Here is a 55686-nt window from a genome sequence, read left to right on the forward strand (position 1 = left end):
CGTCCAGGACCACCTGCGGGCCCTTGATCTTCAGCACGGTGAAGATGCGCTCGTGGCCGTCATCGGCCCGGCCGCGCAGCGTGCCGCCGACCTTCACGCCGGGCGGGAACTCGGCCTTGGAAATCGTGCGCACCAGGCTTTCGTCGCGCGCGCCGAAGGCGTCCTCGGGCTGCAGCAGCACGGTGGTGGCGAAGCCCGGCTCCTGGCCCTCCAGCGCGGCCTCGATTTTCTCGAAGGTGTTGCCGTAGCCGCCGTGCAGGTAGGCCATGGGCTCGGTGCTCGCTTCCAGGGCCTTGCCCTGGGCGTCGGCCACCTGGTAGCTCAGGGTCACGACGGTGTCCTTGCTGATCTTCATCGCAGTATTCCTCTTGTCTTTCGGGCGGGCTCAGCCCAGGTGCTTGCCGACGATGCCGGCCAGCTCGAACATGGTGACCTGGTCCTTGCCGAACACCGCGCGCAGCTTGGCGTCGGCGTTGATGGCGCGCTTGTTGGCTGCGTCCTGCAGGCCGTTGGCCTTGATGTAGTCCCACAGCTTCTTGATGACCTCGGTGCGGGCCAGGGGCTCGCTGCCGATCACGGCGGCCAGGGCCTCGCTGGGCTTGAGGCCCGCGCCCGGAGCGGTCTTGCGCGGCGCCTTGGGGGCCTTGGCGGGCGCCGCCTTCTTCGCTGCCGGCGCCTTGGCCGCGGCCTTCCTGGCGGGGGCGGCCTTGGCGGCGGCGCCGGCTGCCGTCTTGCGCGGCGGAAATTTGCTTTCGCGCGGCTCGAACTCGAAATTCACCTTGCCGGCGGCCGCATCCCAGGCCAGGAAGGCCTTGAAGCTGCGGCGCGTGCGCATGGAGACGAACTTGTCCAGCAGGTCGGTCTTGCCGGTGGCCAGCAGCTTGGCCATCTGCTCGCGCGCCACGGGCTGCTGCAGGATGATCTTGCCGCTCTTGAAGTCGCAGCTGGGCGTGGGCTGGTCCGCGGTCGGCACGGACTTGGCGCAGATGTAGTTGCTGCCATGCTCGTGCACAGCCGCGCCGCACTTGGGGCAGGGGCCCAGCGGCTCGCTGGCCGAGAAATCCACCAGCTCGCCGGTCTCCTCGGCGTTCTTGTCGTCGCCGAAGTCGAACTCGAGCTTCCAGTTCCTGTCTTCCTCGTTATAGCGCAGCGCGATCTCGGCGGTGAACGGCCAGCCGGCCTTGGAGCGGAAGCCTTCCAGCGGGCCCAGCTTGCGCTCGCGCAGGAAAGCTTCGACCTCAGCCGGCTCGAAGGTGCGGCCGGCGGGCGACTTGCCGAACGAGAAGCCGCAGCCCTCGCCGCGGCCGTCGGCGCCGGTGCAGGCGTAGCGGCGGTAGTTCTCCTTGACCACGCCGCCGCAGTTGGGGCAGGGCGTGGACAGCTGGGCGTAGTCGCCGGGGACGGTATCGCGGTCGTATTCCTTGGCCTTCTTGACGATGTGCTCGGTCATGGCCGCGATGTCGCGCATGAAGGCCTCGCGCGAGAGCTTGCCGTGCTCCATCTGGGCCAGCTTGTATTCCCACTCGCCAGTCAGCTCGGGCTTGGAGAGCTCCTCCACGCCCAGGCCGCGCAGCAGGGTCATGAGCTGGAAGGCCTTGGCCGTGGGGATCAGCTCGCGGCCCTCGCGCAGCATGTATTTCTCGGTCAGCAGGCCTTCGATGATGGCGGCGCGCGTGGCCGGCGTGCCCAGGCCCTTCTCCTGCATGGCCTCGCGCAGTTCGTCGTCGTCGACCAGCTTGCCCGCGCCCTCCATTGCGCCCAGCAGCGTGGCTTCGGAGTAGCGCGCCGGCGGGCGGGTCTTCAGGCCCTTGGGCTCGGCGGTCTCGGTGCGCACCATCTCGCCGGGCTTGACCGGCACCAGGCTCTGGCCCTTGTCGCCCTCCTTGGCATCGGCCACCTCGTCGGCCGCCTCCTTGCCGTAGATCGCCAGCCAGCCCGTCTTGACCAGCACCTTGCCCTCGGTCTTGAAGCTGTGGTCGACGGCCGCCGCAGCGCCGGGCCGCCCCAAGCCAGGCGTGGCCCCCTCGGGGGGCAGCGCAGTACGCGCAGCGACAAGCGTGGGGGTCACAGTCGTGATGCGGGTCGTGACCAGGTACTCGGCGCTGGGGAAGAACACCGCCATGAAGCGCCGCACCACCAGGTCGTAGAGCTTCTGCTCGGCGTCGGACAGGCCGCTGGGCGCCTGCAGCGTGGGGATGATCGCGAAGTGGTCGCTGACCTTGGCGTTGTCGAAGATGCGCTTGCTCGGCTTGATGTAGCGCTCGTCCAGGCCCTGGCGCGCGAAGGGCGCGAGGTGGCGCATGCCGCTGTCGGCCAGCATCTCGAAGGTCTGTTTGGCCACGCCCAGGTAATCCTCGGGCAGGTGGCGCGAGTCGGTTCGTGGATAGGTCAGGGCCTTGTGGCGCTCGTAGAGCGACTGCGCGAGCGACAGCGTGGTCTTGGCCGAGAAGCCGAACTTGCCGTTGGCCTCGCGCTGCAGCGAGGTCAGGTCGAACAGGGCAGGCGAAGCCTGAGAGGTGGGCTTGCTCTCCTCGGTGACCGTGGCGGCCTTGCCGCGCACCGCGTCGGCGATGGCCTGGGCCTCTTTCAGCGACCAGACGCGATCGGCCTTCTTCTCGCCGTCTTCCGCGTCCTTCTTCCATTTGGGGTCGAACCACTTGCCCGGGTACTCGCCGGCCTCGGCCAGGAAGCTGGCGTGGATCTCCCAGTAATCGCGGCTGACGAACTTGCGAATCTGCTCCTCGCGCTCGACCACCACGGCCAGCGTGGGCGTCTGCACCCGGCCCACGGTGGTCAGGAAGAAGCCGCCGTCGCGCGAGTTGAAGGCCGTCATGGCGCGCGTGCCGTTGATGCCGACCAGCCAGTCGGCCTCCGAGCGCGAGCGCGCCGCGTTGGCCAGACCCTGCATTTGCTGCTCGCTGCGCAAGCTGTCGAAACCGTCGCGTATGGCCTGCGGCGTCATGGACTGCAGCCATAGGCGCTTGACCGGCTTGCCCAGCGGCAGGTATTGGCCATTCTTGTGGCCGCCGGCGTACTGCTCGATCAGGCGGAAGATCAGCTCGCCCTCGCGTCCCGCGTCGCAGGCGTTGACCAGGCTGCCCACGTCCTTGCGCTTGGCCTGCCGCACGACCGCGTTGAGCCGGCTCTTGGTCTTGTCCACCGGCTTGAGGTCGAAGTAGGGCGGGATCACCGGCAGATGGGCAAAGCTCCACTTGCCGCGCTTGACGTCGAACTGCTCGGGCGCCTGGATTTCGACCAGGTGGCCGACCGCGCTGGTGACCACATAGTGGTCGTTCTCGAAGTGGTCCTCGTGCTTTTCGAACTTGCCCGCCACGGGCGTGAGCGCCCGCACGATGTCTTGGGCCACCGAAGGTTTTTCCGCAATGACCAGGGTTTTCATCTCATTACAATCCGGTTTCTCGCGTGCGCACCTGCGCACGCACGCGCACATGTGCGTACGGTTTCACCTTACCAAAATTTTGCCGTGCCCCAGAAATCCAGCTTCGCGTCGTCCCGGCGCATCCAGACCCGCCGCTCCGGCGTGCACGGCAAGGGCGTGTTCGCCGTGCAGGACATCGCCGAAGGCGAGATCATCATCGAGTACGTGGGCGAGATCATCAGCTGGCAGGAGGCGCAGGACCGCCATCCGCACGACCCCGCGGACCCGAACCACACTTTCTACTTCCACGTCGACGAGGACCGCGTGATCGACGCGCTCCACGGCGGCAATTCCTCGCGCTGGATCAACCACAGCTGCGAGCCCAACTGCGAGGCCGACGAGCAGGACGGCCGGGTCTTCATCAAGGCGCTGCGCAACATCCGCGCCGGCGAAGAGCTCAACTACGACTACGGCCTGATCATCGACGAGCGCTACACCCCCAAGCTCAAGGCCGAGTACCCCTGCTGGTGCGGCAGCTCCCACTGCCGCGGCACCCTGCTGGCGCCCAAGCGCCGTCCGGCCACGCCCAGGACGCCGGCGCAGCGCCGTCGCTGAAGGCGCAGCCCATGTCCAGGGCTCACCTGCTTTGGCCGGCCGAGGCGATCTGGGAGGCCGTCTCGCCCCAGCTGCCCGACTTCAGCGTCGAGATCCTGCCCGAGCTCGACTCCACCAACAGCGAGCTGATGCGCCGCGCGCGCGCCGGCCGACTGGAGCCGGTGCTGCTGGTGGCCGAGGCCCAGACCGCGGGCCGTGGCCGGCTGGGGCGTGACTGGCAGAGCACGTCAGGCGATTCCCTTACGTTCTCGCTGGGCCTGCCGCTGGCGCCGGTCGACTGGTCCGGCCTGTCGCTGGCCGTGGGCGTGGCCGTGGCGGAAAGCCTGCATCCCGAGATCGGCCTCAAATGGCCGAACGACCTCTGGTGGCAGGACCGCAAGCTCGGCGGCATCCTGATCGAGACCACCAGCCTGGGCGTGCAGCGCTACGCCGTGATCGGCGTGGGCCTGAACATCGCGCCGCGCGCGGCCGCGGGCCTGTCCACGCCGCCGGCCTGGCTGCAGGCCATCGCGCCGGAGCTCGACGCGCCGGGCGCCCTGGGCCGCCTGGCCGCGCCGCTGGTGCAGGCCGTGCAGGCCTTCGAGCGCCTCGGTTTCGCGCCGTTTCAGGCGCGCTTCAACGCGCGCGACATGCTGCAAGGGCGTCCGGTCACGCTCAGCGACGGCACGCGCGGCCAGGCCCTGGGCGTGGGCCAGGACGGCGCGCTGCGGGTGCAGACTGCGCAGGGCCTGCAGGAAATCACCAGCGCCGAGGTCAGCGTGCGTCCGGCGGATTCGGGCGGGGTTTGATGAGCCCCCACGCTCATCACTTCGTGTATTCGCTGCCCCCCGAGGGGGCGCAGGCCTCCTTTGGGGCGGCGCTGCGCAGCGTCGTGCGCGCAGCTGTACAGCGCAGCAGCGCCATGGCCGCCCTTCGCCTGGTTCGCTTCGCAGACCAACGGCTCCGGGCGGCCCGGCAGGAGGCCTGAGCCCGTGCTGCGCCTGGCGGTCCTGCTCCTGCTGCTGGCCAACGCCGCGTATTACGCCTGGTCGCACGAGTGGCTGGGTGCGCTGGGCCTGGCGCCGCAGCGCCAGGACGAGCCGCAGCGCCTGGCCCAGCAGATCCACCCCGAAGGACTGCACCTGCTGGCGCCCGAGGAGGCGCGCCGTCTCCAGGGCCTGCCAGCGGGGACCGAGTGCCTGCAGGCCGGCCTGTTCGATGAGCGCCAGGCCGCCGTCCTGCGCCAGGCGCTGGCCCCCCTGCCGGCCGGCAGCTGGGCCCTGGAGCCCGGCCGCCTGCCGGCGCGCTGGATCGTCTACATGGGGCGCTTCCCAACGGCCGAGGCGCTGGACAGGAAGCGCGCCCAGCTGCGCGCGCTCAAGCTGCGCTTCGAGCCGGTGGACAGCGCCGCGCTGGCGCCCGGCCTGTCGCTGGGCGACTACCCGTCCGAGGCGGCCGCCGCCCAGGCCCTGGATGCGCTGGCCGAGCGCGGCGTGCGCACCGCGCGCGTGCTGCAGGAGCGCGCCGAGCTCGCGGGCCAGTGGCTGCGCCTGCCTATGGCCGACGCCGCGCTGCGCGCGCGCGTGGAACAATCGCGCGATGCGCTGGCCGGCCAGCCGCTGCGCCCCTGCCGCTGAACCCCATCCAACCCCCTTTTTTCGGAGACTTTCGATGACCCTCAAGCTCTATTACGCCCCTGGCGCCTGCTCCTTCGTGCCGCACACCCTGCTCGAGGCCGCGGGCGAGCCCTACGAGCCGGTGATGGTCAAGCTGCACAAGGGCGAGCAGAACAGCCCCGAATACAAGTCCATCAACCCGCGCGGCCAGGTGCCGGTGCTGGTCGACGGCGGCCAGGTCATCACCCAGATCGTGGCCATCGTCAGCTACATCGCCGAGCGCTTCCCGCAGGCCGGCTTCCTGCCCGCCGAGCCCGTGGCCCGCGCCCGCGCCATCGAGACCCTGGCCTGGATGAACAACACCATCCATCCCACCTTCACGCACATCTTCATGCCGCAGAAGTTCACCGACAACGCGGCGGCGCAGGCCGAGATCAAGGGCTACAACACGCAGATCTTCCGCAGCCTGCTGGGCGAGCTGCAGGCCCTGGTGCACGCCGCCAGCGCCGCCGGCCGCGCCTTCCTGGGCGGCGAGCGCTTCGGCCCGCTGGACGCCTATGCGCTCACTTTCCTGCGCTGGGGCACGATCGCCGGCATCAACCCCGAGGACCATCCCGACCTCTGGGCCTTCGTGCAGCGCATCGCGGCCCTGCCGCCGGTGGCGCGCGTGATCGAGCGCGAGCGCCTGCAGCTGAATCTGTACAAGCCCGGCTGATCAGGACGTCGCCGGCGCAAAGCGCACCGTGAAGCGGACACCGGGCGGCTGCTGGCCCGGGTGGGCGTCCTCGATGGCGACCGTGGCCCGGTGCTGCTGGGCGATCTCCAGCACGATGGGCAGGCCCAGGCCCGAGCCGTCGACGTTGGTGCCCAGCGCGCGGTAGAAGGGCTGGAATACCAGCTCGCGTTCGGCCTCGGGGATGCCGGGGCCGTTGTCCTCGACCTGCAAGGCCAGCGCGTGGCCGAAGGGGTCGGCCAGCACGCGTGCCGTGATCACGCCCGGCCGTGCCGGCGTCGACGGCGTGTAATTGAGCGCGTTGTCGACCAGGTTGCGCACCAGCTCCTTGAGCAGGGTCGGGTTGCCCTCGAGCACCACGCCGGGCGAGCCCGGCTCGGCGCCGTCGTAGCCCAGGTCCAGCGCCTTGTCCATGGCGCGCGGCACGGCCTCGCGCACCGCGTCCATGGTCAGGCGCGCCAGATCGCAGGGCTGGCGGCTGATCGCCGTGCCGCCGCCCTCGGCGCGCGCCAGCGACAGCAGCTGGTTCACCGTGTGCGTGGCGCGTATGCTGGCGCGGCCGATCTGCTTGAGCGACTGCTTGAGCTCCTCTTCGCCGGCGCCCTCGCGCTGCGCCAGGTCGGCCTGCATGCGCAGGCCGGCCAGCGGCGTCTTGAGCTGGTGCGCCGCGTCGGCCAGGAAGCGCTTGTGCGTGGCGATCGAGTCCTTGAGCCGCGTCAGCAGGTCGTTTACCGACGAGACCAGCGGCGCCACCTCCAGCGGCACGGCCTTCTCGTCGAGCGGGCTCAGGTCGTCGGGCTTGCGCGCGCGGATGCGCTCCTCGAGCTGCGACAGCGGCTTGATGCCGCGCACCAGGGCCAGCCAGACCAGCAGCACGGCCAGCGGCAGGATCACGAATTGCGGCAGCATCACGCCCTTGATGATCTCGGTGGCCAGCACCGAGCGCTTCTCGCGCGTCTCGGCCACCTGGACCAGGGCCGGCCGCGCATCGGGCAGCTCGAGCGCCACCCAGGTATAGGCCACGCGCACCTCCAGGCCGCGCAGCTCGGCGTCGCGCAGGCGCACCTCGTCGATGGCGGGCTTCTCGTCCTCGGGCGGGGGCGGCAGCTCGCGCTCGCCGCTCAGGAACTCGCCGTTGGTGCCCAGCACCTGGTAGGCCACCATGTCCGAGTCGTCGGCGCGCAGCAGCTCGCTGGCCGGCTGCGGCAGGTTGAACTGGACCTTGTGGTTGGGCCCGACCTTGACCAGCTGTGCCAGCGCCTGCACGTTGTAGACCAGGGCCCGGTCGAAGGGCTTGTTGGCGATGCCCTGCGCCACCAGCCAGGTCAGCGCCAGGCTGACCGGCCACAGCAGCAGCAGCGGCGTCAGCATCCAGTCCAGGATTTCGCCGAACAGCGAGCGCTGCTCGCGCTTGAACAGGGTGACCGGCCAGTTGGCCGACCGGGAAGCTGACTCAGCCCTGGATTTTTTCAAGGCAGTAGCCCAGGCCGCGCACGGTGGCGATGCGGATCGGGCCCTTCTCGATCTTCTTGCGCAGGCGGTGGATGTAGACCTCGATGGCGTTGTTGCTCACCTCCTCGCCCCACTCGCACAGTCGCTCGACCAGCTGGTCCTTGCTGACCAGGCGGCCGGCGCGCTGCAGCAGCACCTCGAGCAGGCCCAGCTCGCGCGCCGACAGCTCGACCATCTTGCCGTCGATGGTGGCCACGCGCCCGGCCTGGTCGTAGACCAGGGGGCCGTGCCGGATCGTGGAGCTGGCGCCACCCATGCCGCGCCGCGTCAGGGCGCGCACGCGCGCCTCGAGCTCCTGCAGCGAAAAGGGCTTGGCCATGTAGTCGTCGGCACCGTAGTCCAGGCCCTTGACGCGCTCCTCCACGCTGTCGGCCGCGGTGAGGATCAGCACCGGCAGGGCGGCGCCGCGCGCGCGCAGGCGCTTGAGCACCTCCAGGCCGTGCAGCTTGGGCAGGCCCAGGTCCAGGATCAGCAGGTCGAACTCGGTGTTGGTCATCAGCGCCGCGTCGGCCTGTGCGCCGTCGCCCACATGGTCGACTGCGGCCCCCGAGCTGCGCAGCGTGCGCAGCAGGCCGTCGGCCAGCACCTGGTCGTCTTCGGCAATCAGTATTCGCATCGCTGTCTCCTGCTTGGGGTCATGCTGCGCGGGGCGCTTCGGCAAATTCTAGGCGCTTGTCATGCGGCTCAGGCGGCGTAAGCCTCCAGGCCCAGCGCCACCACGGTCGCCACCTCGTCGCCGACCGCGCTGCGGAACTCCGCCTCGGCCTGGGCCACCGCGTCGCGGAAGGCCTGCAGCCAGGCCAGGCCGGTGGGCGTGAAGCGCACCAGGCGCGCGCGCGCGTCGAGCGGGTCGGGCCCGCGCGCGACCAGGCCCCAGGCCTCGCACTGGTCGACCAGGTCGCCCATGGCCTGCTTGCTCATGCCGGCCGCGGCGGCCAGCTCGGTCAGGCGCGAGCCGGCTAGGGCGAGATGGCGCGTGATGTGCACATGGGCGGCGCTGACCTGGGCGCGCGCAGCCAGGTTGGACAGGGTCAGCGGCACCTCCACGTTGCCGGCCATCAGCGCCAGCACGCGCTCGTCGAAGCGGCGCATGGCATGGCCCAGCAGCCGGCCCAGATGGGTCTGGCGCCAGCTGTCTTCGACGGTGTTGGCAAGCATGTCCAGATCGTAAGTCAAACTGACCAAAAAATCCGTTTACTTGCCGGAAGTCGCTGCTAAAGTACTGTTCAAACATCCATGTCGTCGTCGAAGACGCTGGATCCACCCGAACAACCCGTTGATTTTCAAGGAGATTTTCATGGACGCAGCCGTCAAGGGCCAGAACGCCGCCAACAGCGAAAAAGCCAAGGCCCTGCAGGCCGCCCTGGCCCAGATCGAGAAGCAGTTCGGCAAGGGCACCATCATGCGCCTGGGTGAGGGCGAGGTGATCGAGGACATCCAGGTGGTGTCCACCGGCTCGCTGGGCCTGGACATCGCGCTCGGCGTGGGCGGCCTGCCGCGCGGCCGCGTGGTCGAGATCTATGGTCCGGAATCCTCGGGCAAGACCACGCTGACCCTGCAGGTCATCTCCGAGATGCAGAAGCTCGGCGGCCAGTGCGCCTTCGTCGACGCCGAGCACGCGCTGGACGTGCAGTACGCGCAAAAGCTGGGCGTGAACCTGCAAGACCTGCTGATCAGCCAGCCCGACACCGGCGAGCAGGCGCTGGAGATCGTCGACAGCCTGGTGCGCTCCGGCGCGGTGGACCTGGTGGTGATCGACTCGGTGGCCGCGCTCACGCCCAAGGCCGAGATCGAGGGCGAGATGGGCGACAGTCTGCCCGGCCTGCAGGCGCGCCTGATGAGCCAGGCGCTGCGCAAGCTCACCGCCACCATCAAGAAGACCAATTGCATGGTGATCTTCATCAACCAGATCCGCATGAAGATCGGCGTGATGTTCGGCTCGCCCGAGACCACGACGGGCGGCAACGCGCTCAAGTTCTACGCCTCGGTGCGCCTCGATATCCGCCGCACCGGCTCGATCAAGAAGGGCGAGGAGGTGATCGGCAACGAGACCAAGGTCAAGGTGGTGAAGAACAAGGTCTCGCCGCCCTTCAAGACCGCCGAGTTCGACATCCTGTTCGGCGAGGGCATCTCGCGCGAGGGCGAGATCATCGACATGGGCGTGAACGCGCGCATCATCGAGAAGTCGGGCGCCTGGTACGCCTACAACGGCGAGAAGATCGGCCAGGGCCGCGACAACGCACGCGAGTTCCTGCGCGAGAACGCGGGCCTGGCGCACGAGATCGAGAACAAGGTGCGCGAGTCGCTGGGCATTCCGCTGCTCAACGAGAGCGCGGAAGCCGCCGAGTAGCTTATGGCCCCCACGCTCGTCACTGCGTGTACGTCGCTGCCCCCCGAGGGGGCCGCAGTCGCCTTGGGGCGGCCCGGCGGCGACTGACCGGGCGCTGCGCTGCGATGCCGCCCATGCTGTCGCTCAAGGGGCGCGCGCTGCGCCTGCTCGCGCAGCGCGAGCATTCGCGCGTCGAGCTGGCGCGCAAGCTGGCGCCGCATGTGCAGGAGGGCGAGGACCTGGACGCCGTGCTCGACGCCCTGCAGGCCCGCGGCTTCATCGACGAGCAGCGCGTGGTCGAGTCGCTGCTGCACCGGCGCGCCGGCAAGCTCGGCGCGGCGCGCATACGCCAGGAACTGCAGGCCAAGGGGCTGGATGCAGCGGCCGTGCAGCAGGCCGTGGCCCAGTTGCAGGGCTCCGAGCTCGAGCGCGCGCGCGAGGTCTGGCGCAAGAAGTTCGGCGAGCCCGCGGCCGATGCGGCCGGGCGGGCGCGGCAGATGCGTTTTCTGGCCGCGCGCGGCTTCGGCGCCGAGGCGATCCGGCGCGTGGTGTCGGGCACCGAAGAAGACTGAGGGCTGAGCGGGGCTCAGAGCCCCAGCATCAGCTGCAGGTTCTGCACCGCGGCGCCGCTGGCGCCCTTGCCGAGGTTGTCCAGGCGCGCGATCAGCACCGCGTGGTGGTATGCGTCGTTGCCGAACACGCGCAGCTCCAGCTTGTTGGTGTCATTGAGAGCGAGCGCGTCGAGCTTGCCGTCCTCGGTCGGTGGCTCCACGCTGACCCAGCCGCCGGCCGCCGCACTCGGCGCATAGTGCGCGGCCAGCGCCTCGTGCAGGTCCGCCGCCTTGGGCTGGCCCGGCAGCAGGTCCAGGTGCAGCGGCAGCTGCACCAGCATGCCCTGGCGGAAGTTGCCGACCGAAGGCACGAACAGGGGGCGGCGCGTGAGGCCGGTGTAGGCCATGATCTCGGGCAGGTGCTTGTGCTTGAGACCCAGGGCATAGGCCTCGAACAGCGGCGCCTCGCCCCTCTCGTAGGCCTCGATCATGCTGCGTCCGCCGCCCGAGTAGCCGCTGACCGAGGGCAGGGCGAGTGCGAAGTCCGGGGGAATCAGGCCGGCGTCGACCAGGGGCCGGATCAACGCGATCGCGCCCGTGGCATAGCAGCCCGGGTTGGCCACGCGCTGGGCCTGGACCACGGCCTCGCGCTGGCCGGCCGCGAGCTCGGGAAAGCCGAACACCCAGCCAGCCGCCGTGCGGTGCGCGGTGGAGGCGTCGATGATCTTGGGCTTGCGTCCGGGCAGCGAATCGATCATCGCCACCGACTCGATGGCCGCGTCGTCGTGCAGGCAGAGCACGACCAGGTCGACCTGGGCCATCAAATCGCGCTTGGCGGCCGGGTCCTTGCGCCGCTCGGGCGCGATGCTGACCAGTTCGACCTGCGGGATCTGCTGCAGGCGCTCGCGGATCTGCAGCCCGGTGGTGCCGGCTTCGCCGTCGATGAAGACCTTGCTCATGGTGCTGTCCTGTCGGGAGAGGAGGGCCGCGGCCGGGCGCGGCAGGGGTTTGTCATCAGATTGCCATGGAACCGTGCGACATGGCATGCACGGTTTTTGTGCATTGCAGCATGATACAGTCGTGGGCTGCAGTGTCCAGTGCCGGCTGCTCGAAGTCAAACGCCGCAGCCAGGTGAAAACCATCCACTCCTGAGAGAGACTTCATGAAGATTCACGAGTACCAGGGCAAGGAAATCTTGCGTCAATTCGGTGTGCCTGTGCCGCGCGGCATTGCGGCGTTCACGGTGCAGGAGGCGGTGGAAGCCGCCCAGAAGCTGGGCGGCCCGGTGTGGGTGGTGAAGGCGCAGATCCACGCCGGCGGGCGCGGCAAGGGCGGCGGCGTCAAGGTCGCCAAGAGCATCGACGACGTCAAGCGCCTGGCCGGCGAGATCCTGGGCATGCAGCTCAAGACCCACCAGACCGGCCCCGAGGGCCAGAAGGTGCGCCGCCTGTACATCGAAGACGGCGCCGACATCCAGAAGGAATACTACGTCTCCGTCGTCACCGATCGCGCCACGCAGAAGCTCGCCTTCATCGCCTCCAGCGAAGGCGGCATGGACATCGAGGAAGTGGCGCACAGCACGCCCGAGAAGATCATCACCGAGTTCATCGACCCGCTCGCCGGCCTGACCGCCGAGCAGGCCAGGAAGATCGCCGCCGGCATCGGCCTGCCCGCCGAGTCCACGGCCCAGGCCGTCGACCTGTTCCAGAAGCTCTACAAGTGCTACATGGACACCGACGCCTCCCTGGTCGAGATCAACCCGCTCAACCGTGACAGCCAGAACCAGCTGATGGCGCTGGACGCCAAGTTCAACTTCGACGCCAACGCCCTGTTCCGCCACCCCGAGATCGTCGCCCTGCGCGACCTCGACGAGGAGGACCCGGCCGAGATCGAGGCCAGCAAGTTCGACCTGGCCTACATCAGCCTGGACGGCAACATCGGCTGCCTGGTCAACGGCGCGGGCCTGGCCATGGCCACCATGGACACCATCAAGCTGTTCGGCGCCGAGCCGGCCAACTTCCTGGACGTGGGCGGCGGCGCCACCCCCGAGAAGGTCACCGAGGCCTTCAAGATCATGCTCAAGAACCCCAAGGTCAAGGCGATCCTCGTCAACATCTTCGGCGGCATCATGCGCTGCGACACCATCGCCACCGGCATCATCACCGCCTGCAAGGCCGTGAACCTGTCCGTGCCGCTGGTCGTGCGCATGAAGGGCACCAACGAAGAGCTGGGCAAGAAGATGCTGGCCGAATCCGGCCTGCCCATCATCAGCGCCGACACCATGGCCGAAGCCGCCCAGAAGGTGGTCGCCGCCGTCAACGCCTAAGAGGAGTCCGCCATGTCCATCTACATCAACAAAGACACCAAAGTCATCACCCAGGGCATCACCGGCAAGACCGGCATGTTCCACACCTCCAAGTGCCGCGAGTACGCCAACGGCGCCAACTGTTTCGTCGCCGGCGTCAACCCCAAGAAGGCCGGTGAGGACTTCGAGGGCGTGCCCATCTACGCCACCGTGCAGGAAGCCAAGCAGGCCTCCGGCGCCACCGTCTCCGTGATCTACGTGCCGCCCGCCGGCGCGGCCGCCGCGATCTGGGAGGCCGTCGAAGCCGACCTGGACCTGGCGATCTGCATCACCGAAGGCATCCCGGTGCGCGACATGCTCGAAGTGCGCAACAAGATGAAGGCCAAGGAGGCCGCCGGCGGCAAGAAGACCCTGCTGCTGGGCCCCAACTGCCCGGGCCTGATCACGCCCGACGAGATCAAGATCGGCATCATGCCCGGCCACATCCACAAGAAGGGCCGCGTCGGCGTCGTCAGCCGCTCCGGCACCCTGACCTACGAAGCCGTGGCGCAGCTGACCGAGCTGGGCATCGGCCAGTCCTCGGCCGTGGGCATCGGCGGCGACCCGATCAACGGCCTCAAGCACATCGACGTGATGCAGGCCTTCAACGACGACCCGGACACCGACGCCGTGATCATGATCGGCGAGATCGGCGGCCCGGACGAGGCGGAAGCCGCGCGCTGGTGCAAGGCCAACATGAAGAAGCCCATAGTCGGCTTCATCGCCGGCGTGACGGCGCCCCCCGGCAAGCGCATGGGCCATGCCGGCGCGCTGATCTCCGGCGGCGCCGACACGGCCGACGCCAAGCTGGCCATCATGGAGGAATGCGGCTTCAAGATCACGCGCAACCCGTCCGAGATGGGGCGCCTGCTCAAGGGCCTGCTGTAAGCCTGGGGCCTTCGCAATGGCGCCCGGTGCCGGGCGTCATTGCGGTTTGCCACAATGCCAAGCCGGATTTCCTGCGGGACAATCCGGCTTTGTCATTTTTTTCAATGACGCCCTGTGGCGTCCGTCCGAAAGATCACCGTGGAAGAATTCCTCACCGCCCATTTCTGGCTCGCCGTCGGTCAGATCATCATGATCGACATCCTGCTCGGCGGCGACAACGCCGTGGTCATCGCACTGGCTTGCCGCCAGCTGCCGGCGCACCAGCGCACCAAGGGCATCCTCTGGGGCACGGCCGGCGCCATCGTGCTGCGCGTGATCCTGATCGCCTTCGCCCTGACCCTGCTGGCCATTCCCTACCTCAAGCTGGTCGGCGGCGCGCTGCTGGTCTGGATCGGCATCAAGCTGCTGGTGCCCGAGGACGAGGACGAGCACAGCAACATCAAGGCCAGCGACAAGCTCTGGGGCGCCGTCAAGACCGTGATCGTGGCCGACCTGGTGATGAGCATAGACAACGTGATCGCGATCGCCGGCGCCGCCCAGGGCGCGGGCGAGCAGCACCAGCTGCCGCTGGTGATCTTCGGTCTGCTGGTCAGCATTCCCATCATCGTATGGGGCAGCCAGCTGGTGCTCAAGCTGATGGACCGCTTCCCCTTCATCATCACCGTGGGTGGCATGCTGCTGGGCTGGATCGCCGGCACCATGGTGCACACCGACCCCGGCCTGGTCGAGTACCTGCCCCAGGGCAAGGCCTGGAACTACGCCCTGGGCGTCGCCGGTGCCCTGATCGTGCTGGCGGTCGGCAAGCTCCTGCAGCGCGGCCGCACCGCCCAGACGGAGACGGCCTGAGGAAACGCCTGATCGGCCATCCGCAGCGGCGCGGTCATGATGTTGCACAGCTTCTGCGCGCTGACGGACGCCGGCCGGCTGCGGCCCAACAACGAGGATGCGGTTTGCGTCGACGAGGCCAGCCGGCTGATCGTCCTGGCCGACGGCATGGGCGGCCACCAGGCCGGCGAGGTGGCCAGCCGCATGGCGGTGAGCCTGATCGCCGCCGAGCTGGGCCCCTGGCTGTCGGGGCCGGGCCGCCAGGCCACGGCGGCCGAGGCCATGGGGGCCTTGCGCGACTGCGTCGACCGTGTGAACCAGGCCATCCTGCAGGCGGCGGCCAGCCGTGCCGAATACGCCGGCATGGGCACCACGGTGGTGTTCGGTGCCTTCCATGGCAGCCAGCTCCTGCTCGGCCATGTGGGCGATTCACGCGCCTACTGCTGGCGCCAGGGGCGTCTGGAGCGTTTGACCACCGACCACACCCTGCTGCAGCGCCAGCTCGACGCCGGCCTGCTGACGCCGGCCCAGGCGGCCCGCTCCGCCGGCCGCTTCCTGCTGACCCGGGCGCTGGGCGTGGAGGCACGTGTGGTGCTGGCGCTGCGCGCCTTGGCCGTCGAGCCGGGCGACCTGTACCTGCTGTGCTCCGACGGCCTGACCGACATGCTCGATGACGAGCGATTGGCCGGCCTGCTCGCCCAGGGCGGCGGCCTGCAGGCGCAGGCGCAGCGCCTGGTCGACGGCGCCAACGCCGAGGGCGGGCGCGACAATGTTTCCGTCGTGCTCGCGCAACTGAGCGCCCCGGCCTGAGCGGCCATCCTACAATTTGGCTCGTGGCGCAAGAACAGGCCCTAGGAACCCCATGCCCAAAGTCATCGTCTCGATCGACGGCGTCGTCATCAAGGAAGCCCAACTGACCCAGGCGCGCACGACCATCGGCCGCCGGCCCTACAACGACATCGTGATCGACAACCTCGCGGTCAGCGGCGAGCACGCGGCGCTCGAGCTGGTGGGTCAGCAGGTGCTGCTGCACGACCTGGGCAGCACCAACGGCACCCGCCTCAACGGCCGGCCGGTCAAGCTGGCCCAGCTGCAGCACGACGACCTGGTCGAGATCGGCAAGTACCGCCTGCGCTTCCTGCAGGAGCAGCCGGCCGGCCAGGCGGCGCCCGTGTCCCCGCCGGCACCTTCCGTACTGCCTTCCGCCGCACCGGCCGTCGCCTCGGACGTGGCAGCCGCCCCGGCTCCGGGCACCGGGCCCCGTATCCGCGTCCTGAACGGGCCCGGTGCCGGCCGCGAGCTGCCCCTGGTCAAGATCGTCACCACCCTGGGCAAGCCCGGGGTCGGCGTGGCCGCCATCACGCACCGGCCGCAGGGCTTCGCGCTGACTCATATCGAAGGCGAGGCGCCCGCTGTCAACGGCCAGGCGCTGGGCAGCGAGCCGCTGATGCTGGCCGACGGTGACCATATCGATCTGTCGGGCGTGCAGATGCAGTTCGTGCGCGCCTGAAGCGCCTGAGCCTGACACGAATTGTCAGGGCGGCCTGACGGGAAATGTCAGCCCTGCGCCCGACGAGTCCGAAAAGGGCGGGAAATTTAATCCAAAGGTGCTCAATTTGAGCCTCGCGGCCACCGATTCCCGCCTGGCACGAAATCTGCGGACTCCGGCATGCACTTGTGCATCAACTCAAGGAGAGTAAGCAATGAAGCGTTCCATGCAACAGGGTTTCACACTGATCGAACTGATGATCGTCGTGGCGATCATCGGCATCCTGGCCGCCGTGGCGCTGCCGGCGTACCAGGACTACAGCAAGCGGGCGAAAATGTCCGAGGTGGTGCTAGCCGCATCTGCTTGCCGTACGACGATTACCGAAGTGTTCCAGTCCAACTCGGCAGGCAGCCTGCCCGTGGCCAATGACTGGGGTTGCGAAAGCTCCACGGCATCGTCCAAGTACGTGGCCAAGGTTGAGACCGATGCAAACGGTGCCGTTCGCGTAACGGCCACCGGCATTGACGCGACCAATATCGATGGAAAATTCGTGACGCTGGTCCCCCTGGATAGTGCCAATGCCACTCCTACGGGCGGCTCAGCGGTATTCAAGTGGGTCTGCGGCAATACGACTGCCGCGGGTACCAGCGCTTTCGTAACTACTGTGCCGAGCAAGTACCTGCCGGGTTCCTGTCGCGGCCTCTGATGTCGAAGGCGGCATTAATTGGTATGCTGAAAACGCCCCTTCCGGGGCGTTTTTCTTTGGGCGTCTGCTGGCCTTACGGCATGGGCCTGCTTATGGCGCTGGCCTGGCTGGTGCCCGTCCATTTCCCCCCCTGGGTCAGCTGGCATGCCGAGGCCCCGGCGTTCCTGGTCGTGCTGCTGGGCGCCGGTATCGCCATGCCGGGTCCCAAGGGAGCCTTTTCCCACCGGCTGGCGGTCCCGCTCATTGCGTGGCCTTTCCTGGCGCTGGCTGCCTGGGCGGTGTTGCAGGCGGCGGCGGGCAGCATCGCCTTCTGGGGCAGCGCGCTGGTGTTCGTCCTCTATGCGGCCCTGTGTGCGACGGCGCTGACGCTGGGCTACGCGGGCGCCAAGGGCGCCGAAGAGCCGGCCTGCGCCTCGGCGGATGACGGGTCCCTGCTGGAACGGCTGGCTGCGGTGCTGCTGGTCGGCGGCATGGTTTCCTCGGCGGTGGCCGGCGCCCAGGCCTTCGACCTGTGGCAAGACTCGGCCTGGATTGCGCGCATGCCCAGTCTGCGTCGCCCCGGCGGCAACATGGGCCAGCCCAACCACCTGGCCATCCTGCTGGTCATGGCCATGGCCAGTGTCATGCATCTACTGGCCATCCGCCGGCTCGGCGGCGCGGTCGCTGCCCTGCTGTGGGCGCTGTTGTCTGCGGGCCTGGCGATGACCGAGTCGCGCGCAGGGCTGCTGGGACTGGGCGTGTTGCTGCTTTGGTGGCTCGCCAAGCGCCACGGGGCGGCAGCACGGACGCCGGCGGGGTGGGGCCCGGCTGCTGGCGGAATTGCTGGCCTGATGTTCGTGGTCTGGCCCTCGGTGTTTGCGGCCGTGCATATGGCGGGCCCGGGCGAGGTCCAGGGCCGTTTGGCGACCGGCAGCCTGCGCCTGACGGTCTGGCCGCAACTGATCGAGGCCGTGCTGATGCGCCCCTGGTGGGGCTGGGGCATGGGCAATGTGGCCGAGGCGCACAATGCCGTGGCCCACGCCTATGCGACCAGCGAGCCCTTCACTTACAGCCACAACCTGGTCCTGGACCTGGCGCTGTGGCTGGGCATCCCCGCGACGCTGGTGCTGGTCGGCGCGACGGCGCTCTGGCTCTGGCGTCGGCTGCGCGCCGCCAGTGACGCCGTCAGCTGGTACGCCCTTGCCGTGGCCTTGCCGGTCGGCGTGCATGCGATGCTCGAGTTTCCGCATGCCTACGCCTATTTCCTCGTGCCGGTGATGCTGGCGCTCGGCGTGCTCGAGGGCCGGCTCGGTGTCCGGCCGCTGCTTCGGCTGGGACGCAGGCCTGCAGCGGTCCTGCTGCTGGCGGCGGCGGGATTCGTGTTCTGGTCGGCGGTCGAGTACCTGCGTGTCGAAGAGGATTTCCGCGTAGCGCGTTTCGAGGCCCTGCGCGTCGGCCAGACGCCGGCCGGGCACGAGCGGCCCAGGGTGTTGCTGCTGACGCAGCTGGGCGCCTTGCTGGACAGCATGCGCATCGAGCTGCGGCCGGGCATGCCGGAAGGCCAGCTGGGCTTGATCAGGCAGATGGCCCTGCGCCACCCCTGGACGGCCACGCAGTACCGCTATGCGCTGGCGCTGGCGCTGAACGGCCAGGGCGAGGAAGCGGCGCGACAGATGCAGGTGCTGCGTGCGCAGCACGGTGAGAAAATCCACCGGCAACTGCGCGAACAAATGGAACAGAAACTGGACGACCATCACCTGCCACGCGACAGCCTGCGCCTGCCCTGACCGCTGGATGACAAGAACGATTTCTGCCTGGTCGACGACCGGTCTGCTGCTGGCCTTGTGGCTCTGGCCCTTTGCGGGCGGGCCCTCGCCCGCCGTGCAACCCATGCTGTTCGGCCTGCTGGTCGCCGCCCTGCTGTGGTTCCTGGCTGCGCCCCAGGGCCGCGTGCTGTCGGGCCTGGTTCTGGCGCTGAGTGCGCTCGCGGCGGCCAGCGCGCTGACGGCGCCGCTGGTGTGGGCCGGGACCCTGGTGGGCGGGCTCATGGTCTGCGCCGGTTACGCGGCGACCCAGGCCGGCGAGCAGGGGCGGGGCGCGCATCTGCTGGCCTGGGCCTGGCTGCTGGCCGGCCTGCTCAGCAGCTTCATGGGCCTCATGCAGTACGCCGGCGTCGGCGCCGCACTCGCTCCCTGGATCAACGCCACGGAGGTCGGCCAGGCCTTCGCCAATCTGCGCCAGCGCAACCAGTTCGCCTCTTTGACCAACATCGGCCTGGTGGCCGGGCTGTACCTGGCGGCCTCGCCGGCGCAGCGCAAGCAGGCTGTGCTGCTGACGCTGGGCGCGGCCCTGCTGGCCGCCGGCAACGCCGCTTCGGGTTCACGCACCGGCCTGGTCCAACTGGCCGTGGTGCTGGTGTTGGCCGGCGGCTGGGGGGCGTTGCGCCGGCCGCTGCAACGGCGCATGTTGGTCGTCGCGGTGCTGGCCTACGGCGCGGCGAGCATGGCTCTACCCTGGCTGGCGGGGCTCGGCGCGCTGCCGCCGGGCGCCCTGGCGCGCCTGGCCAGCGAGCAGGTGGACTGCGCGAGCCGTCTCACGCTGTGGCGCAACGTGCTGCAGCTGATTGCCCTGCGGCCCTGGCTGGGCTGGGGCTGGGGCGAGCTGGACTACGCCCACTTCGTCACGCTCTACGAGGGGCCGCGCTTTTGCGACATCCTGGACAACGCGCACAACCTGCCGCTGCACTTGGCGGTGGAGCTGGGCCTGCCGGCGGCCATGGCGCTGTGCGGTGCCGTGGTCTGGGCCGTCTGGCGCGCGCGGCCCTGGCGCGAGACCGATGCGGCGCGCCGCATGGCCTGGGGCGTGCTCGCGGTGATCGCGCTGCACAGCGGGCTCGAATACCCGCTGTGGTATGGTCCCTTCCAGATCGCGCTGGGCCTGTGCCTGGGCCTGCTCTGGCCCAATGCGGCGACGCGTTCGGCAAGCCACATGACATCGACGAAGCCCCTGGCCTCCTGGCCCCAGAAGCTGCTGGCGCTGGCCCTGATCGCGGCCAGCGGCGCCGCGGCCTGGGACTATTGGCGCGTGAGTCAGGTCTACCTGCCGCCCGAGGCCCGGGCCGAGGCCTGGCGCGACGACCCGCTGGCGGCCGTGCGCGGCAGCTGGCTGTTTCGCGACCAGGCGCGTTTTGCCGAGCTGACACTGAGCGCGCTGTCGCGCGAGAACGCGGTCTGGACCTACCGCACTGCCAGCGCACTGCTGCACTACGCCCCCGAGCCCCGCGTGGTCGAAGCGCTGGTCGAGAGCGCGGTGCTGCTGGGCCGCGAGCAGGAGGCGCTGGCGCTGCTGGTGCGCTATCGTGCGGCATTCCCCGAGGCGCACGCGCACTGGGCCAGGCGCCAGACCGGCGCGGGTGGCTGAAGGAGGCGATGGGTGGCCCCTCGTTCGCAAGCCCTGTCACATTCGTCGCGGCAGCCCCCATCGTCCGCGGGTGACATGACGGCGTCGCCAGCGGTATCGGGCCTGGGCGACGAAATGGGCCAGCTCCTGGACGGCATCTCCGAGGCCTGCTTCACGCTGGACCGGCAGTGGCGCCTGGGCTTTGTGAACCGGCAGGCCGAGTACTTCCTGGGCCGGCCGCGCCAGCTGATGACCGGCCGCAGGCTCTGGGAGCTGTTTCCCCAGGCGCGCAACTCGGTGTTCCATGAGCATTACCAGCGCGCGCTGCGCGAGCAGGTCACGGTGAGCTTCGAGGCTTGCTCCACGCTGCGCGAGGCCTGGCTGGAGGTGCGGGCACAGCCTCTGGGCCAGGGGCTGGCCGTGTTCTTCCGCGACATCACGGCGCGGCGCGCCACGCGCGAGCACCTCAAGCTGGTCGAGGCCGGCATAGAGCGCATCGACGACATCGTCATGATCCTGGACACGGCCACGGGCGAGCCCGGGCCGAACATCGTCTATGTGAACGAGGCCTTCGTGCGCCTGACCGGCTGCACGCGTGAGCAGGCCATTGGCCGTCCGCCCGCGCTCTGGCAGGACGGGATGGCCGACCCCGACGAGCGCGCCCGCATCCAGGCGGCGCTGCGTTGCTGGCAGCCACTGCGGGTCGAGTTGCAGCAGCGGCGCGCCGCCGCTGCGCCCTTGTGGCTGGAGCTGGACATCGCGCCGGTCGCCGATGCCAGGGGCTGGTACACGCACTGGGTGGTCGTGGGGCGCGACATCACCGGGCGCAAGCAGGCCGAGCGCGAGCGGCGGGCGCTGGAGCAGCGCCTGGCGCAGTCGCAAAAGCTCGAGGCCATGGGCCTGCTGACGGGCGGCATCGCCCACGACTTCAACAACCTGCTGACGGTGATGAACGGCAGCGCCGAGCTGCTGATGGAGGACCTGGCCGATCGCCCGGCCCAGGCCGAGCTGGCGGCCATGGTGCATGCCGCCGGCCGGCGTGGCGCCGAGTTGACCCATCAGCTGCTGGCTTTCGCGCGCGGGCAGGCGCTGCGGCCTCGGGTGGTTCGGCCGGGCGAGCTGCTCGAGGGCATGGCGACGCTGCTGCGACGCACCCTGGGCCCCGAGGTGGCCGTGCAGATGGTGCTGGCGCCGCAGCTGGAGGCGCTGCGCATCGATCCCGCGCAGTTCGAGACGGCGGTCCTCAACCTCTGCCTCAACGCCCGCGACGCCATGCCGGCCGGAGGCTGCCTGCGGGTGGAGGCGTCCAGCCTGGTGCTCGAGGCCGGGCAAGCGCCGCCCCATCTCGAGCTGGTGCCCGGCCGCTACGTGCAGCTGGCCGTGAGCGACACCGGCAGCGGCATGCCGCCGCAGGTGCTGGAGCGGGTGTTCGAGCCTTTCTTCACGACCAAGCTGCGTGGCCAGGGCACGGGCCTGGGGCTGAGCATGGTGTATGGCTTCACCAGGCAGTCGGGCGGGCAGGTGGGCATCGATTCCGGGCCTGGCCAGGGCACGGTGGTGCGGCTGTACCTGCCGGTGGCGCAGCCCCAGGCGGACGAGGCCGAGGCCGGCGCCAGCGGGGTCGTGGACGCGCCGGCGCGTGGCGCCGAACGCGTGCTGGTGGTGGACGATGACGAGCTGGTGCGCGCGCATGCCGCGGCGCTGCTGCGCGGCCTGGGCTACCAGGTGCAGACCGCTGGCGGCGGCCAGCAGGCCCTGGACCTGCTGGCCGGTGGGGCGTCGGTGGACCTGCTGTTCACCGACATGCTCATGCCGGGAGGCATGGGCGGACCGCAGCTCGCGCGCGAGGCGCGCAGGCTGCGCCCAGGCCTGCCGGTGCTGTTCTGCTCCGGCTACCTGGGGCCGGATGCTGCGCCGCAGCAAATCTGGGGCGGCGGCGTGGACTGGCTGCACAAGCCCTACGGCCGTGGCGAGCTGGCCGGCAAACTGCGCGCCTTGCTGGACAATGGTGGCATGGACGAGGAGCCAAGAGGCACAACATGAGCAAGCGCTTGCTGATCCTGGACGATGAGAGTGCGGTCGCGCAGACCATGGAGGTCGTCGCGCGGCGCAGCGGTTTTGACGTCCGCTGCTGCGTGGACCCGGCGGTCTTTTTCGTCGAGCTGGAGCGCTGGCAGCCCAGCCATGTGGTGGTCGACCTGGTCATGCCCAAGATGGACGGCATCGAGGTCATACGCCTGCTTGCCAGCCGTGGCTGCGCGGCCTGGCTGATCGTCACCAGCGGCATGGGGGCGAAGATCCTCGAGTCGGCCCGGCGCGTCGCGACGCAGCGCGGGCTCAACTTCCTGGGCCTGCTGCCCAAGCCGTTCACGCCCAAGGCGCTGCGCGAGCTGCTCGACTGCCCACCCCCGCAGGACTCGCTGCACTCGCAGCAGTCGATGTGGGCGGCCTACACCGAGGACGACATCACGCCCGAGGTGCTGGAGCAGGCGATCGCCTGCGAGCAGTTCGAGCTGCATTACCAGCCCCGGCTGCAGCTGTCCTCGGGCCGGCTCGCGGGCTTCGAGGCCCTGGTGCGCTGGGAGCACCCGGATCTGGGCACGATACGGCCCAGCCGCTTCATTCCGATGGCCGAGGCCTGCGGCCTGATAGGCGCGCTCAGCGACTGGGTGTTCCGCACCGGCCTGCGCTGGCTGGCCGGCCAGCCGGCCAGCCGCGAGGTCTCGCTGTCGCTGAACCTGTCGCCGAGCGCGCTGCAGGACCTGGCGCTGGCCGATGCGCTGAGCGCGCAGTGCGCCCAGCTCGGGCTCGCGACGCAGCGCGTCACGCTGGAGCTGACCGAGAGCAGCGCGGTGCGCAACTTCGGCGATGCGCTCGACATCCTGACCCGTTTGCGCATCAAGGGCTTTCACCTGAGCATCGACGACTTCGGCACCGGCTACGCCTCGATGACCCAGCTGTCGCGCCTGCCCTTCACCGAGCTGAAGGTGGACAAGTCCTTCGTCATGTCCATGGTCGGCTCCTCGGAGTCGCGCGACATCGTGGCGGCCTCGCTGGACCTGGGGCAGAAGCTGGGCCTGACCACGGTGGCCGAGGGCGTGGAGAACACCGGTACCCTGCAGTTGCTCAAGGCGCTGGGCTGCGACCAGGTGCAGGGCTATCTGCTGGCCCGGCCCATGCCCGCAGACGCGGCGCGCGACTGGACGCCCAGCCTCTGAGTCCGCGCTCACCATGCGCCTGGATTTCGCCACCCTGGCCCTGACCTCGGCCCTGATGTCCATGGCCCTGGCGGCGGGCCTGAGCCTGGCGGCGCGTGCGCAGAGCCGGCCGGTCGCCTTGCGCGAATGGGCCGGCAGCCTCTGGGGCCTGTCGGTCGTGGCGCTGGGACTGGCCGCCTGGCAGCTGCGGCTGTTTTCCGGCGCGGCCCTGCCGTTCCTGGCGAACACGGCGATGGCCATGTCGCTGGTCCTGCAGCTGTGGGGGGCCCAGCGTGCGGCGGGGCGAACCGCGGCGCGGCGCGGGGGTTATGCCTGCATCGCCGCCGTGGGCTTGATGACTGCCCTGGGTGGCGCCTGGCCTGAGGTCCTGGCGCCAGGCACGCTGCTGGGCGCCCTGCTCATGGCGGCCTTGCTGCTGACCACGGCCGCCGTGGTGTGGCGGATCGCGCTGCCACCCGGCCAGGTGGCGGCCAAGGTGGCTGCCATCTGTTGGGGTGTGGCGGCCGCGCTGTTCCTGGGCCGCGCCGTCGCCCTCGCGGCGACGCTCGGCGAGCCGGCGTCGGCTTCGCACACCATGCTGCTGCCCCAGTCCCTGAGCTGGCTGGTCCTGGGTGTGGCGATGGTCGGCGGCAACGCGGCCAACCTCGCCGTGGCGCAGGGCCAGCTCGAGGCCAAACTCGAGCAGACCCGCGAACAGGTCGGCGCGGTCGGCCGCATGAACATGGTGCAAAGCCAGATCGAGGCCAAGCTCGAACGCCTGTCGCGCCGCGACGAGCTCACCGGGGCGCTGAACCGGCGCGGCATCCTCATGGAGCTGGAGGCCTGCGTGGCCCGGGTGGCGCGCTACCAGCGGCCGGCGGCCCTGGTCTGTTTCGACATCGACCACTTCAAGAGCATCAACGACCGCTTCAGCCACGCCATGGGCGACCGCGTGCTGGTCGCAGTGTCCTCCCATGTGCAGGCCATGCTGCGCGTGCCCGACTGCCTGGGCCGTCTGGGCGGCGACGAGTTCTGCATCCTGCTGCCCGAGACCAGCCTGGCTGGCGCCATCACCCTGGCCGAGCGCATCTGCCGCGCGCTGCCGCAGGCCGTCGCCCAAGCCTGTCCCGAGGTTGGCGAGATCACCCTGAGCCTGGGGGTGGCCAGCCTGGAGGGCGACGATCCCAAGGTGGACGCCTGGCTGCACGCCGCCGACCTGGCCCTGTATGCCGCCAAGCACGAAGGGCGCAACCGGGTCGTCGCCGCGGCGCCGGCCGACCTGCCGGCATAGCGTTCGCCAGCGTAAGCTTGGTCGCGGAACCGACCCCCGTACCCGCGCTGCAGGGCCTGCTGGCACGCCGGGCGTGGCGGATACGCCACGCTGCTTTCGCCTAAAACAGTAGGATCTTGATACAAGTGTGGCAATATGCATTACACCGTCTCTCGGCCGCGTTGTCGGTGTAACCGCGCCGGACCGCCCAAGAACGGCGCTCGTCGTTTGACCTACAGGGACCGCTTTGCTGCATGATCCGGGCTCCGATACCAACCAACGATGCTGATCGGCTGGCCGAGCTGGAGGCCTATCGGGTGCTGGACACCCCGAATGACCCGGCCCTGGACCGCATCTGCCGTCTGGCGCAACGGGTCTTCGCGCTGCCCTACGCCATGGTGTCCATCGTGGCCGCGGACCGGCAATGGCTGAAGGCTTCGGTGCGGCTGGGCAACGCGTCCTACCCGCGTGACATCTCGCTTTGCGCGCACACGGTGCACGCGGGCCAGCCGATGGTCGTGCCCGACACGCTGCAGGACCCGCGCTTTGTCGACAACCCCCTGGTGACCGGTTTTCCCGGCATCCGTGCCTACGCCGGCGTGCCCCTGGTGGTGGCCAGCGGCCATGCGCTGGGAACCCTGTGCGTGGTCGACAAGGCGCCACGCGAATTTTCCGAGCAGGACCTCGAGACCTTGCGCGAGCTCGCGGCCCTGGTGGTCAACGAGCTCGAGCTGGCGCGTCAGGCCGCCGAGCTCAAGGACGGGTTCGAGCATGCCCGGCAGTTCGAGCGCGAGGCCGAGCGCCAGCGCCTCGAGCTGGTGGCCGCCAAGGAGGAGGCCGAGCGCGCCAACCAGGCCAAGAGCGAGTTCCTCTCCAGCATGAGCCATGAGCTGCGCACGCCGCTCAACGCCGTGCTCGGCTTCGCCCAGCTGCTGATGAACAGCCGGCGCGAGCCGCTGTCCGAGCGCCAGCGCGGCCAGGCCGAGCACATCGTCAAGAGCGGCGAGCACCTGCTGAAGCTGATCAACGAGGTACTGGACCTGGCGCGCATCGAGGCCGGCCAGCTCCACCTGTCGATCGAAAGCGTGGCGGTCGGCCCCCTGATCGACGATTGCCTGCTGATGCTGCGCGCCATGGCCGAGCGCCGCGGCATCGTGCTGCGCGCCCGCATCGACCCGCGCCTGCCGGCGGCGGCGCTCGACTTCACGCGCGGCAAGCAGGTGCTGCTGAACCTGCTGAGCAACGCGATCAAGTACAACCGCGACGGCGGCTCGGTGGTGATCAGCGCGCTGGCCGACCAGCAGGGCGTGAGCATCGAGGTGCGCGACACCGGCGCCGGCATTCCGCTGGAGCGCCAGGCCGAGCTGTTCAAGCCCTTCAGCCGCCTGGGCCAGGAGTCGGGCGGGCCGGAAGGCACGGGCATCGGCCTCACGATCACGCAGCGCCTGGTCCAGCAGATGCACGGCCGCATCTCGTTCGAGAGCACACTGGGCGTGGGCTCGGTCTTCACCGTGGTGTTCCCGCTGGCCAGCGGCGGCGAGCCGCTGGCCGGCGCGGGCGCGGCCCTGGCGCTGAACGGCCTGACCGGACTGACCCAGCGCGCCTCGCGCCTGCTGCTGTACGTCGAGGACAACCCTGCCAACCTGACGCTGATGCGTGAGCTGATCGCCGAGACCGACAACCTCGAGCTGATTTCCGCGCCGAGCGCCGAGCTGGGCATCGAGCTCGCGCGCAGCCGCAAGCCCGACCTGGTCCTCATGGACATCAACCTGCCGGGCATGAGCGGCCTGGACGCCGCGCGCCAGCTCAAGCGCCTGCCGCAGACGGCCGCCGTCCCGGTGATCGCCCTGTCCGCCAGCGTGCCGGGCTCGAGCGCCACCCGCGCCGAGCACGAAAAAGTGTTTGCCGCCTACCTGGCCAAGCCGGTGAACGTGGCCGAGCTGCTGCTGACCCTCGAGCAGTTCTTACCGGGAGACGGCGCATGATTCTTCCCGACCAGCCCCATACCGACGCGCGCATCCTGATCGTCGACGACAACCCGACCAACGTGGCCCTGCTGGTCGACATCCTCGACGACGCGGGCTTTAGCGATCTCGAGTCCACCACCAACCCCTTCGAGGCGGTCGAGCGCTTCGTCCAGGGCCAGCACGACCTGATCCTGCTCGACATCCGCATGCCCGGCATGGACGGCTTCGCCGTGATGCGCGCGCTGCGCGAGCGCCTGCAGGGTGACGAATACCTGCCGGTGCTGGTGCTGACAGCACACGCCGACCATCCGACGCGGCTCGCCGCGCTCGAGGCCGGCGCGCGCGATTTCGTGTCCAAGCCCTTCGATGCGGGCGAGGTGTTGCTGCGCATCCGCAACCTGCTCGAGGTGCGTGCGCTGCACAACCACCGCCGCATCGAGGCTGAGCGGCTGGAGATCCTGGTCGCCGAGCGCACGGCCGAGCTGAGCGAGCGCAAGCGCCACCTGGCCTACCTGGCCAGTCACGACACCCTGACCGGTCTGCCCAATGCCCATGCGCTGCTGGAATGCCTGGACGCGCGGCTGGCCGAGCCCGAGACCCGGTTCTCCCTGGTGCTGCTCGAGCTGGCGGGCCACCGGCGCCTGGACAACCTGGAGGGCCACACCTTCGGCGAGCAGGTGCTGAGCGCCGCGGCGAAGCTGCTGCAGCAGGCGCTGGCGCCCCTGGGTGTGTGGTTGACCCACTGGCGCAGCGCCAAGTTCGTCATCGTGGTCGACGACGCCGAGTCGGAGGCGGCCTTGGAGCGGCTGCGCGCGCGCGTTCTCGACTGCATCGCCCGTCCCCTGGCGGTGGGCGGTTACGAAATGTTGCTCGACGCCCGTTTCGGCGTCGTGCAGGCCCCGGCCCATGGCAGCGCCAGCGGCGAGCTGCTGCGGCGCGCCAGCCTGGCCCTGGCCAGCGGCCTGTTCAGCACCAAGCCGCCGCTGACCCGTTTCAGCCTTGCGCAGGAAGGCGAGATCGCCAAGCGCCACCGGCTGGAAAAGGCGTTGCGCGGGGCCCTGGCGCGCGGCGAGATCGCGCTGCATTACCAGCCCAAGTACAGCTGGACCGAGAACGCCGTGGTCGGCGCCGAGGCCCTGATGCGTTGGAACCACCCGGAGTTCGGCCCGGTGCCGCCGATGCGCTTCATCCCGCTGGCCGAGGAAACCGGCCTGATCGCCGAGCTGGGCCTGTGGGCGATCGAGCAGGCCTTGAGCGACGTGGCGCGCTGGTCGGCCGAAGCGGGCCGCCAGATGGCGGTGGCCGTCAACGTCTCGGCGCGCCAGTTCGAGCTCATGCGCTCGCGCGGCGATTCGCTGTCCGACCAGGTGCGGCTGCTGATCGCGCGCGCCGGCGTGGCGCCCGAGATGCTGGAGCTCGAGATCACCGAGAGCGCGATCATGGCCGACTTCGGCTATGTGCTCGAGGAGCTCAACCGCTTGCGCGCGCTGGGCGTGCGCCTGGCGATCGACGACTTCGGCACCGGCTACTCGTCGCTGGCCTACCTGCGCAACCTGCCGGTCAACACGCTCAAGATCGACCGCGCCTTCGTGCACGGCATGGCGGCCAACGACGACGCCCAGTCGCTGGCCCGCACCGTGGTGGCCATGGGCAAAGCCTTGCACCTGGAAGTCGTGGCCGAGGGGGTCGAGACCGGCGCCGAGGCCACCGCGCTGCAGGCGCTGGGCTGCGACCTGGCCCAGGGCTGGCTCTACGGCCGGCCCATGCCGGCCGACCAGCTGCCCAGCATGCGCCTGGCACGCGCGGCGTGATCCGCCCCACGCCCGGCAGGGCGTGGCCGTTGCCCCGCTCAGGGATTCACGAAGCTGCCCGACTTGCCGCCATGCTTCTCGCGCAGGCGCACGCCGGTGATGGTCATGCCGCGGTCGGCGGCCTTGCACATGTCATAAATGGTCAGCAGGGCCACCTGCACGGCGGTCAGGGCTTCCATCTCCACCCCGGTCGGGCCCACGGTTTCGACGGTCGCTGTGCATTCCACGGCTGCCGTGGGCGAGGATTCGGTGGCGAAGTCGAGCGCGATGCGGGTCAGCGCCAGCGGGTGGCACAGCGGGATCAGGTCGCTGGTCTTCTTGGCCGCCTGGATGCCGGCGATGCGCGCGATGCCCAGCACATCGCCCTTCTTGGCGTTGCCGCTCTGGATCAGCGCCAGCGTGGCGGGCTGCATCTCGATGCGGCCCTGGGCCACAGCCACGCGATGCGTCGCGGGCTTGGCGCCCACATCGACCATGTGGGCCTGGCCTTGCGCGTCGAAATGGGTGAGGGGCGATGCGGGGGTGTTCATGCGGCAGCGGGCCAGTGGAAAAAACCGTTTACAAGAGCTTCATCTCGTTCGCGCATGATACGGCCATGTGCGCTTATGCTGGCAGCACCTGTGCGCCGCCGTTGAATCCACCTTGAGACTTCGCAACTGCCCACCGCGTCCTCCGGGGCGCCTGCCGCGACTGGCCGGCGGCCTGCTGCTGGCCTTGTCGCTGCTGTCCGCCGGACCGGCGCCGGCCCAGCCCAGGGCGGCGGCGCTGCCCACGCTGGGCGACGGCGGCGAGATGACGCTGGGCGCCGAGCGCAAGCTCGGCGAGCGCATCGCGCGCGAGCTGTACCGCGACCCCGACTACCTCGACGACGCGGTGCTGGCCGAGTACGTGCAGGGCCTGTGGCAGCCGCTGCTGGCGGCCGCGCGCCAGCGCGGCGAGCTCACGTCCGAGCTGGAGGAGCGTTTCGCCTGGGAGATTCTGCTCGGGCGCGACCGCACGATCAACGCCTTCGCCTTGCCCGGCGGCTACCTGGGCGTGCACCTGGGCCTGATCGGCGCCGTCACGCGGCGCGACGAGCTGGCGGCGGTGCTGGCGCACGAGCTCAGCCATGTCACGCAGCGCCATATCTCGCGCCTGATCGCGCAGCAGGACCGGCAGGCGCCCTGGCTGCTCGGGGCCATGATCCTGGGCGCCCTGGCGGCCTCCAAGAACCCCCAGGCGGCGCAGGCCGTGGTGGTGGGCGGGCAGGCGGTGGCGGCGCAGAGCCAGCTCAATTTCTCGCGCGACATGGAGCGCGAGGCCGACCGCATCGGGTTCGGCGTGCTGACCCAGGCCGGCTTCGCGGCCGAGGGCTTCGTAGGCATGTTCGAGAAGCTGCAGCAAGCCTCGCGCCTGAACGACAACGGCGCCTTCCCCTACCTGCGCAGCCACCCGCTGACCACCGAGCGCATCGCCGACATGCAGGCGCGCCAGCCGCTGGGCGCGCCGCGTGCCGCCCCGCCGCCGGACCTCGAGCAGGCCATGGTGGCGGCGCGTGCGCGCGTGCTGGCCCGGCCCGGCGTGGACGTGCTGCGCGGCTGGGTGGCCGAGGCGGAGACACCGGGCTTCGCGGGCCTGGCCGTGCCGCGCCGGGCGGCCGTGCTCTACGCGGCGGCGCTGGCCAGCCTGCAGCTGAACGATCTGCCGCGCGCCGCGGCGTTCGCGGCGCGCCTGGTACCGCTGGCGGCGGCGCAGCCGCAGGGCGCGCGCCAGGCGCGGCTGCTGGGGGCCGAGGTCGCGCTGCAGGCGGGCGATCTGGGGCGGGCCGCGCAGCTGCTGGGTGCGTCCGGCGATGCCTCGCCGGCGCGGCCCGAGTTGTTCCTGTGGGCCCAGCTGCGCACGCGCGGCGGGCAGGCGGCCGAGGCGGCCGCGCGGCTGCAGCCCTGGGTGCTCAGCCACCCGCGCGACGCCTCGGCCTGGCAGCTGCTGGCCGCGGCCCACGCGGCGCAGGGCCAGGGCTTGCGCGCGATCCGCGCCGAGGGCGAGGCCCGGCTGGCGCAGCTCGACTACGCCGCGGCGGTGGACCGTTTCAGGGCCGCCCAGGCGCTGTACCGCCAGGGACCCGGCCAGCCCGGCGACCACATCGAGGCGTCCATCGTCGACACCCGGCTGCGGCTGGCGGAATCAGCCCTGCGGGAGCAGGCGCTCGAGCGCTGAGTCGATCAGCAGGCCGAACAGCGAGTAGATCAGCGAGCCCAGCAGCGCGGCGCCGAAGCCGCTGACCTGGAAGCCCTCGAGCAGGCCCGAGGCGGCCCAGAACATCAGCGCGTTGATCACGAACAGGAACAGGCCCAGCGTGACCACGGTCACCGGCAGGGTCAGCACGACCAAGACCGGCCGCACCACGGTGTTGAACAGGCCGATCACCAGGGCCGCGACCAGCGCGGCGGCGAAGCCCTGCACCTGCACCCCGCTGTAGAGCTGCGCCAGCGCCAGCAGGGCCGCTGCGCTGAGCAGCCACTTGAGGATCAGTTTCATGGCCGGGGAGCATAGCACCCCGGCCCCGGGGCGTCACGCGGCGGGCTGTCGCCGCTTGGCGGTCCACCAGCCGGCGCCCAGCACGCCGGCGACGGCCAGCGTGTAGGTGGCCCAGCGCGCCGCGCTGTGCATCAGCTCGGGCGGATCGAACACCGCGTCCAGCAGCGGCTCGCCGACGACCATCTTGGCGGCCGTGAAGGCCAGCACGGCCGCGCCCAGATGGATGATGATGGGAAAGCGCTCGACCAGCTTGAGCACTACCGAGCTGCCGAACACCACGATGGGCACGCTGATCAGCAGGCCGATCACCACCAGGTCGAAGGCGCCGTGGGCGGCGCCCGCCACGCCCAGCACGTTGTCCACGCCCATCAGCGCGTCGGCCACCACGATGGTCTTCATGGCGCCCCAGAAGGTGTTCGCGGCCGGGCCGGAGTGCCCGTCGCCGTCGCCCTCGTCGAGCAGCTTGTAGGCGATCCACAGCAGGCCCAGGCCGCCGACCAGCATGAGGCCCGGGATCTTGAGCAGCCAGACCACGCCCACCGTCATCAGCGAGCGCACGGCGATGGCGCCGACCGTGCCCCAGACGACCGCCTTGCGCTGCAGCTGTGGCGGCAGGCTGCGTGCGGCCAGGGCGATCACGATGGCGTTGTCGCCGGCGAGCACGAGGTCGATGAGGACGATGGCCAGCAACGCTGACCACCAGGCGGCAGAAAAAAGCTCCATGCGGAATCTCCGGTTCAGGTGTGGGCGACCGGATGCAGGCTTTCGGAGGCATGCGGGGGAGGGCCCGCCACAGGGGCGGTTGCCGCGCAAACCTCGACCCCGCCCGCATCAGGCCAGGGATCGAAGGTCTTGCTCGGCAAGGCGTTTGGCGCATGCTTGCCCGACAGACCGGAAGCGATGCTTCGTCATGACGGCCTGCCGATGACGGCCGCGACGCAGAGGGGACGTCATGGCCGGCGGGAGCTACTCCCCTTCGGAAGGGGCGATTAAAGCAGGCCAGGCGTTTTCCTTGCAAGCTGCAGGCCCATTTGCACGGCCGCGCTATCATCGCCCTCCCCCGGAACACCCAGCATGGCAGGCATACACATCACCGACATCGAGGCCGCGATCAACCATTGGCGCCAGAAGAAGCCCTCGCCCGACGGCGTCACGCTGGCGCCGGAGCTGCGCGCGCTGGCCGAGGTGTACGCGCTGATGGTGTTTCATCGCGAGGACGAGGCCGACGAGGCCAGCCTGCCTCAGCGGGCCAAGGCGGCCTGGCTCGACTGGTACGCGGCCACGCCCGACACGCCCTGCATCGCGATCTGCTCGACCAGCCAGGGCGACGAGGTCTGCAAGGGTTGCGGCCGCAGCTTCGACGAGGTGCAGCTGTGGCCCGAGATGAGCCCGGCCGAAAAGCGCGCCACCTGGCGGCGCATCACGCTGGAAGACACGGCCTGGCGCTTCAACCGCTACGCCGAGCGCGCGGGCTGAAATTCACTTCCAGCGCTGGAGCTCCAGGTGCACGCTGTCGCGCGCGTTGCCGAGCGTCAGCGTGCCCTCCTGCACCGTGGCCTGCAGCTGCATGCTGCGCTCGGCCAGCCTGGCCAGCGCCTGGGCGGCCTCGCTGGGCACGCGCCAGACCTGCAGCTTGTCCAGCTTCGCCAGCTTGCCCGCGATGCCGCGCCACCAGACCTCGGCCGCGTGGTGGAAGGCGTAGACGATGACCAGGTCGGCCTTCTGGCAGGCCTTGGCCAGCGGCTTGTCCTCGGGCTGGCCGACCTCGACCCACAGGCGCGTGCGGCCCGTGAAGTCGCGCAGGTAGAGGTCGGGGTCCTCGGGATCGGACAGGCCGGCGCCGAAGGCCAGCTGGCCGTCGCCCTGGCAGACGGTCTGCAGCTGGTGGGCGTGGAGCGCCAGCGCCAGCAGGCGCACCATCATGCGCTCGTCGGTCTCGCTCGGATGCCGGGCCAGGGTCAGCGCGTGGTCGGCGTAGTAGCCGTGGTCTATGTCGGCGATGGCCAGGCTGGCCTTGAAGATGGTGGATTTGAGGGCCATGCCGCAGCTGCTGGTGGAGGTGTCGAGGATGGCCGCCGCGCCTCGGGGCGGTGCGGGGCGGCCGGGCGGGCCCGGGTCAGGCGCGGCGCGCCAGCTCGGCGGCCTTGCCCAGGTAGCTGGCCGGGGTCAGGGCCAGCAGGCGGTCCTTCTCGGCCTGGGGAATCTCGAGCGAGCGGATCAGCTGGTGCAGCGCCTCGGCCGTGACGGTCTTGCCGCGCGTGACCTCCTTGAGCTTCTCGTAGGCCCCGGCCACGCCGAAGCGGCGCATCACGGTCTGGATCGGCTCGGCCAGCACTTCCCAGGCCGCGTCGAGGTCGGCCGCCAGGGCCTCCTCGTTGAGCTCGAGCTTGTTCAGACCGGTCATCAGCGACGCGTAGGCCAGCACCGCGTAGCCCAGGGCCACGCCCATGTTGCGCAGCACCGTGGAGTCGGTCAGGTCGCGCTGCCAGCGCGAGACCGGCAGCTTCTCGGCCAAGTGGCGCAGCAGGGCGTTGGCCAGGCCCAGGTTGCCCTCGGCGTTCTCGAAGTCGATCGGGTTGACCTTGTGCGGCATGGTCGAGGAGCCGATCTCGCCGGCCTTCAGGCGCTGCTTGAAGTAGCCCAGGCTGACATAGCCCCAGACATCGCGCGACAGGTCGACCAGGATGGTGTTGGCGCGCGCCACGGCGTCGAACAGCTCGGCCATGTAGTCGTGCGGCTCGATCTGGATGCTGTAGGGCTGGAAGCTCAGGCCCAGGCCCAAGGGCTCGGGTGTCTCGATGACCTTCTTGCTGAAGGCCTCCCAGTCGAACTCGGGCCAGGCCGAGAGGTGGGCGTTGTAGTTGCCCACCGCGCCGTTCATCTTGCCCAGCAGCTTGACGCCGGCTATTGCGGAGCGCGCTGCCGCCAGTCGCACCACCACGTTGGCCAGCTCCTTGCCGACCGTGGTCGGGCTGGCGGTCTGGCCGTGGGTGCGGCTGAGCATGGGCACGGCGGCATGGGCATGGGCCATCTCGCGCAGCTTGGCGATGATCTGGTCCAGCGCCGGCAGCAGCACCTGCTCGCGCCCAGCCTTGAGCTGCAGCGCGTGGCTGGTGTTGTTGATGTCCTCGCTGGTGCAGGCGAAGTGCACGAACTCGGCGGCATGCTCGAGCTCGGGCCGGGCCTCGAACTTGGACTTGATCCAGTATTCCACGGCCTTGACGTCGTGGTTGGTGGTCTTCTCGATCTCCTTGATGGCCGCGCCGTCGGCTTCGGAGAAATTCTTGACCAGGCCCAGTAAGTAAGTACGTGCTCCTGGCGTGAGCGGCTTGAATTCGTCAAAGCCCGCATCACTGAGTGCGATGAACCAGGCAATCTCCACCTGCACGCGGCGGTGCATGTAGCCCTGCTCGCTCATGAACGGGCGCAGGGTGGCGAGTTTGGCGGCGTAGCGTCCGTCGAGCGGGGACAGGGCGGAGATGGTCGAGAAGGTCATCCTCGAATTGTAGGGCGACCCCGTGGGCGCCAAGTGGCCAGCCCGGCGCCGGACTCTCCCTGGAGCCTTACCCTAGAATCAAAGCATCAATTCGTGACTTTTTTCACCATGTCCCAGAGGGAGCCCATGAAACTGCTCGGAGCCGTGACCAGCCCGTACGTGCGCAAGGTGCGCATCGTCATGGCCGAGAAGAAGCTCGACTACCAGTTCGTCGCCGAGGACGTCTGGTCTTCCGACACGCGGATTTCCGAGGCCAATCCCCTGGGCAAGGTGCCCTGCCTGGTGATGGAAGGCGGCGAGGCGGTGTTCGACTCGCGCGTCATCGTCGAGTACCTGGACACGCTGTCGCCGGTGGGCAAGCTGATTCCGGGCCAGGGCCGCGAGCGCGCCGAAGTCAAGACCTGGGAGGCGCTGGCCGACGGCGTGCTCGACGCCGCCATCCTGGCGCGCCTGGAAGCCACCTGGCCGGGTCGTGCCGACGGCGAGCGCAGCGATGCCTGGATAGAGCGCCAGATGGCCAAGATCCAGGGCGGCCTCAAGGCCATGGGGCGCGGCCTCGCGGACAAGCCGTTTTGCAGCGGCATCCACCTGAGCCTGTCGGACATCGCCGTGGGCTGCGCGCTCGCTTACCTGGACTTTCGTTTTCCGCAGATCGACTGGCGCGCCGAACACCCCAACCTGCAGCGCCTGCAGGACAAGCTGATGCAGCGCGCGAGCTTCGCCGACACGCAGCCCTCCTGAGCGCCTGCCCGCGTTCCGGGGCGCCGGGACGCACCCTCTGGTCCCGGCGGCTGGAAGACAAAGTGTCGCGAAGCGGCCCGCAGCGAACAGAGGAGGGAGGAGGAGAAACGCTGCAGGGGAGCAGCCGGGCACGTGGCCCGACAGGCTTCGCGACAGGAAAACACGCGAATGAATCACTCCTCGCTATGTGAAAGATAGTCGCTCCGGCCCCAAAGTTCCGGGCATGGCGGGTAACGAACTGTGAGTTGTCACAGGCTTTGCCTAAAATCGAGGCAGCTACGAAAGACCTGCATGCTCTACCCCGAACTTTTCAAACAGCTCGAATCCGTGCGCTGGGACATGGACAAGGACATCCCCTGGGACCGATTCGATGCCAGCCTGCTGACGGACGAGCAGGCCCAGACCATCAAGATGAACGCCATCACCGAGTGGGCGGCGCTGCCGGCCACCGAGATGTTCCTGCGCGACAACCGGGACGATTCCGACTTCTCGGCCTTCATGTCGATCTGGTTCTTCGAGGAGCAGAAGCACTCGCTGGTGCTGATGGAGTACCTGCGGCGCTTCCGCCCCGACCTGGCCCCGACCGAGCAAGAGCTGCACGAGGTGCGCTTCGAGTTCGACCCCGCGCCGGCGCTGGAAACCCTGATGCTGCATTTCTGCGGCGAGATCCGCCTCAACCACTGGTACCGCTGCGCCGCCGCATGGCACACCGAGCCCGTCATCAAGCAGATCTACGCCACGCTGTCGCAGGACGAGGCGCGCCATGGCGGCGCCTACCTGCGCTACATGAAGCGCGCGATCGCCAACTTCGGCGACGAGGCCAGGTCGGCCTTCGTCAAGGTCGGCGTGCTGATGGCGAGCGCGCGCCGCACGGCTCAGGCTCTGCACCCGACCAACCTGCACGTGAGCAAGGCCCATTTCCCGCGCGACACCGTGCAAAGCCGCCTGCCCAACCCCGAGTGGCTGGAGAAGTGGCTGAGCCAGCAGATCAACTTCGACGCGAGCTGGGAGAGCAAGGTGGTCGAGCGCATCCTGCACAACCTGAGCCTGCTGATGGAGCGCAGCTTCAAGACCGTGCAGGAGCTCAACCGCTTCCGCAAGGAGATCGCGGCCACCCTGCCGCCCACGGACGCCTACCAGGGCGCCTGAGCCGCGGGGACTGTGACGGGCTTGGCTGGGCGCGTCGGGTCGAATTGCCGGACAATGTCCGGCTTCGCAGACTTTGCCAGGAACCGAGCCCCATGACCTACCCCAACACCCAACTGTTCATCGCCGGCCAGTGGCGCGACGCCGCCGACGGCCGCAGCCTGCCCGTCTTCAACCCCGCCACCGGCCAGGAAATCGGCCGCGTGGCCCATGCGTCCAAGGCCGACCTGGACCTCGCGCTGGCCGCTGCCCAGCAGGGCTTCGCGACCTGGCGCAAGCTGCCCGCGTTCGAGCGTAGCAAGATCATGCGCCGGGCGGCCGGCCTGATGCGCGAACGCGCCGGCGAGATCGCGGCCGTGCTGACCCAGGAGCAGGGCAAGCCGCTGGCCGAGGCCAGGATAGAGGCCATGTCCGCGGCCGACATCATCGAGTGGTTTGCCGAGGAGGGCTTTCGCGTCTACGGCCGCGTCGTGCCCTCGCGCAACCTGGCCGCGCGCCAGCTGGTGCTGAAGGACCCGGTGGGCCCGGTGGCGGCCTTCACGCCCTGGAACTTCCCGATCAACCAGGCCGTGCGCAAGCTCTCGGCCGCGCTGACCACGGGCTGCTCCATCATCGTCAAGGCGCCCGAGGAAACGCCGGCCGGTCCGGCCGCGCTGATCCAGGCCTTTGCCGACGCCGGCGTGCCGCCAGGCGTGATCGGCCTGGTGTACGGCAACCCGGCCGAGATTTCGGGCTACCTGATTCCGCACCCGGTGATCCGCAAGATCACCTTCACCGGCTCCACCCCCGTGGGCAAGCAGCTGGCCGCCCTGGCGGGCCAGCACATGAAGCGCGCGACCATGGAGCTGGGCGGCCACGCGCCCGTGATCGTGGCCGAGGACGCCGATATCGAGCTGGCGGTCAAGGCCGCCGGCGGCGCCAAGTTCCGCAACGCCGGGCAGGTGTGCATCTCGCCCACGCGCTTTCTGGTCCACGAAAGCATACGCGACGATTTCGCCGCGGCGCTGGCCAGGCATGCCCAGGGCCTCAAGGTCGGCGACGGCCTGGGCGAGGGTGTGCAGATGGGGCCGCTGGCCAACCCGCGCCGGGTCACGGCCATGGCCGAGTTCACGCAGGACGCGCTGCAGCGCGGCGCCAAGCTGGTGGCGGGCGGCGAGCGCATCGGCGAGGTGGGCAACTTCTGGGCGCCGACCGTGCTGACCGACGTGCCGCTGGACGCCAAGGTGTTCAACGACGAGCCCTTCGGCCCCATGGCCGCCATCCGCAGCTTCAACCGGCTGGACGAGGCCATCGCCGAGGCCAACCGCCTGCCCTACGGCCTGGCGGGCTACGCGTTCACGCGTTCGCTCAAGAACGCTCACGCCCTGTCGCAGGACCTCGAAGTCGGCATGTTGTGGGTCAACCAGCCCGCCGCGCCCTGGCCCGAGATGCCCTTCGGCGGGCTCAAGGATTCGGGCTACGGTTCCGAGGGCGGCCCGGAGGCGCTCGAGGCCTACCTGAACACGCGTTCGGTGTCGATCCTGAACGTCTAAGCGAACACCGCGCGCCACAGCGCCAGCACGGCCTCGCGCTCGGCCTGCAGCGCCGCCGGGTCGACCTGGGTCGGCTCCTCGTTGAGCCGCGCGCGGTGCTGCACGCGGCGCAGCTCGCGGTAGGCGTCGGCGGCGGCCTGGCCCAGGCCGGCGGGCAGCAGCCCGGCCTGCTCGGCGCGCTGCAGCAGCGCGATGTTGCCCACGTTCTCGACCAGCGCCGGATGGCTGGCGCTTTGCGACAGCACCAGGTACTGCACCGCGAACTCGGCGTCGACCATGGCGCCGGGGCTGTGCTTGACGTCGAAGCGCTGCGCGCGCACCGGATGCGCGGCGCGCACCTTGTCGCGCATGGCGACGATCTCCTGCTTGAGCGCCGCCGCGTCGCGCGGCGCGCTGATCACGGCCAGGCGCACGGCGTCGAAGCGCGTCTGGAGGGATGAAGAACCGAGCACGAAGCGCGCCCGCGTCATGGCCTGGTGCTCCCAGGTCCAGGCGGTGTTGCTGCCGCGCTGCTGCTGGTAGTTGGCATAGGCCTCGAAGCTCGTCACCAGCAGGCCCGAGTTGCCGTTGGGGCGCAGCGCCGTGTCGATCTCGAACAGGTCGCCCTCGCCGGTCTTCACGGTGAGCCAGTTGATCAGCTTGCGCACGAAGGCCGCGTAGACCTCGGGCGCCCGCTCGTCGGCGTCCTCGTAGACGAACACGATGTCCAGGTCGCTGCCGTAGCCGAGCTCCTTGCCGCCCAGCTTGCCGTAGCCGATGATGGCGAACTGCGGCGTCTCGCGGTGCCGGTTCTTCAGGCGGTCCCAGCACCAGCGCGCGGTCACGCGCAGCGTGGCGTCGGCCAGGGCGCTCAGGTCGTCGGCCACCTGCTCCACCGTGAGCCGCTCCTCCAGGTCGCGCGCCAGCGTGCGGAACAGCTCGGCATGGTGGGCGCGGCGCAGCAGGTTGAGCAGGCTTTCCTCGTCGTCCTCGCCGGTGCGCCGCAGTGCGGTGCGGCGCGCCTCTAGCTCGCGCTCGAAGTCCTCGGGCACGAAGCGCTCGGCCAGCAGGGCCTCGCCGGCCAGCTCGTCGATCACGCCCGGGTGCTGCAGCAGGTAGCGCGCCGGCCAGCGCGCCGCGCCCAGCAGGCGCAGCAGGCGCTCGTGCACGGCCGGGCGCTCCAGCAGCATGGCCAGGTAGCTTTCGCGGCGCAGCAACGGCTCGATCCAGTCGGCCAGGCGCAGCGCGGCGTCCTCGTTCACGCGGCCCTCGCGCAGCCATTGCGCGGTGCGTTGCAGCAGCCGCATCAGGCGCCCGCGCGCCTCCTCGCGCAGCGCCTGCACGCGCGGGTGGCTCTGCCAAGCCGCCAGGCGTTCGCGCACGCGCGCGGGCAACTGCTCGAGCAGCGACTCCAGCTCGGGCGCGGCCGGCCGGCCGTTGCCGTTGCCGTTGCCGCCATTGCAGCCCTTGCAGGGCTTGTCGCCGGCGCCGCCTAGCAGGGTGTCGAACTCCTGGGCCACCAGCTCGCGGTGCGCGTCGAGCTCGGTCAGGAAGGGGCAGCAGCCGGCGTAGCCCAGGGTCTGGGCGATCCAGTGCAGGTCCTCGTCGCGCGTGGGCAGCACATGGGTCTGCTGGTCGTCCAGGTACTGGATGCGGTGCTCGACGCGGCGCAGGAACAGGTAGGCGCGCGCCAGCGCGTCGGCGGTCTCCTGGGGCATCAGGCCGGCCTTGGCCACGCGCTGCAGCGCGTCCAGCGTGGGCCGGGTGCGCAGCTCGGGGAACTGGCCGCCGCGCACCACCTGCAGCAGCTGCACGGTGAACTCGATCTCGCGTATGCCGCCGCGCGAGAGCTTGACGTCGTTGGCGCGCTCGGGGCGGCCGGCGCTGCGCTTGGCCGCATGGTCGCGGATCTGGCGGTGCAGGGTGCGCAGCGACTCGAACACGTTGTAGTCGAGGTAGCGGCGGAACACGAAGGGCAGGACCACGCCGCGCAGGGCCTGGGCCGAGCCGCCCTCGATCGCGCTGCGCGGCGCGATCACGCGGCTCTTGAGCCAGGCGAAGCGTTCCCACTCGCGGCCCTGCACCTGCAGGTATTCCTCCAGCGCGCCGAGCGAGATCACGCTGGGGCCCGAGTTGCCGTTGGGCCGCAGCGCCAGGTCGACGCGGAACACGAAGCCATGCTCGGTGGGGTCGCCGATCAGGCCGTAGATCAGCTTGACCGCGCGCGTGAAGTACTCGTGGCAGGAGATGCGCCCGCGCCCGTCCACCCGGCCGGCGGTCTCGCCGTCCTCGTCGTAGACGTAGATCAGGTCGATGTCGCTCGACACGTTGAGCTCGCGCGCGCCCAGCTTGCCCATGCCTATGACCCAGAACTCGGCGCGCCGGCCGTCGGCCTTGAGCGGCACGCCATGCCGCGCGTCGAGTTCGGCGAAGGCCTGCCGGCAGGCGACGTCGAGCGCGAACTCGGCCAGCTCGGTGACGCCGCGCGTGATCACGGCCAGCGGGGCCTGCTGCTCGCAGTCCAGGCGCACCAGGCGCTCCATCAGCAGCTGGCGCAGCATGCGCAGCGCCGCGCCGGTGTCCGCGCCCTGGGCGGCGAGGGTCGCATAGGCCTGGGCCAGGCTGTCCCGCGTGGGCGGCCCCTCGGGCAGCAGGGGCAACTGCTCGGCGTAGCGGCGACGCAGGCGCTGGACGAAGCGGGAATGGGCCGATGGGGAGGCGGACTCCCCGGCGTCGGGCTCGGCCGACAAATGGTTCTGCTGCGAACCCACGGAGTCGCTGCGGGTCATAATTCCTGCCACATCCAAGCACCCAATGAACGAATCGACGACGTTCCCCCCCCGATTGATGAGAGCCGCTGCGGTCGCGATGCGCGGTGTGTCATGGCTGGTGCTGGCCTTGCTGTTGTTGCTGGCCGCAGCCTGGGGAACGTTTCACGGCTGGATTGTGCCGCGAATCGACGAGCTGCGCCCGCGGCTGGAAATGATGGCCGGCCAGGCCCTGGGCGTACCCGTGCGCATAGGCGCGCTGCAGGCGCGCCCGGGCGGCCTGGTGCCTTCCTTCGAGCTGCGCGGGGTGGCGCTGCTCGACAGCGAGGGCCGCGAGGCCCTGCGCCTGCCGCGCCTGCAGGCCGCGCTGAGCGTGACCTCGCTGCTGCGCCTGGGCTTCGACCAGCTCTACATCGAGGCGCCCGAGCTCGACATCCGCCGCCTGGCCGACGGGCGCATCCTGGTGGCCGGACTGGACCTGGGCGCCGGCGCCGGGCGCGACTCGCCGGCCGTCGACTGGTTCTTCTCGCAGAAGGAAGTGGTGGTGCGCCGCGGCACCGTGCGCTGGAGCGACGAGGGGCGCGCCGCGCCGCCGCTGGCGTTGGGCGAGGTGGACATCGTGCTGCGCAACGGCGCGCGCCGCCATGAGCTGCGCCTGGACGCCACGCCGCCGTCCGGCTGGGGTGAGCGCTTCCTGCTGATGGGCCAGTTCCGCCGCCCCTTGCTGTCGCGTCACCCGGGCCGCTTTGCCGACTGGAGCGGCCAGTTCTACGCCGACTTCGCGCGCGTGGACGTGTCGCTCCTGCGCCGCCATGTGCGCCTGGACGTCGAGGTCGCCGAAGGCCATGGCGCGCTGCGGCTGTGGGCCGACCTGGATCACGGCGCCTTCGTCGGCGCCGCGGCCGACATGGCGCTGGCCGACCTCAGCGCCACGCTGGGGTCCGGCCTGGAGCCGCTGGCCCTGCGCTCGCTGTCGGGCCGCATCGGCGGCAAGCGCCTGGCCGGAGGCTTCCAGTTCTACACCGAGGGCCTGCAGTTCCAGACCCGCGACGGCCTGCGCTGGCCGGGCGGCAACCTGTTCGTCTCGCAGACCGCGGCCGAGGGCCGCCTGCCGGCCATGGGCGAGCTGCGCGCCGACCGGCTGAACCTCGAAGTCCTGCGCCAGGTCGCCGACCGCCTGCCGCTGGGCGAGACCGCGCGCGAGACCCTGCGCGCCTACCCGGCCACCGGCCTGGTCGAAACCCTGCAGGCCAGCTGGCAGGGCCCCTGGGACGCGCCGTCCAAGTACCAGGCGCGTGGCCGCGTGTCGGAGCTGACGCTGGCGGCCCGGCCGGCCCCCCCGCCGCCGCCGGGGCACAGCGGTCCCCCCGATCTCGGCGTGCCCGGCCTGCGCGGCGGCGCCATAGACTTCGACTTCAACCAGTCGGGCGGGCGCGCGCGCCTGGCCATCGCGGGCGGCGCCCTCGAGCTCCCCGGCGTGTTCGAGGAGCCCCTGCTGCCGTTGGACCGGCTGCAGGCCGAGGCCCAGTGGCAGATCGAGGGCGAGCGCATCGTGGTCCCGCAGGCCAGCATCAAGCTGGCCAACGCCGACGCCGAGGGCGAGTTCCGCGGCAGCTGGCAGACCAGCGACCCCGCCAAGTCGAGCAGCCGCTCGCGCTTTCCGGGCCGGCTGGACCTGCAGGGCAGCTTCAGCCGGGCCAACGGCGCGCGCGTGCACCGCTACCTGCCGCTGGGCATCGCCGAGGACGCGCGCCACTATGTGCGCGACGCGGTGCAGCAGGGCCAGGCCAGCGGCGTGGCGGTGCGCGTGCGCGGCGACCTCAACGACATCCCCTACGCCGACGCGCGCCAGGGCGAGTTCCGCTTCGCCGGCAAGCTGCGCGGCGTGACCCTGGCCTATGTGCCGCGCCGCCTGCAGGGCGCCAGCGAGAAGCCCTGGCCGGCGCTGACCGAGCTGGCCGGCGAACTCGTGATCGACCGCAACAGCCTGCGCGTGAATGGCGCCAGCGCGCGCGTGGACGGCCTGCCCAAGCTGCGCCTGTCCCGCGTCGAGGCCCAGATCCCCAACTTGGCGCAGGACACCGCGGTGCAGGTGACGGCCGAGGCCAGCGGCCCGGCGGCCGAGATGCTGGGCGTGGTGCAGGGCTCGCCGCTCGACGCCATGATGGGCGGCACGCTGGCGCAGGCGCGCGCCGGCGGCGACGCTGCCCTGCGCCTGCGGCTGAACCTGCCGGTGGCGGACCTGAACCGGTCGCGCGTGCAGGGCAGCGTCACGCTGGCCGGCAACGACCTGCAAGTCACGCCCGACACGCCGCTGCTGGGCCGCGCGCGCGGCGTGGTGGCTTTCAGCGAGAGCGGCTTTTCGCTCACCGGCGCCCAGGCCCGCGTGCTGGGCGGCGACATGCGCCTCGAGGGCGGCTCGCGTCCCGTGCCGGCGAACAGCGGCGAGGCCTCGGTCCTGCTGCGCGCCCAGGGCACGGTCTCGGCCGAGGGCCTGCGCCAGGCCGGCGAACTCGGTGCCATCGCGCGCCTGGCGCACAACGCCAGCGGCAGCACGGCCTACAGCGCCACGCTGGCGTTCCGCCGCGGCCATCCCGAGCTGTCGGTGACCAGCAGCCTGCAGGGCCTGGGGCTGACGCTGCCGCCGCCGCTGAGCAAGTCCGCCGAGACCGCCTTGCCGCTGCGCTTCGAGAGCGCCCTGCAGCGCGACTCCGTGGCGCCGGGCGCGACGGCCACGCGCGAGCAATGGCAGCTGGAACTGGGGCGGCTCGCGTCCCTGGTCTACGTGCGCGAGCTCTCCGGCGCGCAGCCGCGCGTGCTGCGCGGCAGCATCGCGGTCGGCCTGGCGCCGGGCGAGGCCGCGCCCCTGCCCGACGAGGGCGTGCTGGCCAACGTCAACCTGGCCCAGCTCAACGTCGACGCCTGGGAGGCGGCCCTGGCCGGCCCGCCGAGGAGTGGCGCCGCCGCGCCGGCCGCCGCAGCCCAGAGCGATCTGGCCGGACCGGCCCAGGCCTACCTGCCCACCGTGCTGGCGCTGCGCGCGCGCGAGCTCACCGTGGACGGCCGGCGCTACCGCAACCTGGTGGTCGGCGGCTCGCGCGAGGGCGCGCTGTGGCGCGCCAACCTCGACGCCAGCGAGCTCAGCGGCTACGTCGAGTACCGCCAGCCCGCGGGCGGCAGCGGCAGCCGCGTCTACGCGCGCCTGGCGCGCCTGACCATCGCGCCTTCGGCGGCCAGCGAGGTCGAGACCCTGCTCAACGAGCCGCCCGCGACCATGCCGGCGCTGGACATCGTGGTCGACGACTTCGAGCTGCGCGGCAAGAAGCTGGGCCGGGTCGAGATCGAGGCCGTCAACCGCGGCGCCGCGGCGGCGGCGAGCGAATGGCGCCTGAACAAGCTCAACCTCGCGCTGCCCGAGGCCAGCCTGGCGGCCACCGGCCAATGGGTGGCCGGCGCCGCGGCGGCGGGCGGGCGCCCGGGGGCGCGGCGCACCACGCTCAACTTCCGGCTCGATCTGGCCGACGCCGGCGGGCTGCTGGGCCGGCTGGGCATGAAGGACGTGATCCGCGGCGGCGAGGGCCGGCTCGAGGGCCAGGTCGCCTGGACCGGCTCGCCGCTGTCGCTCAACGTGCCGTCCATGAACGGCCAGTTCAACGTCAACGTGGGCCGGGGCCAGTTCCTCAAGGCCGATCCGGGCATCGCCAAGCTGCTCGGCGTGCTGAGCCTGCAATCGCTGCCGCGCCGCCTCACGCTGGACTTCCGCGACGTGTTCAGCGATGGCTTCGCCTTCGACTTCATCCGCGGCGACGTGGGCATCGCCCAGGGCATGGCCAGCACCAACAACCTGCAGATGAAGGGCGTCAACGCCGCGGTGCTGATGGACGGCCGGGCCGACATCGCGCGCGAGACCCAGGACATCCGCGTGGTCGTGGTGCCCGAGATCGACACCGGCACGGCCTCGCTGGTGGCGTCGGCCATCAACCCGGCCGTGGGCCTGGGCACCTTCCTGGCCCAGCTGTTCCTGCGCCGGCCGCTGGTCCAGGCCGCCACCCAGGAGTTCCACATCGACGGCACCTGGACCGACCCGCGCGTGACCAAGGTCGCGCCCAAGCCCCCCGCGGGCGAGACGAAGCCGGGGAACCCGCCATGAAGGTGGCCGCGCTCCAGATGGTCTCGGGCACCGCGCTCGAGGGCAACCTGCGCAGCGCGCGCGACCTGCTCGAGCAGGCCGCGCAGGGCGGCGCCGAGCTCGCCGTGCTGCCCGAGTACTTCTGCGTGATGGGCGCGCGCGACACCGACAAGCTGGCGCTGCAGGAGCCCTTCGGCGACGGCACCATCCAGCGGTGGCTGGCGCAGGCCGCGCGCGAGCTGGGCCTGTGGATCGTCGGCGGCACCCTGCCGCTGTCGGTGGACGAGCCCGGGCGGCGCGCGCACCAGGTGCGCAACAGCTCGCTGGCCTTCGCGCCCGACGGGCGCTGCGTGGCGCGCTACGACAAGATCCACCTGTTCCGCTTCGACAGCGGGCGCGAGCAGTTCGACGAGGCGCGCGTGCTCGAGGCCGGGCGCGCGCCGGCGCTGTTCGAGCTGCCCTCGCGCGACGGCCATGTCTGGCGCGTGGGCCTGAGCGTCTGCTACGACCTGCGCTTTCCCGAGCTGTACCGCGCCTATGCGGCCCAGGGCGCCGACCTGCTGCTGGTGCCCAGCGCCTTCACCTACACCACGGGCCAGGCCCACTGGGAGCTGCTGCTGCGCGCGAGGGCCGTGGAGAACCTGGCCTGGGTGGTGGCGCCGGCCCAGGGCGGGCGGCATGAAAACGGCCGCCGCACCTGGGGCCACAGCATGGTGGTCGACCCCTGGGGGCGGGTAGAGGGGCTGCGGCCCGAGGGCGCCGGCGCGGTGCTGGCCGAGCTCGACGCCCAGCGCCTGGCCGACTGCCGGCGGCAGCTGCCGGCGCTGTCGCACCGCGTGCTGTGATGGCCGAGGTGCGCGCCCTGCCGACTTCCCGGCTGTGGCTGCCCCCGGCCGACCGGCGCCGTTCGCTGTGGGCCCTGCTGGTGGTGCTGGTGGTGCTGGTGCTGGCCACCCTGGTCTGGCTGGCGGGTCGCTACGAGGCCAGCCAGGTGCAGGGCGAGCTCGAGCGCGACACCGCCGACGCGGTCAGCGACATACGCAGCGCGCTGACCCGCAACATCCAGGCCCTGCAGGCCCTGCAGGCCAGCAGCCCGACGCCCGGCTCCTGGCAGCCCGAGGCGGCGCTGCTGCTGCGCGAGCACCGCGAATGGCTGCGCCTGGAATGGCGCGACGCCGAGCTGGCCGAGCTGGCCCATGTGGACACGCCGTTTCGCCAGCCGGTGTTCGGCCGCATGAGCCGCGCGTCGGCCCAGCACGAGGTGGCGCTGGCCTGCGCCACGGCGCGCAAGGCCAACGGCCCGGCCTATTCCAGCAGCTACTTCGTGCCGCAGAGCGACGGCCTCGGAATGGAGGTCATGGAGGCCTGCCTGCCCCAGGTCAGCGCGGGCCGGCTCAGCGGCTACGTGGTCGCCACCTACTCGCTGCAGGAGATGCTGGTCGAGCTGATCGGCAAGCAGTACACGCGGCGCCAGGAGGTCTCGTTCACCGAGCCCGACGGCACCCGCCTGGCGCTGCACGGCTCGGTGCGTCGCGGCAGCCGCATCTTCTCGGCGCAGCAGCTGCTGGACCTGCCGGGCAACACCCTGGTGCTGCGCATGGACGGCTGGCGCAGCGCGCCCGACCTGTTCCCCAACCTGCTCACGGCGCTGGTGACGGCCATGACCATCGCGCTGGCCTCGGTGCTGTTGCTGCTGGGCAAGGACATGCGCCGGCGCCTGAGGGCAGAGCGCGACCTGGCCGACGCGCTGGCCTTTCGCAAGGCCATGGAGGACTCGCTGGTGACCGGCCTGCGCGCGCGCGACCTGCAGGGCCGCATCAGCTACGTCAACCCGGCCTTCTGCCAGATGGTGGGCTTCAGCGCCGAGGAACTGCTGGGCCACAGCGCGCCCATGCCCTACTGGCCGCCCGAGATGGCCGACGAATACCAGCAGCGCCAGGCCATACGCCTGACCGGCCACCTGCCGCCGCGCGAGGGCTTCGAATCGGTGTTCATGCGCAAGGACGGCTCGCGCTTTCCGGTGCTGATCATCGAGGCGCCGCTGATCAGCGTGCTGGGCGAGCAGACCGGCTGGATGAGCGCCTTCCTCGACATCAGCGAGCAGCGCCGCGTCGAGGAGCTCTCGCGCGCCTCGCAGGAGCGGCTGCAGGCCACGGCGCGCCTGGCCACGGTGGGCGAGATGGCCTCTCTGCTGAGCCATGAGCTGAACCAGCCGCTGGCAGCCATCGCCAGCTATGCCACGGGCTCGCTGAACCTGCTCGATCAGCCGGCCGCGCCCGGCAGCGGCTTCGACCCCATGGCCGACCTGCGCATGGCCATGCGCCGCATCGCCGAGCAGGCCGAGCGCGCCGGCCGGGTCATCAACAGCGTGCACGACTTCGTGCGCCGGCGCGACCAGGCGCGCGAGGCCGTGCCGCCACAGGCCCTGCTCGACGCCATCATGCCCCTGGTCAGCCTGCAGGCGCGCAAGCTGCAGGTGCGCGTGCTCACGCACCTGCAGGACGGCTTGCCGCGCGCGCTGTGCGACCGCACCATGGTCGAGCAGGTGCTGCTGAACCTGGCGCGCAACGGCATGCAGGCCATGGACCGGCCCGAGCTGCGCGAGCGCGAGCTGGTGCTGCAGGTGCGCCGCGCGGCCTCTGCCGAGGGCAACCGCTGGCTGGAGTTCTCGGTCAGCGACCTGGGCTCGGGCATTCCCGACGAGGTCGCGCAGCAGCTGTTCACGCCCTTCTTCACCACCAAGGCCGAGGGCATGGGCCTGGGCCTGAGCCTGTGCCGCACCGTGGTCGAGCAGCATGGCGGCTACATGGACTTCCGCGCCAATGAGCCGCGCGGCACGGTGTTCCGCTTCACCCTGCCGGCGGCCTAGAATGCCCCCATGCAGCCCGTCCTGAACGCCACCGTCTTCATCGTCGACGACGATGCCAGCGTGCGCGAGGCCATGGCCTGGCTGCTGCGCTCGCGCCGCCTGCTCAGCGAGGTCTACGACAGCGCCGAGGCCTTCGAGCGCATGCTGGCCGACCCGGCGAGCGGCCTGGCCGGCGGGGTCCTGCCCAGGCAGGCCGGTTGCCTGTTGCTGGACGTGCGCATGCCGGGGCAGAGCGGGCTGGCGCTGTTCGACAAGCTGGTCGAGCGCGGCCTGGCCGAGGCCTGGCCAGTGATCTTCCTGTCCGGCCACGCCGACGTGCCGACCGCGGTCGACGCGGTCAAGCGCGGCGCTTTCGACTTCTGCGAGAAGCCGTTCTCCGACAACGCCCTGGTCGACCGCATCGAGCAGGCCCTGGCCGCCTCGCAGCAGCGGCTGGAGGCGCGCCAGCGCAAGGCCGGCCTGCAGGCCCGCCTGGGCGAGCTGACCGAGCGCGAGCGCGACGTCATGCGCCTGGTGGTCGAGGGCCTGCCCAACAAGCTGATCGCCGACCAGCTCGACATCAGCGTGCGCACGGTGGAGGTGCACCGCGCGCGCGTGTTCGACAAGATGGAGGTCAAGTCCGCCGTCGAACTGGCCAACCTGCTGCGCGAGCTTTAGCGCTGCGACCCTGGCGGGGCCTCATGTTCCCGCGTCGTCCTTGCCCTTGTGCGCGTCCGGCAGCTCGCCCTTGCGGCGCCCGGAGAACATGGTCCACCAGACGATCAGCAGCAGCAGCAGCAGGGCGCCCAGCGCTTCGAGCAAAATCAAGACCATGAACCGACTCCTGTGGCAGCTTTTCCTGGCGCTGATTGTAGGAACGCTGGCCGGCTGCGCCCTGACGCCGGCGCCCGCCCCTGGCGAGCGCGGGGTCACGGCCGGCGCGCTGCCGCCTGACGAGCTGGCGCCGCTGCCGCCACCCTTGCAGCAGCCCAAGAGCCGCTGGGTGCCGGTGCGCTGGGCCGAGTTGCCGGGCTTCGAGGCCGATGCGCTGCACGAGGCCTGGAACGCCTGGGTCAAGAGTTGCGAGCGGCCCGGCCCGGCTGCACTCGCTTCGCTGTGCGGCGAGGTGCGGCGCCTGAGCATTGCGAGCGCCGACGAGCAGCGCGCCTGGCTGGTGCAGCGCCTGCAGCCCTACCGCGTCGAGCCCGTCGAGGGCACGTCGGCCGACGGCCTGCTGACGGGCTACTACGAGCCGCTGCTGGAGGCCTCGCGCGGGCCGCGGCCCGGCTTTCAGGTGCCGCTGTACCGGCCGCCGGCCAGTCTGGCGCAGCGCCGGCCCTGGTACACGCGCCAGGAGATCGAGACCCTGCCCGAGGCGCGCGCCGCGCTGCGCGGCCGCGAGATCGCCTACTTGGCGGATCCCGTCGACGCCCTGATGCTGCAGATCCAGGGCTCGGGCCGGCTGCGCGTGACCGAGGCCGACGGCAGCCAGCGCCTGGTGCGCCTGGCCTATGCCGCCACCAACGATCAGCCCTACAAGAGCGTGGGGCGCTGGCTGCTCGACCAGGGCGCGCTGCGCGACGCCTCCTGGCCGGGCATCAAGGCCTGGATCGCGCAGAACCCGCAGCGCGTCAACGAGCTGCTGTGGAGCAACCCGCGCATGGTGTTCTTCCGCGAGGAGGCCATGTCCGAGCTCGACGCCGCCTTCGGCCCGCGCGGCGCCCAGGGCGTGCCGCTGACGCCCGGCCGCTCGATCGCGGTGGACCGTGAAAGCATCCCCTACGGCACGCCGGTCTGGCTGGCCTCCAGCGGCCCGCTGCTGAACCTGCAGCGCCTGGTCATGGCGCAGGACACCGGCAGCGCCATCGTCGGCGCGCTGCGTGCCGACTATTTCGCCGGCTGGGGCGCCGAGGCCGGGGACCTGGCCGGCCGGCTCAAGCAGCCGCTCAGGCTGTGGGTGCTGTGGCCCAGGCCGGTCGCGCAGCGCTGAAGCCGCCGCAAAAAAAGCGGGGCCTGCGGCCCCGCTGTCCTCCCTGGCAGTTCTTCGTCGCGGCACTTCGGCGCGCGTTTTTGCCTCAGCTTGCCGCAAGCATGTGACGCCCGCATGACAGGGGCCGTCGCCTGCGAGTTCAGGGCCCGGTGCGTCGCCCCAGATGTCCCTGCGGCAGGGCGCTGAAGCCGCCGGGCACAGGCGAGCTCAAAACCAGGGTTGCAGCGCCGGGTAGAGTGCCCTGAAGCGCGGGTAGCGCTCGGCCAGCAACTGGCCGAGGGCCGCCTCGGGCTCGAAGGCCTGGGCCAGCGGCAGGGGCCGGCAGACCTGTTCCTCGGTGCCGTCGTCGGCCAGCCAGGCCAGGCGCGCCGCGCCCAGCGCCGCCGCTGCGTGGGCGCCGGCCGGGCGGTGCAGCGGGCAGGCCAGGCCGCTGGCCAGCAACTGGGCCCAGGCGTCGCTGCGCGCGCCGCCGCCGACCAGCGCCAGCGGGATGTCCGACGGCGCGGTCCGGCCCATGGCGCGCAGGCCGTCCATGAGGCCGAAACCCACTCCCTCCATCACGGCGTAGCCGAGATCGGCGGCCGCGTGATCGGCGCGCAGGCCGACGAACACGCCGCTGGCCTGCGGATTGTTGTGCGGCGTGCGCTCGCCACTCAGGTAGGGCAGGAACAGCGGGGCGCGTGCGCGCTGCGCCGGCGTCAGCGCCGCTACCTGCTGCGCCAGCGGTGCGGCACCCGCACTGCCGGTCAGCCGGGCGCCCCAGTCGAAGGCGCTGGCGGCGCTGAGCATGACCGCCATCTGGTGCCAGCGTCCGGGCAGGGCGTGGGCGAAGGCATGCACGGCCTGCTCGGGCGCAGGCTCGAAGGCGTCGCTGACCAGGAACACCACGCCCGAGGTGCCGAGCGAGACGAAGCCCTGGCCCGCGCGCGCCGCGCCGACGCCGACCGCGCTGGCCGCGTTGTCGCCGCCGCCGCCGGCCACCAGCACCGTCGCGTCCAGCCCCCATTGCGCGGCCAGGGCCGGGCGCAGCCGGCCGCCGGCGGCGCTGCCCTCGACCAGGCGCGGCATCTGGGCCAGGCCTCGAGCATGGGCTCGCTCCAGCGGCGCTGGCCGACGTCGAGCCACAGCGTGCCTGAGGCGTCGGACATGTCGCTCACGGCCTCGCCGGTGAGCTGCAGGCGCAGCCAGTCCTTGGGCAGCAGCACCCGGCGGATCTGCGCGAACAGCGCGGCCTCGTGCTCGCGCAGCCACAGCAGCTTGGGGGCGGTGAAGCCCGGCATGGCGAGGTTGCCGGTGATGCGGTGCGAGTCTGGTCGGCGCTGCTCCAGCTCCAGGCATTGCGGTTCCGAGCGCCCGTCGTTCCAGAGGATGGCGGGCCTGAGCACCCGGTCCTGAGCGTCCAGCACGACGGCGCCGTGCATCTGGCCCGACAGGCCGATGGCGCGCACCTGGCGCCAGGCCTGGGGCGCGTCGGCGCGCAGCTGCGCCACGGCACGCTCGAGCGCCTGCCACCAGTCCTGGGGATGCTGCTCGCTCCAGCCCGGATGGGGGCGCTGCAGGCTCAGTGGGGCGTCGGCGCTGGCCTGCACCCGGTGCTGCGTGTCGAGCAGCAGGAGCTTGAGGCCCGAGGTGCCCAGGTCGATGCCGAGGTACATGTTTTCAGCTCTTGCCTTCGAAGCGATTGGCCGCCTGACGGCGGTACTCGCTGGGCGTCATGCCCTTGATGTCGAGGAAGCGACGGTTGAAGTTGGCGATGTTGTTGAAGCCGACCTCATAGCCGATCTGCGTGATGTAGCGGTCCGACTCCATCAGCAGCTGGCAGGCGCGGTTGACCCGCACATGGTTGACGAAATCGGTGAAGGTGTTGCCGGTGGCGCGGCGGAAGAAGCGCGAGAAGCGGCTTTCGCTCATGCCGAGCTGCTGGGCCAGGTCGGCCGCCGACAGCGGCTCGCCGAGGCTTTCCGTGATGCGGCTGACGATGGCATTGATCTGGGCGGTCTGATCGTCGTCGTCCACGCATTGCAGCTGGGCGTTCGACAGCAGCCGGTAGTCGGTGCATCGCGCCAGCTCGGCGAGGAATTCGCAGAGCGCCGCGAAGCGCGCAAGGCCGTGGCCGGACTTGACGCGCCGCCAGTGCGTCAGGGCCTGGGCATGGAGGCCGAAGAACTCGATGCCGTGTTTGGCGCGCTCCAGCAGCGGCAGCACTTCGCGCAGCTCCGGGATATGTTCGCTGCCGGCCTCGATGGGCCCGTGGCTGAACTGGATCACCAGGTCGCGCTCGGGCACGCCGCCTTCGGGCAGGTCCATGCTGACCCAGTTGTGCGGCAGGCGCGGCCCGGTCAATACCAGTTGCCCCGGCTGGAACTGGCCGATCCAGTCGCCCACGAACACCTTGCCCGAGGTGGCCGTGATCAGGTGCAGCTCGTACTCGTCGTGGTGGTGCCAGCGGGCCAGGGGCGTCGGGAAACCGTGCGCCATGCAGCGGATGAAGCCGACCTCGTCGGGCGACTCATAGCCCAGCTCGGTCGGACGGCTGTAGTCGTGTTCGAGCTCGGGCTTGAGTTGACGCGGTTTGGCGGGCATGGCGCAGCGGCAGGCAGTGAGGTTCAGGACATGACGTTACCGCCGTCGACGTTGAGCGTCTGCGCCGTGACGTAGGAAGCCTCGTCGCTGGCTAGGAATATCGCGGCGCCGCAGATGTCGGTGGGGTCGCCCATGTAGCCCAGGGGCACGGCCTCGCCCACCCGCTTTTTCTTCTCGCCCAGCGGCAGGTTCTCGTACTTGGCGAACAGCGCGTCCACATGCTGCCACATCGGCGTGGCGATCACGCCCGGCGAAATGGCGTTGACGCGGATCTTGTGCGGCGCCATGGCCAGCGCCGCGCTCTGGGTGTAGCTGATGACGGCGGCCTTGCTCGCGCAGTAGTGCGACACCAGGGCCTCGCCGCGCCGACCGGCCTGCGAGGCCATGTTGACCACGGCGCAGCCTTTGGCCCCGTGCGCCACCATGTGCGCCAGCACCTTCTGCATCACGAAGAACGCGCCCTTGACGTTCACCGCGAACAGCTTGTCGTACATGGCCTCATGGCTTTCCAGCAGCGGCGCCATGTCGAACAGGGCGGCGTTGTTGAACAGCGTGCTGATCGGCCCGAAGCGCTGGGTGGCGGCGTCGATCAGCGCATCGATCTGCGCCATCTGCGTCACGTCGGTGGGCAGGTACTGCAACCGGTCCGGATGGCTGTCCAGCAGCGCGGCGAGCTCGGGCGTGGGCTGCGCGCCGATGTCGGCCACGGTGCAGCGCGAGCCCTGTTCCAGGTAGGCGGCAGCCACGGCCAGGCCGATGCCGCCGGCGGCGCCGGTCAGCAGCGCATGCTTGTCTTGCAGACGAGAACTCATTTTTGATGCTCCTTGATGAATAGGGTCACACGTTGGTAGGCGGTGCGCAGCGCGCGCACCAGGCGCTCGTCGCCTGCCAGGCCGCCCCACAGCGTCGCATCGGCGCAGAAGGCGGCCACCGGGTCGGCGGCTTCGCAGATGGCATGGGCCACGGCCGGGTTCATGGCCTGGTCCTGGTAGCTGTAGGCGATCTGGCCAGCGTGCCAGCGCTGCAGGTAGGCGAGAAACAGTGCCGGCAGCATGGCCACGCTGGCAATCGACTCGCCGCGCGCCAGGCGCTCGCGGAGGGTGGGCGCGACGAAGCCGGGAATCTTGGAGAAGCCGTCCATCGCCACGCGCTGGTTGGTGTCGGCGATGGCCGGGTTGCCGAAGCGCTCGAGCACCACGTCGCGGTAGCGCGCCAGGTCGATGGGGCTGGGACTGAGCACCGGGATGGTGTCGTCGGTCACGTAGTCATAGGCGAGGCGGCGGATCGCAGGGTCCTGCGTGCCTTCGTGGATGAAGGTGTAGCCGGCCAGCGTGCCGGCCCAGGCGATGCAGCTGTGGGTGGCGTTGAGCAGCCGGATCTTGGCTTCCTCGTGCGCCTGCACCGAATCGACCATTTCCACGCCCACGCTCTCCCAGGTCGGTCGGCCCGCGACGAAGCGGTCTTCGATCACCCACTGGATGAAGCTCTCGCCCATCAGCGCGGCCGCGTCGTCCACCCAGGTGGCGGCCTTCACGCGCTCGCGCACCGCGGGCGTGGGGCGCGGCGTGATGCGGTCGACCATGGCGTTGGGGCTGCTGGTGTGGGCCTGCACCCAATCCAGCAGCCCGGTGTCGCCGAGCAATTCGATGAACTGCAGCAGGCCGCTGCGCGAGCGGTCCCCGTTGTGACGCAGGTTGTCGCAGTTGAGCAGCGTGACCGGGCCGGCGCCGGCCTGCTTGCGCGCGCGCAGGATGGCGGTGAGGGCGCCGTAGAGGGTGCTGCCCGGTCGGCCTTGGCGCAGGGCTTCGAGGTCGGCGCCGAGCTCGGCCTGTCCAAGGTCGAGCCGGTTCTGGGCGTCCAGGTAGTAGCCGGCCTCGGTGACGGTGAAGGAGATGATGCGGGTGCGGTCGTCGGTGCCGATGCGGATCAGGCCGCTCAGCGCCGGGTCGTAGGGCACCACGGTCTCGATCGAGGTGATGCGGGCGTAACTGCGCTCGCCTTGCGGCGTCACGGTCTCCAGCGTGTAGGCGCCGTGCTGGGCGATCAGCGCGGCTATGGTTTCGGCCATGTCGGGGCGGATGTTGCCGCCCGCCAGTGCCCAGCGCCGGTCGCCGGCTTGCTGCAGCTGGTGCATGTAGACCGCCTGGTGCGCGCGGTGGAAGGAGCCCAGCCCCAGGTGGAGCATGGTCAGCCGGGATGAGGATGCAGTGCTCATGTCGTTCATGCGGGATGGGCCTGGCCGGTGCGCGTGATGCGCCCCCGGGCGTCAAACAGGTGGGCGGCGTCGGCGTCGATCTGCAGGCCCACGCTGTCGCCCGCATGCAGCGGGGTGCGCGTGTTCTGGCGCGCGACCAGTTGCGCCCCGTCGGCCGTGCTGACATAGATCAGCGTTTCGGCGCCCAGCGCCTCGACCAGTTCGACCTTGCCCTGCAGCAGGCCCTGGCCGGCGGGCTGCAGCATGACGTTTTCCGGGCGCAGGCCGATGAATCCGCCGGCCGGCACGGCCTGGTCGCAGACCGCCTTGAGGGCGGGCAGTGCGTCGGCTGCCACCACGTTCATCTGCGGCGTGCCGATGAACTGCGCCACGAACTGGTTGGCCGGGCGGTCGTACAGCTCCAGCGGCGAGCCCACCTGCTCGATCTGGCCGTCGCGCAGCACCACCACGCGATCGGCCAGCGTCATCGCCTCGACCTGGTCGTGGGTGACGTAGATGGTGGTGGCGCCCAGCTCACGGTGCAGCTTGGCGATCTCGATGCGGGTCTGGCCGCGCAGCGCGGCGTCGAGGTTGGACAGCGGCTCGTCGAACAGGAAGACCTTGGGGGCGCGCACGATGGCGCGCCCGATCGCCACGCGCTGGCGCTGGCCACCCGAAAGCTCCTTGGGCGTGCGTTCCAGATAGGCCGTCAGGTTCAGGATCTGGGCCGCGCGTGCGACCTTCTCGCGAATCACCGCCTCGTCGACGCGCGCCAGCTTGAGCGCAAAGCTCATGTTCTCGAACACGCTCATGTGCGGGTACAGCGCGTAGCTCTGGAACACCATGGCCAGATCCCGCTTGCTCGACGCCAGGTGGGTGATGTCGCGGCCGTCCAGCTGCAGCGCGCCGCCGTCTATGGTCTCGAGTCCGGCGATCAGGCGCAGCAGCGTGGACTTGCCGCAGCCCGAGGGGCCGACGAACACCACGAACTCGCCTTGTTGGATGTCGAGGTCTATGCCTTTGATGACGCGGTGCTCGCCGAACAGTTTCTCGATGCCGCGCAGCTTGAGGTAAGCCATGGAAGAGTCTCCGGTTTGTTTCACTTGACGGCGCCGAAGGTCAGACCTTGCACCAGTTGTTTCTGGCTGAACCAGCCGAACACCACGATGGGTGC

At 70.4% G+C, this 55686-nt stretch carries 47 protein-coding genes and 1 pseudogene (2 of these 48 cut by a window edge); 29 read left to right on the forward strand and 19 right to left on the reverse strand.

Annotated features, from left to right (window positions below):
* Together FFS10_RS03895 and FFS10_RS03900 are read right to left on the reverse strand one after the other, a co-directional pair.
* Positions 1 to 355, reverse strand: partial view of an FKBP-type peptidyl-prolyl cis-trans isomerase gene (locus FFS10_RS03895; protein WP_137891666.1) — the 5' portion only. It extends 122 nt beyond the left edge of the window; only the first 355 of its 477 coding nucleotides appear in the window; it begins with the start codon at positions 353 to 355; its stop codon lies off the left edge, out of view.
* Between the two features lie 30 nt (positions 356 to 385).
* Positions 386 to 3400: a DNA topoisomerase III gene (locus FFS10_RS03900; protein ID WP_137891668.1), complete on the reverse strand. Its 3015-nt coding sequence runs from the start codon at positions 3398 to 3400 to the stop codon at positions 386 to 388.
* A gap of 84 nt (positions 3401 to 3484) precedes the next feature.
* Between FFS10_RS03900 and FFS10_RS03905 the strand changes: the two genes are divergently transcribed.
* The 4 genes from FFS10_RS03905 (at position 3485) to FFS10_RS03920 (ending at position 6304) form a co-directional block, all read left to right on the forward strand.
* A complete protein-coding gene (locus FFS10_RS03905) occupies positions 3485 to 3994 on the forward strand; it encodes an SET domain-containing protein (RefSeq protein WP_137891671.1) in 510 nt (169 codons plus the stop codon).
* Positions 3995 to 4005: 11 nt separating this feature from the next.
* Entirely contained in the window at positions 4006 to 4782 is a 777-nt protein-coding gene (locus FFS10_RS03910; protein ID WP_137891673.1) for a biotin--[acetyl-CoA-carboxylase] ligase, read from the forward strand.
* 183 nt (positions 4783 to 4965) lie between these two features.
* The gene (locus tag FFS10_RS03915) at positions 4966 to 5610 is read left to right on the forward strand and encodes an SPOR domain-containing protein (RefSeq protein WP_137891676.1); all 645 of its coding nucleotides are present in this window, start codon (positions 4966 to 4968) and stop codon (positions 5608 to 5610) included.
* Between the two features lie 34 nt (positions 5611 to 5644).
* Positions 5645 to 6304: a glutathione S-transferase family protein gene (locus FFS10_RS03920; RefSeq protein ID WP_249931160.1), complete on the forward strand. Its 660-nt coding sequence runs from the start codon at positions 5645 to 5647 to the stop codon at positions 6302 to 6304.
* Here the strand turns inward: FFS10_RS03920 and FFS10_RS03925 are convergent, their stop codons facing one another.
* From FFS10_RS03925 to FFS10_RS03935, 3 genes are all read right to left on the reverse strand, one after another.
* The gene (locus FFS10_RS03925) at positions 6305 to 7693 is read right to left on the reverse strand and encodes a sensor histidine kinase (protein ID WP_137891789.1); all 1389 of its coding nucleotides are present in this window, start codon (positions 7691 to 7693) and stop codon (positions 6305 to 6307) included.
* An 82-nt stretch (positions 7694 to 7775) separates the two neighbouring features.
* On the reverse strand, positions 7776 to 8450 hold the full coding sequence (locus tag FFS10_RS03930; RefSeq protein ID WP_137891680.1) for a response regulator transcription factor: 675 nt from the start codon (positions 8448 to 8450) through the stop codon (positions 7776 to 7778).
* Positions 8451 to 8518: 68 nt separating this feature from the next.
* On the reverse strand, positions 8519 to 8992 hold the full coding sequence (locus tag FFS10_RS03935) for a MarR family winged helix-turn-helix transcriptional regulator (protein WP_137891682.1): 474 nt from the start codon (positions 8990 to 8992) through the stop codon (positions 8519 to 8521).
* Between the two features lie 139 nt (positions 8993 to 9131).
* On the opposite strand from FFS10_RS03935, the gene recA reads away from it, so the two are divergent.
* Positions 9132 to 10184: a recombinase RecA gene (recA, locus tag FFS10_RS03940; RefSeq protein ID WP_137891684.1), complete on the forward strand. Its 1053-nt coding sequence runs from the start codon at positions 9132 to 9134 to the stop codon at positions 10182 to 10184.
* Positions 10185 to 10297: 113 nt separating this feature from the next.
* On the forward strand, positions 10298 to 10735 hold the full coding sequence (gene recX, locus FFS10_RS03945; protein WP_249931161.1) for a recombination regulator RecX: 438 nt from the start codon (positions 10298 to 10300) through the stop codon (positions 10733 to 10735).
* Positions 10736 to 10749: 14 nt separating this feature from the next.
* Here recX and argC read toward each other — a convergent pair whose 3' ends face one another.
* A complete protein-coding gene (gene argC / locus FFS10_RS03950; RefSeq protein ID WP_137891689.1) occupies positions 10750 to 11673 on the reverse strand; it encodes an N-acetyl-gamma-glutamyl-phosphate reductase in 924 nt (307 codons plus the stop codon).
* Between the two features lie 203 nt (positions 11674 to 11876).
* Between argC and sucC the strand changes: the two genes are divergently transcribed.
* The 13 genes from sucC (at position 11877) to FFS10_RS04015 (ending at position 28589) form a co-directional block, all read left to right on the forward strand.
* On the forward strand, positions 11877 to 13040 hold the full coding sequence (sucC, locus tag FFS10_RS03955; RefSeq protein WP_137891691.1) for an ADP-forming succinate--CoA ligase subunit beta: 1164 nt from the start codon (positions 11877 to 11879) through the stop codon (positions 13038 to 13040).
* A gap of 12 nt (positions 13041 to 13052) precedes the next feature.
* Complete coding sequence (sucD, locus tag FFS10_RS03960) at positions 13053 to 13946, forward strand: succinate--CoA ligase subunit alpha (RefSeq protein WP_137891693.1); 894 nt, start codon at positions 13053 to 13055, stop codon at positions 13944 to 13946.
* Between the two features lie 138 nt (positions 13947 to 14084).
* Positions 14085 to 14792, forward strand: a complete 708-nt coding sequence (locus tag FFS10_RS03965; protein ID WP_137891695.1) for a TerC family protein — start codon at positions 14085 to 14087, stop codon at positions 14790 to 14792.
* Positions 14793 to 14828: 36 nt separating this feature from the next.
* Positions 14829 to 15581, forward strand: a complete 753-nt coding sequence (locus tag FFS10_RS03970) for a PP2C family protein-serine/threonine phosphatase (protein WP_349654573.1) — start codon at positions 14829 to 14831, stop codon at positions 15579 to 15581.
* 52 nt (positions 15582 to 15633) lie between these two features.
* On the forward strand, positions 15634 to 16281 hold the full coding sequence (locus FFS10_RS03975) for an FHA domain-containing protein (protein ID WP_137891698.1): 648 nt from the start codon (positions 15634 to 15636) through the stop codon (positions 16279 to 16281).
* Between the two features lie 193 nt (positions 16282 to 16474).
* Positions 16475 to 16966 carry a pilin gene (locus FFS10_RS03980; protein WP_137891700.1) on the forward strand — a complete coding sequence of 164 codons (492 nt, stop codon included), beginning with the start codon at positions 16475 to 16477 and terminating at the stop codon, positions 16964 to 16966.
* A gap of 80 nt (positions 16967 to 17046) precedes the next feature.
* Entirely contained in the window at positions 17047 to 18732 is a 1686-nt protein-coding gene (locus FFS10_RS03985) for a PglL family O-oligosaccharyltransferase (protein ID WP_171016056.1), read from the forward strand.
* Positions 18733 to 18739: 7 nt separating this feature from the next.
* Complete coding sequence (locus FFS10_RS03990; protein ID WP_171016055.1) at positions 18740 to 20365, forward strand: PglL family O-oligosaccharyltransferase; 1626 nt, start codon at positions 18740 to 18742, stop codon at positions 20363 to 20365.
* 75 nt (positions 20366 to 20440) lie between these two features.
* Positions 20441 to 22387, forward strand: a complete 1947-nt coding sequence (locus FFS10_RS03995; RefSeq protein ID WP_137891704.1) for a hybrid sensor histidine kinase/response regulator — start codon at positions 20441 to 20443, stop codon at positions 22385 to 22387.
* On the forward strand, positions 22384 to 23562 hold the full coding sequence (locus FFS10_RS04000) for an EAL domain-containing response regulator (protein WP_137891706.1): 1179 nt from the start codon (positions 22384 to 22386) through the stop codon (positions 23560 to 23562). Before FFS10_RS03995 ends, FFS10_RS04000 begins: the two co-directional genes overlap by 4 nt.
* A gap of 13 nt (positions 23563 to 23575) precedes the next feature.
* Positions 23576 to 24832 carry a GGDEF domain-containing protein gene (locus FFS10_RS04005; RefSeq protein ID WP_137891708.1) on the forward strand — a complete coding sequence of 419 codons (1257 nt, stop codon included), beginning with the start codon at positions 23576 to 23578 and terminating at the stop codon, positions 24830 to 24832.
* A 233-nt stretch (positions 24833 to 25065) separates the two neighbouring features.
* Positions 25066 to 26796 carry a hybrid sensor histidine kinase/response regulator gene (locus tag FFS10_RS04010; RefSeq protein ID WP_137891710.1) on the forward strand — a complete coding sequence of 577 codons (1731 nt, stop codon included), beginning with the start codon at positions 25066 to 25068 and terminating at the stop codon, positions 26794 to 26796.
* Positions 26793 to 28589: an EAL domain-containing response regulator gene (locus FFS10_RS04015; RefSeq protein WP_137891712.1), complete on the forward strand. Its 1797-nt coding sequence runs from the start codon at positions 26793 to 26795 to the stop codon at positions 28587 to 28589. Before FFS10_RS04010 ends, FFS10_RS04015 begins: the two co-directional genes overlap by 4 nt.
* 38 nt (positions 28590 to 28627) lie before the next feature.
* On the opposite strand, the gene moaC is transcribed toward FFS10_RS04015, so the two are convergent.
* Complete coding sequence (gene moaC, locus FFS10_RS04020) at positions 28628 to 29119, reverse strand: cyclic pyranopterin monophosphate synthase MoaC (RefSeq protein ID WP_137891715.1); 492 nt, start codon at positions 29117 to 29119, stop codon at positions 28628 to 28630.
* 112 nt (positions 29120 to 29231) lie between these two features.
* On the opposite strand from moaC, the gene FFS10_RS04025 reads away from it, so the two are divergent.
* Positions 29232 to 30785, forward strand: coding sequence for a M48 family metalloprotease (locus tag FFS10_RS04025; protein WP_502702649.1), 1554 nt, complete (start codon positions 29232 to 29234; stop codon positions 30783 to 30785).
* Here the strand turns inward: FFS10_RS04025 and FFS10_RS04030 are convergent.
* Both FFS10_RS04030 and FFS10_RS04035 read right to left on the reverse strand, forming a co-directional pair.
* The gene (locus FFS10_RS04030; protein ID WP_137891717.1) at positions 30753 to 31106 is read right to left on the reverse strand and encodes a phage holin family protein; all 354 of its coding nucleotides are present in this window, start codon (positions 31104 to 31106) and stop codon (positions 30753 to 30755) included. The two genes, FFS10_RS04025 and FFS10_RS04030, sit on opposite strands and share 33 nt — an antisense overlap.
* 33 nt (positions 31107 to 31139) lie before the next feature.
* Positions 31140 to 31829 carry a TerC family protein gene (locus FFS10_RS04035; protein WP_137891720.1) on the reverse strand — a complete coding sequence of 230 codons (690 nt, stop codon included), beginning with the start codon at positions 31827 to 31829 and terminating at the stop codon, positions 31140 to 31142.
* A 351-nt stretch (positions 31830 to 32180) separates the two neighbouring features.
* Here FFS10_RS04035 and FFS10_RS04040 point away from each other — a divergent pair, with 351 nt between their 5' ends.
* The gene (locus tag FFS10_RS04040) at positions 32181 to 32582 is read left to right on the forward strand and encodes a DUF3717 domain-containing protein (protein WP_137891722.1); all 402 of its coding nucleotides are present in this window, start codon (positions 32181 to 32183) and stop codon (positions 32580 to 32582) included.
* Positions 32583 to 32585: 3 nt separating this feature from the next.
* On the opposite strand, the gene FFS10_RS04045 is transcribed toward FFS10_RS04040, so the two are convergent.
* Both FFS10_RS04045 and purB read right to left on the reverse strand, forming a co-directional pair.
* Positions 32586 to 33146, reverse strand: a complete 561-nt coding sequence (locus tag FFS10_RS04045; protein WP_137891725.1) for a YaeQ family protein — start codon at positions 33144 to 33146, stop codon at positions 32586 to 32588.
* Between the two features lie 76 nt (positions 33147 to 33222).
* Positions 33223 to 34602 carry an adenylosuccinate lyase gene (gene purB, locus FFS10_RS04050; RefSeq protein ID WP_137891727.1) on the reverse strand — a complete coding sequence of 460 codons (1380 nt, stop codon included), beginning with the start codon at positions 34600 to 34602 and terminating at the stop codon, positions 33223 to 33225.
* Positions 34603 to 34728: 126 nt separating this feature from the next.
* On the opposite strand from purB, the gene FFS10_RS04055 reads away from it, so the two are divergent.
* From FFS10_RS04055 to FFS10_RS04065, 3 genes are all read left to right on the forward strand, one after another.
* On the forward strand, positions 34729 to 35343 hold the full coding sequence (locus tag FFS10_RS04055) for a glutathione S-transferase N-terminal domain-containing protein (RefSeq protein WP_137891730.1): 615 nt from the start codon (positions 34729 to 34731) through the stop codon (positions 35341 to 35343).
* Between the two features lie 291 nt (positions 35344 to 35634).
* Positions 35635 to 36492: a ferritin family protein gene (locus FFS10_RS04060; RefSeq protein ID WP_137891732.1), complete on the forward strand. Its 858-nt coding sequence runs from the start codon at positions 35635 to 35637 to the stop codon at positions 36490 to 36492.
* Positions 36493 to 36584: 92 nt separating this feature from the next.
* Positions 36585 to 38021 (forward strand): NAD-dependent succinate-semialdehyde dehydrogenase, encoded by a 1437-nt coding sequence (locus tag FFS10_RS04065; protein WP_137891734.1) that lies wholly within the window; start codon positions 36585 to 36587, stop codon positions 38019 to 38021.
* Here the strand turns inward: FFS10_RS04065 and glnE are convergent.
* Positions 38018 to 40789, reverse strand: coding sequence for a bifunctional [glutamate--ammonia ligase]-adenylyl-L-tyrosine phosphorylase/[glutamate--ammonia-ligase] adenylyltransferase (glnE, locus tag FFS10_RS04070; protein ID WP_137891736.1), 2772 nt, complete (start codon positions 40787 to 40789; stop codon positions 38018 to 38020). The genes FFS10_RS04065 and glnE overlap by 4 nt on opposite strands.
* Before the next feature lie 100 nt (positions 40790 to 40889).
* On the opposite strand from glnE, the gene FFS10_RS04075 reads away from it, so the two are divergent.
* The 4 genes from FFS10_RS04075 to FFS10_RS04090 are packed head-to-tail and all read left to right on the forward strand — an operon-like array spanning position 40890 to position 48423.
* Positions 40890 to 44918 (forward strand): YhdP family protein, encoded by a 4029-nt coding sequence (locus tag FFS10_RS04075; protein WP_249931164.1) that lies wholly within the window; start codon positions 40890 to 40892, stop codon positions 44916 to 44918.
* Entirely contained in the window at positions 44915 to 45742 is an 828-nt protein-coding gene (locus FFS10_RS04080; RefSeq protein ID WP_137891741.1) for a carbon-nitrogen hydrolase family protein, read from the forward strand. The genes FFS10_RS04075 and FFS10_RS04080 overlap by 4 nt, the downstream gene beginning before the upstream one ends.
* A complete protein-coding gene (locus tag FFS10_RS04085) occupies positions 45742 to 47766 on the forward strand; it encodes a two-component system sensor histidine kinase NtrB (protein WP_137891743.1) in 2025 nt (674 codons plus the stop codon). Before FFS10_RS04080 ends, FFS10_RS04085 begins: the two co-directional genes overlap by 1 nt.
* Before the next feature lie 9 nt (positions 47767 to 47775).
* A complete protein-coding gene (locus tag FFS10_RS04090) occupies positions 47776 to 48423 on the forward strand; it encodes a response regulator transcription factor (protein WP_137891745.1) in 648 nt (215 codons plus the stop codon).
* Positions 48424 to 48444: 21 nt separating this feature from the next.
* On the opposite strand, the gene FFS10_RS23640 is transcribed toward FFS10_RS04090, so the two are convergent.
* A complete protein-coding gene (locus FFS10_RS23640; RefSeq protein WP_283957573.1) occupies positions 48445 to 48579 on the reverse strand; it encodes a hypothetical protein in 135 nt (44 codons plus the stop codon).
* Between FFS10_RS23640 and mltA the strand changes: the two genes are divergently transcribed.
* Entirely contained in the window at positions 48578 to 49735 is a 1158-nt protein-coding gene (gene mltA / locus FFS10_RS04095) for a murein transglycosylase A (RefSeq protein ID WP_249931162.1), read from the forward strand. The two genes, FFS10_RS23640 and mltA, sit on opposite strands and share 2 nt — an antisense overlap.
* 207 nt (positions 49736 to 49942) lie before the next feature.
* Here the strand turns inward: mltA and xylB are convergent.
* The 6 genes and pseudogenes from xylB to FFS10_RS04125 form a co-directional block, all read right to left on the reverse strand.
* A pseudogene (gene xylB, locus FFS10_RS04100) lies at positions 49943 to 51390 on the reverse strand (xylulokinase).
* A 4-nt stretch (positions 51391 to 51394) separates the two neighbouring features.
* Positions 51395 to 52318, reverse strand: coding sequence for an AraC family transcriptional regulator (locus tag FFS10_RS04105; RefSeq protein WP_137891749.1), 924 nt, complete (start codon positions 52316 to 52318; stop codon positions 51395 to 51397).
* Positions 52319 to 52341: 23 nt separating this feature from the next.
* The gene (locus FFS10_RS04110; RefSeq protein ID WP_137891751.1) at positions 52342 to 53130 is read right to left on the reverse strand and encodes an L-iditol 2-dehydrogenase; all 789 of its coding nucleotides are present in this window, start codon (positions 53128 to 53130) and stop codon (positions 52342 to 52344) included.
* Positions 53127 to 54503 carry a D-arabinitol 4-dehydrogenase gene (gene dalD / locus FFS10_RS04115; RefSeq protein ID WP_137891800.1) on the reverse strand — a complete coding sequence of 459 codons (1377 nt, stop codon included), beginning with the start codon at positions 54501 to 54503 and terminating at the stop codon, positions 53127 to 53129. Before dalD ends, FFS10_RS04110 begins: the two co-directional genes overlap by 4 nt.
* A gap of 35 nt (positions 54504 to 54538) precedes the next feature.
* Positions 54539 to 55591: an ABC transporter ATP-binding protein gene (locus FFS10_RS04120; RefSeq protein ID WP_137891753.1), complete on the reverse strand. Its 1053-nt coding sequence runs from the start codon at positions 55589 to 55591 to the stop codon at positions 54539 to 54541.
* Positions 55592 to 55611: 20 nt separating this feature from the next.
* Positions 55612 to 55686: the final stretch of a carbohydrate ABC transporter permease gene (locus FFS10_RS04125; RefSeq protein WP_137891755.1), read on the reverse strand. Its footprint extends 756 nt past the window's final position; only the last 75 of its 831 coding nucleotides appear in the window; its start codon lies beyond the right edge, outside the window — the gene reads right to left on this strand; its stop codon occupies positions 55612 to 55614.

The sequence above is a fragment of the Ramlibacter sp. 2FC genome, assembly GCF_005503345.1.
In the GTDB taxonomy this organism is placed as follows: domain Bacteria; phylum Pseudomonadota; class Gammaproteobacteria; order Burkholderiales; family Burkholderiaceae_C; genus SCMQ01.

What these genes read in the sequence shown, in the direction of transcription:
- FFS10_RS03985 (WP_171016056.1), top strand. Translation starts at nt 17,047, where the DNA reads ATGGGCCTGCTTATGGCGCTGGCCTGGCTGGTGCCCGTCCATTTCCCC.
- dalD (WP_137891800.1), bottom strand. Translation starts at nt 54,503, where the DNA reads ATGCTCCACCTGGGGCTGGGCTCCTTCCACCGCGCGCACCAGGCGGTC.
- FFS10_RS04000 (WP_137891706.1), top strand. Translation starts at nt 22,384, where the DNA reads ATGAGCAAGCGCTTGCTGATCCTGGACGATGAGAGTGCGGTCGCGCAG.
- FFS10_RS03935 (WP_137891682.1), bottom strand. Translation starts at nt 8,992, where the DNA reads ATGCTTGCCAACACCGTCGAAGACAGCTGGCGCCAGACCCATCTGGGC.
- FFS10_RS03980 (WP_137891700.1), top strand. Translation starts at nt 16,475, where the DNA reads ATGAAGCGTTCCATGCAACAGGGTTTCACACTGATCGAACTGATGATC.
- FFS10_RS04105 (WP_137891749.1), bottom strand. Translation starts at nt 52,318, where the DNA reads ATGCCCGCCAAACCGCGTCAACTCAAGCCCGAGCTCGAACACGACTAC.
- purB (WP_137891727.1), bottom strand. Translation starts at nt 34,602, where the DNA reads ATGACCTTCTCGACCATCTCCGCCCTGTCCCCGCTCGACGGACGCTAC.
- FFS10_RS03900 (WP_137891668.1), bottom strand. Translation starts at nt 3,400, where the DNA reads ATGAAAACCCTGGTCATTGCGGAAAAACCTTCGGTGGCCCAAGACATC.
- FFS10_RS03910 (WP_137891673.1), top strand. Translation starts at nt 4,006, where the DNA reads ATGTCCAGGGCTCACCTGCTTTGGCCGGCCGAGGCGATCTGGGAGGCC.
- FFS10_RS04090 (WP_137891745.1), top strand. Translation starts at nt 47,776, where the DNA reads ATGCAGCCCGTCCTGAACGCCACCGTCTTCATCGTCGACGACGATGCC.
- argC (WP_137891689.1), bottom strand. Translation starts at nt 11,673, where the DNA reads ATGAGCAAGGTCTTCATCGACGGCGAAGCCGGCACCACCGGGCTGCAG.
- FFS10_RS04085 (WP_137891743.1), top strand. Translation starts at nt 45,742, where the DNA reads ATGGCCGAGGTGCGCGCCCTGCCGACTTCCCGGCTGTGGCTGCCCCCG.
- FFS10_RS04055 (WP_137891730.1), top strand. Translation starts at nt 34,729, where the DNA reads ATGAAACTGCTCGGAGCCGTGACCAGCCCGTACGTGCGCAAGGTGCGC.
- sucC (WP_137891691.1), top strand. Translation starts at nt 11,877, where the DNA reads ATGAAGATTCACGAGTACCAGGGCAAGGAAATCTTGCGTCAATTCGGT.
- FFS10_RS04035 (WP_137891720.1), bottom strand. Translation starts at nt 31,829, where the DNA reads ATGGAGCTTTTTTCTGCCGCCTGGTGGTCAGCGTTGCTGGCCATCGTC.
- FFS10_RS04015 (WP_137891712.1), top strand. Translation starts at nt 26,793, where the DNA reads ATGATTCTTCCCGACCAGCCCCATACCGACGCGCGCATCCTGATCGTC.
- FFS10_RS03920 (WP_249931160.1), top strand. Translation starts at nt 5,645, where the DNA reads ATGACCCTCAAGCTCTATTACGCCCCTGGCGCCTGCTCCTTCGTGCCG.
- mltA (WP_249931162.1), top strand. Translation starts at nt 48,578, where the DNA reads ATGAACCGACTCCTGTGGCAGCTTTTCCTGGCGCTGATTGTAGGAACG.
- recX (WP_249931161.1), top strand. Translation starts at nt 10,298, where the DNA reads ATGCTGTCGCTCAAGGGGCGCGCGCTGCGCCTGCTCGCGCAGCGCGAG.
- FFS10_RS03990 (WP_171016055.1), top strand. Translation starts at nt 18,740, where the DNA reads ATGACAAGAACGATTTCTGCCTGGTCGACGACCGGTCTGCTGCTGGCC.
- FFS10_RS04060 (WP_137891732.1), top strand. Translation starts at nt 35,635, where the DNA reads ATGCTCTACCCCGAACTTTTCAAACAGCTCGAATCCGTGCGCTGGGAC.
- FFS10_RS04080 (WP_137891741.1), top strand. Translation starts at nt 44,915, where the DNA reads ATGAAGGTGGCCGCGCTCCAGATGGTCTCGGGCACCGCGCTCGAGGGC.
- FFS10_RS23640 (WP_283957573.1), bottom strand. Translation starts at nt 48,579, where the DNA reads ATGGTCTTGATTTTGCTCGAAGCGCTGGGCGCCCTGCTGCTGCTGCTG.
- FFS10_RS04065 (WP_137891734.1), top strand. Translation starts at nt 36,585, where the DNA reads ATGACCTACCCCAACACCCAACTGTTCATCGCCGGCCAGTGGCGCGAC.
- FFS10_RS04040 (WP_137891722.1), top strand. Translation starts at nt 32,181, where the DNA reads ATGGCAGGCATACACATCACCGACATCGAGGCCGCGATCAACCATTGG.
- FFS10_RS04045 (WP_137891725.1), bottom strand. Translation starts at nt 33,146, where the DNA reads ATGGCCCTCAAATCCACCATCTTCAAGGCCAGCCTGGCCATCGCCGAC.
- sucD (WP_137891693.1), top strand. Translation starts at nt 13,053, where the DNA reads ATGTCCATCTACATCAACAAAGACACCAAAGTCATCACCCAGGGCATC.
- FFS10_RS03995 (WP_137891704.1), top strand. Translation starts at nt 20,441, where the DNA reads ATGACGGCGTCGCCAGCGGTATCGGGCCTGGGCGACGAAATGGGCCAG.
- FFS10_RS03925 (WP_137891789.1), bottom strand. Translation starts at nt 7,693, where the DNA reads ATGCTGACGCCGCTGCTGCTGCTGTGGCCGGTCAGCCTGGCGCTGACC.
- FFS10_RS03970 (WP_349654573.1), top strand. Translation starts at nt 14,829, where the DNA reads ATGATGTTGCACAGCTTCTGCGCGCTGACGGACGCCGGCCGGCTGCGG.
- FFS10_RS04030 (WP_137891717.1), bottom strand. Translation starts at nt 31,106, where the DNA reads ATGAAACTGATCCTCAAGTGGCTGCTCAGCGCAGCGGCCCTGCTGGCG.
- glnE (WP_137891736.1), bottom strand. Translation starts at nt 40,789, where the DNA reads ATGACCCGCAGCGACTCCGTGGGTTCGCAGCAGAACCATTTGTCGGCC.
- FFS10_RS03975 (WP_137891698.1), top strand. Translation starts at nt 15,634, where the DNA reads ATGCCCAAAGTCATCGTCTCGATCGACGGCGTCGTCATCAAGGAAGCC.
- FFS10_RS04005 (WP_137891708.1), top strand. Translation starts at nt 23,576, where the DNA reads ATGCGCCTGGATTTCGCCACCCTGGCCCTGACCTCGGCCCTGATGTCC.
- FFS10_RS04110 (WP_137891751.1), bottom strand. Translation starts at nt 53,130, where the DNA reads ATGAGTTCTCGTCTGCAAGACAAGCATGCGCTGCTGACCGGCGCCGCC.
- FFS10_RS03930 (WP_137891680.1), bottom strand. Translation starts at nt 8,450, where the DNA reads ATGCGAATACTGATTGCCGAAGACGACCAGGTGCTGGCCGACGGCCTG.
- moaC (WP_137891715.1), bottom strand. Translation starts at nt 29,119, where the DNA reads ATGAACACCCCCGCATCGCCCCTCACCCATTTCGACGCGCAAGGCCAG.
- FFS10_RS04010 (WP_137891710.1), top strand. Translation starts at nt 25,066, where the DNA reads ATGATCCGGGCTCCGATACCAACCAACGATGCTGATCGGCTGGCCGAG.
- FFS10_RS04120 (WP_137891753.1), bottom strand. Translation starts at nt 55,591, where the DNA reads ATGGCTTACCTCAAGCTGCGCGGCATCGAGAAACTGTTCGGCGAGCAC.
- recA (WP_137891684.1), top strand. Translation starts at nt 9,132, where the DNA reads ATGGACGCAGCCGTCAAGGGCCAGAACGCCGCCAACAGCGAAAAAGCC.